Source organism: Klebsiella sp. GB_Kp056 (genome assembly GCF_040064755.1).
GTDB classification, from domain to species: Bacteria; Pseudomonadota; Gammaproteobacteria; order Enterobacterales; family Enterobacteriaceae; genus Klebsiella; species Klebsiella quasipneumoniae.
In genome coordinates this window covers 1-57,671 of the sequence record NZ_JBEAJA010000070.1, presented here as the reverse complement: position 1 = coordinate 57,671, position 57,671 = coordinate 1, and the positions used below count along the sequence as shown (strand labels likewise).

General features: G+C 58.8%; 48 protein-coding genes and 1 pseudogene (1 of these 49 running past the window's edge). 16 read left to right on the top strand and 33 right to left on the bottom strand.

Translation table 11 applies throughout. The features are described from left to right. Window positions 1-1,017: the 3' portion of a phosphoenolpyruvate carboxykinase (ATP) gene (gene pckA, locus ABLV52_RS23880; protein WP_023291202.1), read on the top strand. 606 nt of this gene lie to the left of the window's left edge; the window shows 1,017 of its 1,623 coding nt (coding positions 607-1,623); its start codon lies off the left edge, out of view; it ends in the stop codon at window positions 1,015-1,017. A 77-nt stretch (window positions 1,018-1,094) separates the two neighbouring features. On the opposite strand, the gene envZ is transcribed toward pckA, so the two are convergent. Both envZ and ompR read right to left on the bottom strand, forming a co-directional pair. Then, window positions 1,095-2,450: a two-component system sensor histidine kinase EnvZ gene (gene envZ, locus ABLV52_RS23875; protein ID WP_023291203.1), complete on the bottom strand. Its 1,356-nt coding sequence runs from the start codon at window positions 2,448-2,450 to the stop codon at window positions 1,095-1,097. Continuing rightward, window positions 2,447-3,166 carry a two-component system response regulator OmpR gene (gene ompR, locus ABLV52_RS23870; protein WP_001157751.1) on the bottom strand — a complete coding sequence of 240 codons (720 nt, stop codon included), beginning with the start codon at window positions 3,164-3,166 and terminating at the stop codon, window positions 2,447-2,449. Before ompR ends, envZ begins: the two co-directional genes overlap by 4 nt. Before the next feature lie 227 nt (window positions 3,167-3,393). On the opposite strand from ompR, the gene greB reads away from it, so the two are divergent. From greB to feoC, 5 genes are all read left to right on the top strand, one after another. Then, window positions 3,394-3,867, top strand: a complete 474-nt coding sequence (greB, locus tag ABLV52_RS23865) for a transcription elongation factor GreB (protein ID WP_002920503.1) — start codon at window positions 3,394-3,396, stop codon at window positions 3,865-3,867. 100 nt (window positions 3,868-3,967) lie between these two features. Further along, window positions 3,968-6,298 (top strand): Tex family protein, encoded by a 2,331-nt coding sequence (locus ABLV52_RS23860; protein ID WP_348891001.1) that lies wholly within the window; start codon window positions 3,968-3,970, stop codon window positions 6,296-6,298. 418 nt (window positions 6,299-6,716) lie between these two features. Then, the gene (gene feoA / locus ABLV52_RS23855; RefSeq protein ID WP_002920506.1) at window positions 6,717-6,944 is read left to right on the top strand and encodes a ferrous iron transporter A; all 228 of its coding nucleotides are present in this window, start codon (window positions 6,717-6,719) and stop codon (window positions 6,942-6,944) included. A 28-nt stretch (window positions 6,945-6,972) separates the two neighbouring features. Further along, on the top strand, window positions 6,973-9,291 hold the full coding sequence (feoB, locus tag ABLV52_RS23850; RefSeq protein WP_348891000.1) for a Fe(2+) transporter permease subunit FeoB: 2,319 nt from the start codon (window positions 6,973-6,975) through the stop codon (window positions 9,289-9,291). 9 nt (window positions 9,292-9,300) lie between these two features. Beyond that, window positions 9,301-9,540 carry a [Fe-S]-dependent transcriptional repressor FeoC gene (gene feoC / locus ABLV52_RS23845; RefSeq protein WP_004202151.1) on the top strand — a complete coding sequence of 80 codons (240 nt, stop codon included), beginning with the start codon at window positions 9,301-9,303 and terminating at the stop codon, window positions 9,538-9,540. 87 nt (window positions 9,541-9,627) lie between these two features. Here feoC and ABLV52_RS23840 read toward each other — a convergent pair whose 3' ends face one another. After that, on the bottom strand, window positions 9,628-9,897 hold the full coding sequence (locus ABLV52_RS23840; protein ID WP_004202149.1) for a YdgH/BhsA/McbA-like domain containing protein: 270 nt from the start codon (window positions 9,895-9,897) through the stop codon (window positions 9,628-9,630). Between the two features lie 120 nt (window positions 9,898-10,017). After that, a complete protein-coding gene (gene bioH, locus ABLV52_RS23835) occupies window positions 10,018-10,791 on the bottom strand; it encodes a pimeloyl-ACP methyl ester esterase BioH (RefSeq protein WP_023291206.1) in 774 nt (257 codons plus the stop codon). Window positions 10,792-10,830: 39 nt separating this feature from the next. Here bioH and gntX point away from each other — a divergent pair, with 39 nt between their 5' ends. From gntX to gntT, 3 genes are all read left to right on the top strand, one after another. Then, window positions 10,831-11,505, top strand: a complete 675-nt coding sequence (gene gntX / locus ABLV52_RS23830) for a DNA utilization protein GntX (RefSeq protein WP_023291207.1) — start codon at window positions 10,831-10,833, stop codon at window positions 11,503-11,505. Window positions 11,506-11,563: 58 nt separating this feature from the next. Further along, on the top strand, window positions 11,564-12,139 hold the full coding sequence (gene nfuA, locus ABLV52_RS23825; RefSeq protein WP_004202143.1) for a Fe-S biogenesis protein NfuA: 576 nt from the start codon (window positions 11,564-11,566) through the stop codon (window positions 12,137-12,139). A 336-nt stretch (window positions 12,140-12,475) separates the two neighbouring features. Next, window positions 12,476-13,792: a gluconate transporter gene (gene gntT / locus ABLV52_RS23820; RefSeq protein ID WP_008806999.1), complete on the top strand. Its 1,317-nt coding sequence runs from the start codon at window positions 12,476-12,478 to the stop codon at window positions 13,790-13,792. 102 nt (window positions 13,793-13,894) lie between these two features. Here gntT and malQ read toward each other — a convergent pair whose 3' ends face one another. Next, window positions 13,895-15,988 carry a 4-alpha-glucanotransferase gene (gene malQ, locus ABLV52_RS23815; RefSeq protein ID WP_023291208.1) on the bottom strand — a complete coding sequence of 698 codons (2,094 nt, stop codon included), beginning with the start codon at window positions 15,986-15,988 and terminating at the stop codon, window positions 13,895-13,897. 10 nt (window positions 15,989-15,998) lie between these two features. Continuing rightward, window positions 15,999-18,389: a maltodextrin phosphorylase gene (gene malP, locus ABLV52_RS23810; protein WP_023291209.1), complete on the bottom strand. Its 2,391-nt coding sequence runs from the start codon at window positions 18,387-18,389 to the stop codon at window positions 15,999-16,001. Window positions 18,390-19,013: 624 nt separating this feature from the next. Here malP and malT point away from each other — a divergent pair. Next, the gene (gene malT / locus ABLV52_RS23805) at window positions 19,014-21,719 is read left to right on the top strand and encodes an HTH-type transcriptional regulator MalT (RefSeq protein ID WP_023291210.1); all 2,706 of its coding nucleotides are present in this window, start codon (window positions 19,014-19,016) and stop codon (window positions 21,717-21,719) included. Window positions 21,720-21,734: 15 nt separating this feature from the next. Here malT and ABLV52_RS23800 read toward each other — a convergent pair whose 3' ends face one another. Genes ABLV52_RS23800 through glpE form a run of 3 tightly spaced genes read right to left on the bottom strand, consistent with a single transcriptional unit; the run spans window position 21,735 to window position 23,753 of the window. Continuing rightward, entirely contained in the window at window positions 21,735-22,493 is a 759-nt protein-coding gene (locus ABLV52_RS23800; RefSeq protein ID WP_002920548.1) for a DeoR/GlpR family transcriptional regulator, read from the bottom strand. Window positions 22,494-22,542: 49 nt separating this feature from the next. Beyond that, the gene (gene glpG / locus ABLV52_RS23795) at window positions 22,543-23,373 is read right to left on the bottom strand and encodes a rhomboid family intramembrane serine protease GlpG (protein ID WP_004151408.1); all 831 of its coding nucleotides are present in this window, start codon (window positions 23,371-23,373) and stop codon (window positions 22,543-22,545) included. A gap of 50 nt (window positions 23,374-23,423) precedes the next feature. Then, on the bottom strand, window positions 23,424-23,753 hold the full coding sequence (gene glpE, locus ABLV52_RS23790; protein WP_023291211.1) for a thiosulfate sulfurtransferase GlpE: 330 nt from the start codon (window positions 23,751-23,753) through the stop codon (window positions 23,424-23,426). Window positions 23,754-23,957: 204 nt separating this feature from the next. Between glpE and glpD the strand changes: the two genes are divergently transcribed. Beyond that, window positions 23,958-25,466: a glycerol-3-phosphate dehydrogenase gene (glpD, locus tag ABLV52_RS23785; protein WP_004202136.1), complete on the top strand. Its 1,509-nt coding sequence runs from the start codon at window positions 23,958-23,960 to the stop codon at window positions 25,464-25,466. A gap of 101 nt (window positions 25,467-25,567) precedes the next feature. Here glpD and glgP read toward each other — a convergent pair whose 3' ends face one another. The 6 genes from glgP to asd all read right to left on the bottom strand — a co-directional run bounded on the left by glgP (window position 25,568) and on the right by asd (window position 36,346). Continuing rightward, entirely contained in the window at window positions 25,568-28,015 is a 2,448-nt protein-coding gene (gene glgP, locus ABLV52_RS23780; RefSeq protein WP_023291212.1) for a glycogen phosphorylase, read from the bottom strand. 17 nt (window positions 28,016-28,032) lie between these two features. Further along, window positions 28,033-29,466: a glycogen synthase GlgA gene (gene glgA / locus ABLV52_RS23775; protein ID WP_004202133.1), complete on the bottom strand. Its 1,434-nt coding sequence runs from the start codon at window positions 29,464-29,466 to the stop codon at window positions 28,033-28,035. Continuing rightward, window positions 29,466-30,761, bottom strand: a complete 1,296-nt coding sequence (glgC, locus tag ABLV52_RS23770) for a glucose-1-phosphate adenylyltransferase (RefSeq protein WP_002920566.1) — start codon at window positions 30,759-30,761, stop codon at window positions 29,466-29,468. The genes glgA and glgC overlap by 1 nt, the downstream gene beginning before the upstream one ends. Before the next feature lie 80 nt (window positions 30,762-30,841). Further along, window positions 30,842-32,818, bottom strand: coding sequence for a glycogen debranching protein GlgX (glgX, locus tag ABLV52_RS23765; RefSeq protein ID WP_048335467.1), 1,977 nt, complete (start codon window positions 32,816-32,818; stop codon window positions 30,842-30,844). Beyond that, on the bottom strand, window positions 32,815-35,001 hold the full coding sequence (gene glgB / locus ABLV52_RS23760; protein WP_023291214.1) for a 1,4-alpha-glucan branching enzyme: 2,187 nt from the start codon (window positions 34,999-35,001) through the stop codon (window positions 32,815-32,817). The genes glgX and glgB overlap by 4 nt, the downstream gene beginning before the upstream one ends. Before the next feature lie 238 nt (window positions 35,002-35,239). After that, window positions 35,240-36,346, bottom strand: coding sequence for an aspartate-semialdehyde dehydrogenase (asd, locus tag ABLV52_RS23755; RefSeq protein WP_348890999.1), 1,107 nt, complete (start codon window positions 36,344-36,346; stop codon window positions 35,240-35,242). A gap of 103 nt (window positions 36,347-36,449) precedes the next feature. Here asd and ABLV52_RS23750 point away from each other — a divergent pair. Then, window positions 36,450-36,811 (top strand): annotated as a pseudogene (locus ABLV52_RS23750) (hypothetical protein). On the opposite strand, the gene gntU reads toward ABLV52_RS23750, so the two are convergent. The 5 genes from gntU to ABLV52_RS23725 all read right to left on the bottom strand — a co-directional run bounded on the left by gntU (window position 36,808) and on the right by ABLV52_RS23725 (window position 41,948). Then, window positions 36,808-38,148 carry a gluconate transporter gene (gntU, locus tag ABLV52_RS23745; RefSeq protein WP_004202127.1) on the bottom strand — a complete coding sequence of 447 codons (1,341 nt, stop codon included), beginning with the start codon at window positions 38,146-38,148 and terminating at the stop codon, window positions 36,808-36,810. The pseudogene ABLV52_RS23750 and the gene gntU sit on opposite strands and share 4 nt — an antisense overlap. Continuing rightward, window positions 38,148-38,678 carry a gluconokinase gene (gene gntK, locus ABLV52_RS23740; RefSeq protein WP_004202126.1) on the bottom strand — a complete coding sequence of 177 codons (531 nt, stop codon included), beginning with the start codon at window positions 38,676-38,678 and terminating at the stop codon, window positions 38,148-38,150. The genes gntU and gntK overlap by 1 nt, the downstream gene beginning before the upstream one ends. Before the next feature lie 180 nt (window positions 38,679-38,858). Next, on the bottom strand, window positions 38,859-39,854 hold the full coding sequence (gntR, locus tag ABLV52_RS23735) for a gluconate operon transcriptional repressor GntR (RefSeq protein WP_023291217.1): 996 nt from the start codon (window positions 39,852-39,854) through the stop codon (window positions 38,859-38,861). Window positions 39,855-40,093: 239 nt separating this feature from the next. Then, window positions 40,094-40,789 (bottom strand): pirin family protein, encoded by a 696-nt coding sequence (locus ABLV52_RS23730; RefSeq protein WP_002920779.1) that lies wholly within the window; start codon window positions 40,787-40,789, stop codon window positions 40,094-40,096. Between the two features lie 121 nt (window positions 40,790-40,910). Next, window positions 40,911-41,948 carry an oxidoreductase gene (locus tag ABLV52_RS23725; protein WP_032454242.1) on the bottom strand — a complete coding sequence of 346 codons (1,038 nt, stop codon included), beginning with the start codon at window positions 41,946-41,948 and terminating at the stop codon, window positions 40,911-40,913. A 264-nt stretch (window positions 41,949-42,212) separates the two neighbouring features. Between ABLV52_RS23725 and ABLV52_RS23720 the strand changes: the two genes are divergently transcribed. Beyond that, on the top strand, window positions 42,213-42,854 hold the full coding sequence (locus ABLV52_RS23720; protein WP_023291219.1) for a polymer-forming cytoskeletal protein: 642 nt from the start codon (window positions 42,213-42,215) through the stop codon (window positions 42,852-42,854). Between the two features lie 240 nt (window positions 42,855-43,094). Beyond that, complete coding sequence (gene yhhY / locus ABLV52_RS23715) at window positions 43,095-43,571, top strand: N-acetyltransferase (protein ID WP_072096665.1); 477 nt, start codon at window positions 43,095-43,097, stop codon at window positions 43,569-43,571. A gap of 89 nt (window positions 43,572-43,660) precedes the next feature. On the opposite strand, the gene ggt is transcribed toward yhhY, so the two are convergent. After that, on the bottom strand, window positions 43,661-45,406 hold the full coding sequence (gene ggt, locus ABLV52_RS23710; RefSeq protein WP_023291221.1) for a gamma-glutamyltransferase: 1,746 nt from the start codon (window positions 45,404-45,406) through the stop codon (window positions 43,661-43,663). A 123-nt stretch (window positions 45,407-45,529) separates the two neighbouring features. Here ggt and ABLV52_RS23705 point away from each other — a divergent pair, with 123 nt between their 5' ends. Then, complete coding sequence (locus ABLV52_RS23705) at window positions 45,530-45,850, top strand: DUF2756 family protein (protein WP_023291222.1); 321 nt, start codon at window positions 45,530-45,532, stop codon at window positions 45,848-45,850. A 24-nt stretch (window positions 45,851-45,874) separates the two neighbouring features. Here ABLV52_RS23705 and ugpQ read toward each other — a convergent pair whose 3' ends face one another. The 12 genes from ugpQ to livK all read right to left on the bottom strand — a co-directional run bounded on the left by ugpQ (window position 45,875) and on the right by livK (window position 56,706). Next, window positions 45,875-46,615 carry a glycerophosphodiester phosphodiesterase gene (gene ugpQ / locus ABLV52_RS23700; protein ID WP_023291223.1) on the bottom strand — a complete coding sequence of 247 codons (741 nt, stop codon included), beginning with the start codon at window positions 46,613-46,615 and terminating at the stop codon, window positions 45,875-45,877. Beyond that, window positions 46,612-47,682 carry a sn-glycerol-3-phosphate import ATP-binding protein UgpC gene (locus ABLV52_RS23695; protein WP_023291224.1) on the bottom strand — a complete coding sequence of 357 codons (1,071 nt, stop codon included), beginning with the start codon at window positions 47,680-47,682 and terminating at the stop codon, window positions 46,612-46,614. The genes ugpQ and ABLV52_RS23695 overlap by 4 nt, the downstream gene beginning before the upstream one ends. Before the next feature lies 1 nt (window position 47,683). Beyond that, window positions 47,684-48,529, bottom strand: coding sequence for a sn-glycerol-3-phosphate ABC transporter permease UgpE (ugpE, locus tag ABLV52_RS23690; protein ID WP_008806976.1), 846 nt, complete (start codon window positions 48,527-48,529; stop codon window positions 47,684-47,686). Beyond that, window positions 48,526-49,413, bottom strand: coding sequence for a sn-glycerol-3-phosphate ABC transporter permease UgpA (ugpA, locus tag ABLV52_RS23685; protein WP_032454247.1), 888 nt, complete (start codon window positions 49,411-49,413; stop codon window positions 48,526-48,528). The genes ugpE and ugpA overlap by 4 nt, the downstream gene beginning before the upstream one ends. A gap of 106 nt (window positions 49,414-49,519) precedes the next feature. Beyond that, window positions 49,520-50,836, bottom strand: a complete 1,317-nt coding sequence (gene ugpB, locus ABLV52_RS23680; RefSeq protein ID WP_032454248.1) for a sn-glycerol-3-phosphate ABC transporter substrate-binding protein UgpB — start codon at window positions 50,834-50,836, stop codon at window positions 49,520-49,522. A 269-nt stretch (window positions 50,837-51,105) separates the two neighbouring features. Beyond that, the gene (locus ABLV52_RS23675) at window positions 51,106-51,474 is read right to left on the bottom strand and encodes a type II toxin-antitoxin system death-on-curing family toxin (protein ID WP_348890998.1); all 369 of its coding nucleotides are present in this window, start codon (window positions 51,472-51,474) and stop codon (window positions 51,106-51,108) included. Beyond that, window positions 51,471-51,692, bottom strand: coding sequence for a type II toxin-antitoxin system Phd/YefM family antitoxin (locus ABLV52_RS23670; RefSeq protein WP_348890997.1), 222 nt, complete (start codon window positions 51,690-51,692; stop codon window positions 51,471-51,473). The genes ABLV52_RS23675 and ABLV52_RS23670 overlap by 4 nt, the downstream gene beginning before the upstream one ends. A 163-nt stretch (window positions 51,693-51,855) precedes the next feature. Beyond that, window positions 51,856-52,569 carry a high-affinity branched-chain amino acid ABC transporter ATP-binding protein LivF gene (gene livF, locus ABLV52_RS23665; protein ID WP_004145133.1) on the bottom strand — a complete coding sequence of 238 codons (714 nt, stop codon included), beginning with the start codon at window positions 52,567-52,569 and terminating at the stop codon, window positions 51,856-51,858. A 1-nt stretch (window position 52,570) separates the two neighbouring features. Continuing rightward, window positions 52,571-53,338, bottom strand: a complete 768-nt coding sequence (gene livG / locus ABLV52_RS23660; RefSeq protein ID WP_023291227.1) for a high-affinity branched-chain amino acid ABC transporter ATP-binding protein LivG — start codon at window positions 53,336-53,338, stop codon at window positions 52,571-52,573. Further along, window positions 53,335-54,612, bottom strand: a complete 1,278-nt coding sequence (livM, locus tag ABLV52_RS23655; RefSeq protein WP_004202111.1) for a branched chain amino acid ABC transporter permease LivM — start codon at window positions 54,610-54,612, stop codon at window positions 53,335-53,337. Before livM ends, livG begins: the two co-directional genes overlap by 4 nt. Further along, window positions 54,609-55,535: a high-affinity branched-chain amino acid ABC transporter permease LivH gene (gene livH / locus ABLV52_RS23650; RefSeq protein ID WP_002920807.1), complete on the bottom strand. Its 927-nt coding sequence runs from the start codon at window positions 55,533-55,535 to the stop codon at window positions 54,609-54,611. Before livH ends, livM begins: the two co-directional genes overlap by 4 nt. A gap of 61 nt (window positions 55,536-55,596) precedes the next feature. After that, window positions 55,597-56,706, bottom strand: a complete 1,110-nt coding sequence (livK, locus tag ABLV52_RS23645; RefSeq protein ID WP_348890996.1) for a high-affinity branched-chain amino acid ABC transporter substrate-binding protein LivK — start codon at window positions 56,704-56,706, stop codon at window positions 55,597-55,599. 423 nt (window positions 56,707-57,129) lie between these two features. Between livK and panM the strand changes: the two genes are divergently transcribed. Beyond that, the gene (panM, locus tag ABLV52_RS23640) at window positions 57,130-57,513 is read left to right on the top strand and encodes an aspartate 1-decarboxylase autocleavage activator PanM (protein WP_023291228.1); all 384 of its coding nucleotides are present in this window, start codon (window positions 57,130-57,132) and stop codon (window positions 57,511-57,513) included. The last annotated feature ends 158 nt before the right edge of the window (window positions 57,514-57,671 follow it).

The window sequence follows — 57,671 nt, the reverse complement described above, 5'->3', positions numbered from 1 at the left end:
GGCGGCACCTGGTACGGCGGCGAAATGAAGAAAGGGATGTTCTCGATCATGAACTACCTGCTGCCGCTGAAGGGCATCGCCTCCATGCACTGTTCTGCCAACGTCGGCGAGAAAGGCGATGTCGCCATTTTCTTCGGCCTCTCAGGCACCGGCAAAACCACCCTTTCCACCGATCCGAAACGCCGCCTGATTGGCGATGACGAACATGGCTGGGATGACGATGGGGTGTTTAACTTCGAAGGGGGCTGCTACGCCAAGACCATCAAGCTCTCTGAAGCGGCCGAGCCGGATATCTATCACGCCATCCGCCGCAACGCCCTGCTGGAAAACGTGGTGGTGCGCGCCGACGGCACGATCGATTTCGATGACGGTTCAAAAACCGAAAACACCCGCGTCTCCTACCCCATCGACCATATCGATAATATCGTCAAACCGGTCTCCAAAGCGGGTCACGCCACCAAAGTGATCTTCCTGACGGCCGATGCGTTCGGCGTACTGCCGCCGGTCTCCCGCCTGACCGCCGATCAGACGCAGTACCATTTCCTGTCCGGGTTTACCGCCAAACTGGCCGGCACCGAGCGCGGCGTGACCGAACCCACGCCAACCTTCTCCGCCTGCTTCGGCGCCGCCTTCCTGTCGCTGCACCCGACGCAGTACGCCGAAGTGCTGGTCAAACGTATGCAGGCGGCTGGCGCGCAGGCTTATCTGGTCAATACCGGCTGGAACGGCACCGGCAAGCGCATCTCGATTAAAGATACCCGCGCCATCATCGACGCCATCCTCAATGGCTCGCTGGACAACGCGGAGACCTTTACCCTGCCGATGTTTAATCTGCAGATCCCGACGGCGCTCCCGGGCGTGGATACCCAGATCCTCGATCCGCGCAGCACCTATGGTTCCCCGGAGCAGTGGCAGGAAAAAGCCGACCAGCTGGCGAAGCTGTTTATTGAGAACTTTGAGAAGTATACCGATACGCCAGCGGGCGCCGCGCTGGTGGCGGCAGGGCCGCAGCGCTAACGGACGCAGAGATGAAAAAGCCGGGCTTGCCCGGCTTTTTATTGCGCAACGTTTTGACCAGCCAACCGCGGGCGCGATCAGCTCTCTTTGGCCGGTTTCATCGGCGTCAGCACCCGGTGCACCGGCAGCCAGGCGCGGATCAGTAACCCGCCGCGTTCGCTGGAGCCAATCTCCAGCCGGCCGTTGTGATTGTCGATAATACGCTGAACAATCGCCAACCCCAGCCCGGTTCCGCTGGTGCTGCGGGCGCTGTCGCCGCGCACAAACGGCTGAAACAGGTGCTCCCGCTGCTCAGGTTTAATCCCCGGTCCGTCATCTTCAACCTGGAACCACGCCCGGCTCGCTTCGCTGCCGCTGCTGACCTTGATCCAGCCATTGCCATAGCGGGCCGCGTTGACCACCATATTCGCCAGCGCGCGCTTGATAGACAGAGGATGCATGCGTACCGGAATTTCGCCGGCCTGCAGGGCGGTGGCGATCTCCCGCTCATAGCCGCTCTCCGCAGCGATCACTTCCCCCAGCACCGCATTCAGATCCGCCAGCTCCAGCGGCATCTCCTGCCCGGTGCGCAGGTAGTCGATAAACTGCTCGATGATGGCGTTGCACTCTTCGATATCTTTGTTGATCGACTCCGCGAGATAGCCGTCCTGCTCGCCCATCATCTCGGTGGCCAGACGAATGCGGGTCAGCGGAGTACGTAAATCATGGCTGACCCCGGCCATCAGCAGCGTACGGTCGTCGGCCAGCTGCTTCACGCCCGCGGCCATGTGGTTGAAGGCGCGGGTCACCGATCGCACCTCAGAGGCGCCGTACTCGCGCAGCGGCGGCGGGATGATGCCGCGCCCGACCTGCAGCGCCGCATGCTCCAGATCCACCAGCGGGCGGTTCTGAATACGGATAAACAGCCAGGCGCCGCCTATCGCCAGCAGCATGATCGCCAGGGTATAGCGGAACAGCGGCGAGAAGTCGCCCTGATGGATCTCGGTCAGCGGCACCCGCACCCAGATATTGGGCGACAGCCAGGTCTTCAGCCACACCACGGGGGAGCTTTTATTGACCTCCACCCGCACCTCAGTGGGGCCGCCAAGCTGATGAGCCATCTGCTGGCTCAAGAATTCATAATGCTGCGCCCAGCGCAGGCCTGCGTCTTCCGCCGCTTCATTGGAATAGAGCGAAATCCCCAGCTCGCGATAAATTTCACGACGAAACGCCGGGGGCACCACCAGTTGGGTGCCATCCTCCAGCTGCAGCTTATCGGTCATCAGCATACGCACTTCGTAGGCCAATACTTTATTAAACTGCTGGAGGCTTGGCAGGATCGCGAAATTCAGTACCACCAGATAGGTCGTCACCAGGCTGACGAACAGCAAGGTGACGATCAGGAGCAGCGTGCGAGCAAAGGAGCTGCGCGGCGAAAAGCGCACGCGTTTCATGCCTTAGAACCGTCCGGGACGAAGACGTAGCCCAGACCCCAGACGGTCTGGATATAGCGCGGATGCGCCGGGTCCTCTTCCACCATGCGGCGCAGGCGGGAGATCTGTACGTCGATGGAACGCTCCATCGCCGAGTATTCGCGGCCGCGAGCGAGGTTCATTAACTTATCGCGCGACAGCGGCTCACGAGGATGGCTCACCAGCGCCTTCAGGACCGCGAACTCGCCGCTGGTCAACGGCATCGGCTCGTCTTCACGGAACATTTCGCGGGTGCCCAGGTTCAGTTTGAATTTACCAAAGGCGATAACCGCCTCTTCCTGCGACGGCGCGCCCGGCAGCTCGTTCGCCTGACGGCGCAGCACCGCGCGGATGCGGGCCAGCAGTTCGCGCGGGTTGAACGGCTTCGGAATATAGTCGTCAGCCCCAATCTCCAGGCCCACGATCCGATCGACCTCTTCGCCTTTCGCCGTCACCATAATGATCGGCATCGGGTTGCTCTGGCTGCGCAGACGGCGGCAAATCGAGAGACCATCTTCCCCGGGCAGCATCAGATCCAGCACCATCAGGTGGAAGGATTCGCGGGTTAACAGACGATCCATCTGTTCGGCGTTCGCCACGCTACGAACCTGGAAGCCCTGCTCGGTCAGATAACGTTCGAGCAGCGCACGCAGGCGCATGTCGTCATCCACAACCAGAATCTTATAATTCTCTTGCATTGTTTGTACTCCCAAAGGTTCACTGCAATAGTCAGTGCGTATTCTCAAAAAAGCCCGGCGCGCTCACCAGCTAAATCTGGTATACATTCCAGGCTAAATTGTTACAAAGCATATTTAACAGCAGGTTAAGTATACATTTAATCATAAGACACAGTATTTATCCTGTCGGTATTATTGCGCGCTACAAATTGTGCGCAACGACAGACTGTCAGAAGGTTGAACTCACGATGAAAACGCCGCTGATCACCCGCGAGGGATATGAAAAACTGAAGCAGGAGATGGACTACCTGTGGCGCCAGGAGCGCCCGGAAGTGACCAAAAAGGTGACCTGGGCCGCCAGCCTTGGCGACCGCAGCGAGAACGCGGATTACCAGTACAACAAAAAGCGCCTGCGCGAGATCGATCGCCGGGTCCGCTATCTGACCAAATGTCTGGAACAGTTAAAGATCGTCGATTACTCCCCGCAGCAGGAGGGCAAAGTCTTCTTCGGCGCCTGGGTAGAAATTGAAAACGATGAAGGCGATATCAAGCGCTTTCGCATCGTCGGTTACGATGAAATTTTTGGCCGCAAAGACTATATCTCCATCGACTCGCCGATGGCGCGCGCGCTGTTAAAAAAAGAGGTCGGCGATCTGGCCATCGTTAACACGCCGGCGGGGGAAGCCAGCTGGTATGTCAACGAGATCGAATACGTAAAATAGACAAGAACTTTCCGAGAGACGCCGGGCGCGGCTGGCATTTTCAGCCGCCAGTCCGTATAACTAGTCCCTGTTTTTTGACCCTAAAGATGAATTAAAAGCCATGATGAATGATTCGCTCTGCCGCATTATTGCGGGTGAACTTCAGGCCAGAGCCGAACAGGTAGAAGCTGCCGTTCGCCTGCTTGATGAAGGGAACACCGTGCCGTTTATTGCACGATATCGTAAAGAAGTCACCGGCGGTCTGGATGACACGCAGCTGCGTAATCTGGAAACCCGCCTCGGCTACCTGCGCGAACTCGAAGACCGTCGTCAGGCGATCCTCAAATCCATCGCTGAACAGGGCAAACTGACCGACGCGCTGGAAAAAGCCATCAATACCACGCTCAGCAAAACCGAACTGGAAGACCTCTACCTGCCGTACAAGCCGAAGCGCCGTACCCGCGGACAGATCGCCATCGAAGCCGGGCTGGAGCCGCTGGCTGACCTGCTGTGGAACGAACCGTCCCACGATCCGGAAACGGAAGCCGCAAAATATATTGACGCCGATAAAGGCGTGGCCGACAACAAAGCGGCGCTGGATGGCGCACGCTATATTCTGATGGAGCGTTTTGCCGAAGACGCCGCGCTGCTGGCGAAGGTCCGTGACTATCTGTGGAAAAACGCCCACCTGGTCTCCACCGTCGTCAGCGGCAAAGAAGAGGAAGGCGCCAAATTCCGCGACTACTTCGATCACCACGAGCCGATCGCCGCCGTGCCGTCGCATCGCGCGCTGGCGATGTTCCGCGGCCGCAACGAAGGCGTCCTGCAGCTCTCTTTAAACGCCGACCCGCAGTTTGACGAGCCGCCGAAAGAGAGCCACGGCGAGCAGATTATTATCGACCACCTGGGCCTGCGCCTGAACAACGCCCCGGCGGACAGCTGGCGTAAAGGCGTCGTCAGCTGGACCTGGCGGATCAAAGTCCTGATGCACCTCGAAACCGAGCTGATGGGCACCGTGCGCGAGCGCGCCGAAGACGAAGCCATGAACGTCTTCGCCCGCAACCTGCACGACCTGCTGATGGCCGCGCCCGCCGGGCTGCGCGCCACCATGGGCCTTGACCCGGGCCTGCGCACCGGGGTGAAAGTGGCCGTGGTTGACGGTACCGGCAAACTGGTGGCGACGGACACCATTTACCCCCACACCGGCCAGGCCGCCAAAGCGGCCGTCGCCGTCGCCGCGCTGTGTGAGAAGTACAACGTTGAGCTGGTGGCCATCGGCAACGGTACCGCCTCGCGTGAAACCGAGCGTTTCTTCCTCGACGTGCAGAAGCAGTTCCCGAAGGTCACCGCCCAGAAGGTGATCGTCAGCGAAGCCGGGGCTTCCGTTTACTCCGCCTCCGAGCTGGCGGCGCAGGAGTTCCCGGACCTCGACGTGTCGCTGCGCGGCGCGGTCTCCATCGCCCGCCGTCTGCAGGATCCTCTGGCCGAGCTGGTGAAAATCGACCCGAAATCCATCGGCGTCGGTCAGTATCAGCATGATGTCAGCCAGACCCAGCTGGCGCGTAAGCTGGACGCGGTGGTGGAAGACTGCGTGAACGCCGTCGGCGTTGACCTGAACACCGCCTCCGTGCCGCTGCTGACCCGCGTTGCCGGCCTGACCCGCATGATGGCGCAGAACATCGTCGCCTGGCGCGACGAGAACGGCCAGTTCCAGAACCGCCAGCAGCTGCTGAAGGTCAGCCGTCTGGGGCCGAAAGCCTTTGAACAGTGCGCCGGCTTCCTGCGTATCAACCACGGCGACAACCCGCTGGACGCCTCCACCGTTCACCCGGAAGCCTATCCGGTGGTCGAGCGCATTCTGGCGGCGACTCAGCAGGCGCTGAAAGATCTGATGGGCAACAGCAGCGAGCTACGGAACCTGAAAGCCGTCGATTTCACCGATGAGAAGTTCGGCGTACCGACCGTTACCGACATCATCAAAGAGCTGGAAAAACCGGGCCGCGACCCGCGTCCTGAGTTCAAAACCGCTCAGTTCGCCGACGGCGTGGAGACTATGAACGACCTGCTGCCGGGGATGATCCTCGAAGGCGCGGTGACCAACGTCACCAACTTCGGCGCGTTTGTTGATATCGGCGTTCACCAGGACGGCCTGGTGCATATCTCTTCCCTTTCGAACAAGTTCGTTGAAGACCCGCATACGGTGGTGAAAGCGGGCGACATCGTGAAGGTCAAGGTCATGGAAGTCGATCTGCCGCGTAAGCGTATCGCCCTGACCATGCGTCTCGACGAGCAGCCGGGCGACAGCAACGCCCGCCGCGGCGGCGGTCAGGATCGCCCGCAGGGCAATCGCCCGGCCGCGAAAGCCGCCAAACCCCGCGGTCGCGACGCGCAGCCTGCCGGCAACAGCGCGATGATGGATGCCCTCGCCGCGGCGATGGGTAAAAAACGCTAATCCCTCCCTGCCCCTTTTCAGGGGCAGTTTTCCTTTTCATTGTCACTGACCTATAGCCGCCTTTTCGCGCAAATGGCTCTCAGTTATTTCTGATAACCTGCATTTATTCCGCGCCGGGCAGATAGCGAAATTAATATTTTCATTTCGTTAACTTAAGAAACCTTAATTAAACATTAGAGCGACGAAATAATATTTCGCATATTTTCGATCACAGGCGGACTTTGCGGCATATCAATAAAAAGGTGAATTTCACTTTAAAAATGGCATAAAGCGCATCATATGTATTGATGATAAAAACCATTCTCATTATCATCGCTTGCAGAATGTTTTTTCTTTTTCGTTGGCTACGGTCCCCGGCGCAACTGCCTCCAGGCGTCCGGAAAATTCTTCTTCGGTTAGCGATAGACAAGTAGGCCCTATGCAATTCACACCTGATAGTGCGTGGAAAATTACCGGATTTTCCCGCGATATTAGCCCAGCATACCGTCAGAAATTGCTCTCCCTCGGCATGCTGCCCGGATCCTCTTTTCATGTGGTGCGCGTGGCGCCGCTCGGCGATCCTGTTCATATTGAAACCCGACGCGTCAGTCTGGTATTACGCAAAAAAGATCTCGCCTTAATCGAACTGGAAGCGGTTGCACAATAACGGCTGACCCGGCACAAGAGTTTGAAATATGAAAAAATTAACCGTTGGTTTAATTGGTAATCCTAATTCCGGCAAGACTACCCTGTTTAATCAGCTGACCGGCGCCCGCCAGCACGTGGGCAACTGGGCCGGGGTCACCGTTGAGCGTAAAGAGGGCGTGTTCGCCACCACTGACCACCAGGTCACGCTGGTCGACCTCCCGGGAACCTACTCTCTGACCACCATCTCTTCGCAAACCTCGCTGGACGAGCAGATCGCCTGCCACTACATCCTCAGCGGCGACGCCGACATGCTGATTAACGTGGTCGATGCCTCCAACCTCGAGCGAAACCTCTATTTGACGCTGCAGCTGCTCGAGCTGGGGATCCCCTGCGTCGTGGCGCTGAACATGCTGGATATTGCCGAAAAGCAGCAGGTGCGTATCGATATCGATGCCCTCGCCGCACGCCTCGGCTGCCCGGTCATTCCGCTGGTTTCGACCCGCGGACGCGGGATCGAAGCGCTGAAGATTGCCCTCGACCGTCATCAGGCGAACAGCGATATCGAGCTGGTCCACTATCCACAGCCGCTGCTGCGCGAAGCCGACCTGCTGGCGCAGCAGATGTCAGCGCAGATCCCGGCCCGGCAGCGGCGCTGGCTCGGTCTGCAGATGCTGGAGGGCGACATCTACAGCCGGGCCTATGCCGGCGACGCCGCCGATAAACTGGATATCGCCCTGGCGAATCTCAGCGACGAGATCGACGACCCGGCTCTGCATATCGCTGACGCGCGCTATCAGACCATCGCCGCCATTTGCGACGCCGTCAGTAACACCCTGACCGCCGAGCCAAGCCGCTTCACCGCGGCGATGGACAAAGTGATCCTCAACCGCTTCCTCGGGTTGCCGATTTTTCTCTTTGTTATGTACCTGATGTTCCTGCTGGCCATCAACATCGGCGGCGCGCTGCAGCCGATTTTCGACGCCGGCTCGGTCGCGGTCTTTATTCACGGTATTCAATGGCTGGGTTACACCCTGCACTTCCCGGACTGGCTGACCGTCTTCCTCGCCCAGGGGATCGGCGGCGGTATCAACACCGTACTGCCGCTGGTGCCGCAGATCGGCATGATGTATCTGTTCCTCTCCTTCCTCGAGGACTCCGGCTACATGGCGCGCGCCGCCTTTGTCATGGACCGCCTGATGCAAGCTCTCGGCCTGCCGGGGAAATCCTTTGTCCCGTTGATTGTCGGTTTCGGCTGCAACGTGCCGTCGGTGATGGGCGCCCGCACCCTCGACGCCCCGCGCGAACGTCTGATGACCATTATGATGGCGCCGTTTATGTCCTGCGGCGCGCGGCTGGCGATCTTCGCCGTCTTCGCGGCCGCCTTCTTTGGTCAGAACGGCGCGCTGGCGGTCTTCTCGCTCTACGTGCTGGGCATTGTGATGGCCATTCTCACCGGCCTGATGCTGAAGCACACCATTATGCGCGGCGAAGCCTCGCCGTTCGTGATGGAGCTGCCGGTGTACCACGTCCCGCATATTAAGAGCCTGATTATCCAGACCTGGCAGCGCCTGAAAGGCTTTGTGCTGCGCGCCGGGAAGGTGATCGTCATTGTCAGCATCTTCCTCAGCGCGCTGAACAGCTTCTCGCTGAGCGGTAAGGTCGTCGACAACATCAACGACTCCGCGCTGGCCTCGGTGAGCCGGGTCATCACTCCGCTGTTTAAGCCGATAGGCGTGCATGAAGATAACTGGCAGGCCACCGTGGGCCTGTTTACCGGCGCGATGGCGAAGGAGGTGGTGGTCGGTACGCTGAACACCCTCTATACCGCCGAAGATATCCAGAACGAGGAGTTCAATCCGCAGACCTTCAGCCTCGGCGAGGAACTGCTGGCCGCCGTCGACGAAACATGGCAGGGACTGAAAGACACCTTCAGCCTCAGCGTCCTGGCCAACCCCATCGAAGCCAGCAAAGGCGATGGCGAAATGGCCACCGGCGCGATGGGCGTGATGGGCAGTAAATTTGGCAGCGCCGCGGCGGCTTACAGTTACCTGATCTTCGTTCTTCTCTATATCCCCTGCATCTCGGTGATGGGGGCCATCGCCCGCGAATCGAGCCGCGGCTGGATGACCTTCTCCATTCTGTGGGGACTCAATATCGCCTATTCGCTCTCGACGCTCTACTACCAGACCGTCAGCTTTAGCGACCACCCGCGCTACAGCCTGGTGTGTATCCTGGCGGTGATATTGTTCAACGTGGTGCTCTTCGGTCTGCTGCGTCGGGCGCGCAGCCGGGTTGACGTCTCGCTGCTGGCCACCCGGAAAACGCCGGCCTCCTGCTGTTCCAGCCCGGCTGGCGATTGCCACTAAGGAGGATCTGTGGCGTCGTTAATGGAAGTCCGCGATATGCTGGCCCTGCAGGGCCGCATGGAGGCGAAACAGCTCAGCGCCCGCCTGCGGACGCCTCAGCCGCTGATTGACGCCATGCTCGAACGCATGGAAGCCATGGGTAAGGTGGTACGGATCAGCGAAACCAGCGAAGGCTGTCTCTCCGGCAGCTGTAAAAGCTGTCCTGAAGGGAAAGCGGCGTGCCAGCAGGAGTGGTGGGCGCTGCGATGAAGGGAGTAAGGTCTGCCAGCGCCACGGGATAAAACGAGTGCGACAGCAGGGAAAAACGGGCCAGCAGGCCCGTTTTTTATGACTGGATTATTTATACACGTCAGCGTTAGCGTGAACGGTTTTTTCGTTTTTCTGCCCGGCAATCACCACAAAGTATTTTCCACCCAGCTCATCGGCTTTTTTCGACAGATCGCGTCGGGCGTCCATCGGCGAGGTCGTCCTTGAGGTCGTGATGCTGCCGACCTTGGTCAGATTCATCTTCGCCACGTCCTCTTTTTGGATCTCTTTCGCTGCGAATGCGCCAAAAGACAGACAGCCAATCACCAGAGATGCAACCATTCCTGTAACAAGTTTCATAGCCTCTACTCTCCATTAGGTTGTTATTTTAGGTCACGGTGGCGGAATGAAATAATCAACCACCGTAACAACCTAAGTATTGCTGTGAATGGCCCTTTTACCATGGCGCGGCAAAAAAAATTACCCCAGCCGTTTTTTCAACGCCAGCAGCGGCTCGCAGAAGGCCGCGGGATGGGAAACAAACGGCGCATGCGCTGCCTTGTCAAAGAGAATGGACTCACTATCCGGCCATAGCTTATCCAGCAGCGGGACAATCTTGCGCGGCACCAGCCCGTCCAGCCGACCGTACAGCCGCAGAAACGGCATCGGCAGTCCGACCAGCGCCTGACGCAGATCGACGGTTCTGAGGATCTCCAGACCGCCGTTCAGCGCCTCAGCGGAAGGCATCGGCAGCGAGAGCACCGCCTGCTTTAACGCCCGCGCATCCTGACGGGCGCTCTCCGTTCCCATGGTTTGCAGGGCGAGGAACCGCTCGACGGTACGCTGGAAATCCTCGCTCAGCTGCTGCTGAAACCCGGCCAGCACCTCCGGCTTGATGCCCGGCCAGTCCTCATGGGCCGCGAAACAGGGGGAAGAGGCGACCGTTACCAGCGCCTGCACCCGTTGCGGGCACCTTATCGCTATCTGGCTGGCCACCAGCCCGCCCAGGCTCCAGCCCAGCCACACCGCCTGAGGCGGAGCCTGCTCCAGCACCCGCTGCGCCATCGCCTCCAGCGACATCGCCCCAAACCCGCCGCTACGGCCATAGCCCGGCAGGTCCACCAGGTGAAGGGTAAAATGCGAAGCCAGCTGCGGCGTGATGCAATCCCAGACCTGAGCGTTCAGCCCCCAGCCGTGCAGCAGCACAAGATGACAATCACCTTCGCCGATTGTTTGCCACCAGATGTCGTTCATCCGTTACCGTTCTCTTTTTTACTGGACAGAAGGCCAAACATGCTAACAGCACACAGCTTATGCTGGCTATGCCAAATGCCGCTGGCGGTCGCCCGCTGGGGGATCTGCTCTCGCTGCAGCCGCGCCCTGCTCGCCTGCCCCCCGCTCTGCCCGCAGTGCGGGCTGCCGTCGGCAATGTCCCGGCATCCCTGCGGCCGCTGCCTGCAAAAGCCGCCTCCCTGGCATCGGATGGTGGCGGTCAATGACTATCGTCCGCCGCTGAGCGATCTGGTGCGGCAGCTGAAGTTTCACCATCGTCCGGAACTGGGCCCCGCCCTGGCGCGCCTGCTGCTGCTGCGCCTTAAACAGCGTGACGATTTGCCGCCGGTAGACGCGCTGGTCGGCGTGCCGCTGGGGCATCGCCGCCGCTGGCGCCGGGGTTATAATCAGTGCGATGAGCTGTGCCGACCGTTAGCCCGCTGGCGTGGGTGCGTCTGGCGTCGCGACGGCCTGACGCGCCAGCGAGCGGGCGCCGTGCAGCATTCGCTTAATGCCCGCCTGCGCAGGCAGAACCTGAAAAATGCCTTTCAGCTTGAATTTGCCGTGCAGGGACTCCATATCGCTCTGGTGGATGATGTCGTCACGACCGGCAGCACCGTCGCCGAGATATCCCGCCTGCTTTTGCGAAACGGCGCCGCGACGGTTCAGGTATGGTGTGTATGCCGTACCTTGTAGACCCCCGCTGATGGGCGTATTATAACCCAGTAAAATAGTCAACTATTAGGCCAACGCTATGATCCGTATTTCCGATGCTGCACAAGCGCACTTTGCCAAACTGCTGGCAAATCAGGAAGAAGGGACGCAAATTCGCGTATTTGTGATTAATCCCGGCACCCCAAACGCTGAGTGCGGCGTATCCTACTGCCCACCGGATGCGGTGGAAGACACCGACACGGCGCTGAAATTTGAACAGCTGACCGCCTATGTCGATGAGCTCAGCGCGCCCTATCTGGAAGACGCTGAAATTGATTTCGTCACCGACCAGCTTGGCTCGCAGCTGACCCTGAAAGCGCCGAACGCCAAAATGCGCAAAGTCGCTGACGATGCCCCGCTGATGGAGCGCGTCGAGTACCTGCTGCAGTCGCAGATTAACCCGCAGCTGGCCGGGCACGGCGGCCGCGTGTCGCTGATGGAGATCACCGACGACGGTCTGGCTATCCTTCAGTTCGGCGGCGGATGCAACGGCTGCTCGATGGTCGACGTGACCCTGAAAGAAGGTATTGAAAAACAGCTGCTGAACGAGTTTCCGGAGCTGAAAGGGGTTCGCGATCTGACCGAGCACCAGCGCGGCGAGCACTCCTACTACTAAGCCTTCCCTCCGGCGGCAGCCTGTCGCCGGCTCTCCTTTCTCCTTTCTGTGTTACCGCGCAACATCTCCCGCTAAACGACCGGCAAAAACCGGGGAAAGAGTATGACTTAAGTCTCATATTTAACATTTTCCCCCGCCAGGTGATTCTCAACCCTCACATGTTACCCGTATCATCCCCTTCAGGCGCCACCGGCAAAAAAATAGCCAGCTATCCTTTCTCTGGGTAAGGATAATGCAAGCGTTTACGGTGCCAGACTATTTTGCTCCCTGACGGAGCAAATGTTGTAAAGGTTGAAACTTTGACGTTACCCATAACAAATTAAGGCCAGGTAAATCATGCCATTAATCATCGTTGCTATCGGGGTTGCCCTGTTATTGCTGTTAATGATCCGTTTCAAAATGAACGGCTTCATTGCGCTGGTTCTGGTGGCGCTCGCCGTCGGATTAATGCAGGGTATGCCGCTGGATAAAGTGATCGTCTCCATCAAGAACGGCGTCGGCGGTACCCTTGGCAGCCTCGCGCTGATCATGGGCTTCGGCGCTATGCTCGGTAAGCTGCTGGCAGACTGCGGCGGCGCGCAGCGTATCGCCACCACGCTTATCAATAAATTCGGTAAGAAGCATATTCAATGGGCCGTGGTCCTGACCGGCTTCACCGTCGGTTTCGCCCTGTTCTATGAGGTGGGCTTCGTGCTGATGCTGCCGCTGGTGTTTACCATCGCCGCCTCGGCCCGTATTCCGCTGCTGTACGTCGGCGTACCGATGGCCGCCGCGCTCTCCGTCACCCATGGCTTCCTGCCGCCGCACCCGGGTCCGACCGCGATCGCCACCATCTTCCACGCCGATATGGGTAAAACGCTGCTCTACGGCACCATTCTGGCTATCCCGACGGTTATTCTCGCCGGCCCGGTTTTCGCCCGATTCCTGAAAGGCATTGATAAGCCGATCCCGGAAGGCCTGCATAACCCGAAAGTGTTCACTGAAGAAGAGATGCCTGGCTTTGGCGTCAGCGTCTGGACCTCGCTGGTTCCGGTGATCCTGATGGCGATGCGCGCCGTTGCCGAGATGATCCTGCCGAAGGGCCACGCCTTCCTGCCGATTGCCGAGTTCTTCGGCGACCCGGTCATGGCCACCCTGATTGCGGTACTGATCGCCCTGTTCACCTTCGGTTTGAACCGCGGCCGCTCCATGGAGCAGATCAACGATACCCTGACCTCTTCGATTAAAATCATCGCCATGATGCTGTTGATCATCGGCGGCGGCGGCGCCTTCAAACAGGTGCTGGTGGATAGCGGCATGGATAAATATATCGCTTCTATCATGCACGAATCGAATATGTCTCCGCTGTTTATGGCCTGGTCCATCGCCGCGGTGCTGCGTATCGCGCTGGGTTCGGCGACCGTTGCCGCCATCACCGCGGGCGGGATCGCCGCGCCGCTGATCGCCACCACCGGCGTCAGCCCGGAGCTGATGGTTATCGCGGTCGGCTCCGGCAGCGTTATCTTCTCCCACGTGAACGATCCGGGCTTCTGGCTGTTCAAAGAGTACTTTAACCTGACCATCGGCGAGACCATCAGGTCCTGGTCGGTGCTGGAAACCATTATCTCGGTCTGCGGCCTGGTAGGCTGTCTGCTGCTGGGGATGGTGGTGTAAGGTTACTCCCGCCATAGAAAAAGGCCGGTCCGCATCATGCGGACCGGCCTTTTTTATCGGACATACTCTTCGCCGCGCTGAGGTGCGCGCGGCGGGGAGTCATCAGGAGGCGGCTTTTTTGCTCGCCGCCTTGCGCCGTTTATCCAGATCCTTAATCAGCTTATTGACCTGTTCATCGGCAAACATCTGCTCAAGGGTGACGGACAGCTTCCGGCGCCAGTTTGGGTACTCAGTGCTGGTGCCCGGAATATTGACCGGCGACGCCATCTCCAGCCAGTCTTCCGGCTGCAGGCCCAGCAGGGCGCTGTTGCTGTCGGCAATATAACGTTGCATCCCCCGGTTGAGGATCCCCGTCATGCTCATCAGGGAGGCCTTATGGCCGGCACGCTTGGGCAGACAGCCGTACTTATGCAGCGCATCCAGCAGCCCTTGCTTCGCCAGCTCACGGTCCTGGTACAGCCCGCGCAGCACCACCTCATCAGGATAGAGACCCAGCGCTTTGCCTAACGTCAGATCGCCGCTTTCCCAGTAGCCGCGGAGGGTGGGCAGGTCGTGCGTCGTCGCCACAGCCATTGATTGCTCCGGGTACAGCGCCGGCGCGCGGAACGTTTTCTCTGCATCACTCTCAAAATAGAGCACCTTATACGAATAGACGCCGCTGTTGCGTAACTTGCTGACGATCTCCACCGGTACCGTGCCCAGATCTTCGCCGATCACCATGCAGCGATGACGCTGGCTTTCCAGCGCCAGAAGCGACAGCAGATCGTCGACGGGATACTGAACGTAAGCGCCATGGTCGGCGGTTTCACCATAGGGGATCCACCACAGACGCAGCACCGACATCACGTGATCGATACGCAGCGCGCCGCAGTTCTGCATATTGGCGCGCAGCAGGTCGATAAACGGCTCATAGGCGCGAGCGGCAATAATATGCGGATCCATCGGCGGCAGGCCCCAGTTCTGGCCCAGCGGGCCCAGAATATCCGGCGGCGCGCCCACGGACGCTTTCAGACAGTACAGCTCACGGTCGCACCAGGTCTCCGACCCGCCTTCGGCGACGCCCACCGCCAGATCGCGGTAGAGGCCGATCGGCATCCCGTCGCGCTGGCTGGTTTCCCAGCAGGCGGCAAACTGGCTCCAGGCCAGCCACTGCAGCCAGAGATAGAAACTGACGTCGTCCTCATGCTCGACGCAGAAGGCTTTCACCTCCGGGCTGTCGATATCCTGAAAGGCCTTCGGCCAGGCCGGCCAGCCCCAGCGCAGCGGGTCCTGTTGAACCTGCCAGGCGTGCAGCGCATCGAAAGCGGCCTGCCAGTAGAGGCTTTCCCCTTCGCGCAGAACAAACTCGCGGAACGCCGTCATCTGTTCATCTTCACGACGGGAGAATCGTTTCCACGCCATACGCAGCGCGGTCATTTTCAGCGTGGTGACGGCGGTGTAATCCACATCATCCGTTTGCCGCGCCGCCTGCAAGGCCTGCTGGGTCGCAGCGGACTGCCACCACGCCTGCGCCTCTTCGCTACGCTGGAAATCTTCAACCGCGTTGACGTCGATGTAGATGACGTTCAGCCAGCGCCGTGAAGACGGGCTATACGGACTGGCGCTCTCCGGGTTCGCCGGATAGAGGGCATGGATCGGGTTGAGGCCAATAAACGACCCGCCGCGGCGGGCGATTTCCGGGAGCATGGCGCGCAGATCGCCAAAATCGCCGATCCCCCAGTTTTTCTCCGAACGCAGGGTATACAGCTGCACGCAGGTGCCCCACAGCTTTTTCCCCTCTTTCAGCGGCTGCGGCTCATAGCAGCGGGCCGGGGCGACGATGGTCCGGCAGTGCCAGCGCTCCCCCTCCTGGGTGAGCGTCAGGGAGTGATACCCCTCCGGCAGTCTGGCTGGCAGCGGCAGCGTCTCGCCGCCGCGGGTTTTACCCTGATACTGCTTACCGTCCTCAGTGGTCAGGATCCACTGATACTCACCGCGTCCTGCCACCGGCAGCGACATTTTTTTGCCGTGGGTGAAGATCTTCACGTTCGGCAGCGGGTTAACCGCCACTTTCGTGGCGGCGGTTGAGCGATGCATCGCATCCAGCAGACGCTGTTTGGTGACAGCCGCGATAGACTGCGGCTTGCCGTGCGCGTTGATATAGCTGGGGCTGATGCCCGCCGCCAGCGCGGCATTATCGAGGCGTTTACTCTCCATAGGCCTTCCTTTAGCGTTTCGCCTGCCAGATACGTTGCTGATAATCGCGGATCGAGCGGTCGGAGCTGAACATGCCGCAGCGCGCGGTGTTGAGGATTGTCGCGCGGGTCCAGGCCTCCTGGTCGCGATACAGCTCATCTACCCGTTTTTGCGCCGCCACGTAGGCTTCGAAATCGGCCAGCACCAGATACGGGTCGCCGCCCTGCAGCAGACTATGCAGCATCTGGTCGAAGGCATGCTTATCGCCGTTGCTATAGGTGCCGTTCTCCAGCTCCTTAAGCACTGCATCGAGCAGTTTGTCTTTTTTACGCCATTTCAGCGGATCGTAGCCTTTCGCTTTCAGGGCTTTCACTTCTTCTACCGTGTGGCCGAAGATAAAGATGTTCTCTTCACCGACCTGCTCGGCGATTTCCACGTTGGCGCCATCCAGCGTCCCGACGGTCAGCGCGCCGTTCAGCGCCAGCTTCATGTTGCCGGTGCCAGAGGCTTCTTTGCCCGCGGTGGAGATCTGCTCGGAGATATCCGCCGCCGGGATCAGTTTTTCCGCAGCCGATACACAATAGTCCGGCAGGAAGACCACTTTCAGCTTATCGCCGACTTTCGGGTCGTTGTTGATCGCTTCCGCTACCTTGTTGATGGCAAAAATAATGTTTTTCGCCAGATAGTAGCCCGGCGCCGCTTTCGCGCCGAACAGGAAGACGCGCGGAACGCGGTCGGCCTGCGGGTTTTCGCGGATCTCTTTGTACAGCGCAAGGATATGCAGCAGGTTGAGGTGCTGACGCTTGTACTCGTGCAGACGTTTGATCTGAATGTCGAAAATCGCCTGCGGGTTGATCTCAATCCCGGTACGTTGCTTCACAAACTCAGCCAGATGAACTTTGTTGGCCTGCTTGATATCGCGATAAGTCTGACGGAATGCCGCATCGTCAGCGTATTTTTCCAGATTGATCAGCTGGTCGAGGTCATTGGCCCACTCTTTTTTCAGCGTCTCATCCAGCAGCGTGGCCAGCGCCGGGTTGCACTGCTTGATCCAGCGGCGCGGCGTGATGCCGTTGGTCACGTTATGGAATTTGTTCGGCCACAGCTGGTTATATTCCGGGAACAGATCTTTCACCACCAGGTCCGAGTGCAGCGCCGCCACGCCGTTGACGGCAAAACCGCCCACCACGCACATGTTGGCCATCCGCACCTGTTTGTCATGCACCACCGCCAGTTTCGCCCAGACCTGCTTATCGCCCGGCCAGGTTTTGTCCACCAGCAGTTTAAATTTGTCGTTAATCGCGTTGATGATCTGCATATGGCGCGGCAGCAGCGCTTTCACCAGCTTCTCATCCCAGCACTCCAGCGCTTCCGGCATCAGGGTATGGTTGGTGTAAGCAAAGGTTTTGCTGGTGATCGCCCAGGCGTCGTCCCAGCTCAGCTGGTGCTCGTCGATCAGCACGCGCAGCAGTTCCGGGATGGCGATGGTCGGGTGCGTATCGTTCAGCTGGATCACTTCGTAATCCGCCAGCTCGGCCAGCTTGCGGCCTGCCAGATGATGACGACGCAGGATATCGGCCACTGAGCAGGCGCACTGGAAGTACTGCTGCATCAGGCGCAGTTTTTTACCGGCCTGATGGTTGTCGTTCGGGTACAGCACCTTAGTCAGTTTTTCCGCGTCGATGCCCTGCTGCTCGGCGCGCAGGAAATCGCCGTCGTTGAATTTGGTCAGGTTAAACGGATGGGCGTGTTTGGCCTGCCACAGACGCAGCGGCTGGGCGACGTTGTTGCGATAGCCGAGCACCGGCAGGTCCCAGGCTTCGCCGGTAATGACGAACGCCGGCTGCCATTCGCCGTTTTTGCTGACTTTGCCGCCGATGCCGACCTGGACATCCAGCGCCTCGTTATGGCGGAACCACGGGTAGCTGCTGCGACCCCAGTCGTCCGGGGCTTCCTTCTGCTGGCCATCGTCAAAGGATTGGCGGAACAGACCATACTGGTAATTGAGGCCGTAGCCGGTCGCCGACTGCCCCACGGTCGCCATGGAGTCGAGGAAGCAGGCTGCCAGACGGCCCAGGCCGCCGTTACCCAGCGCCGGGTCGGTCTCTTCTTCCAGCAGATCGGTGAGGTTGACGTCATAGCCTTTCAGCGCGTCGCTTACGCCCTCGTACCAGCCCAGGTTGAGCAGGTTGTTGCCTGTCAGGCGACCAATCAGAAACTCCATCGAGATGTAGTTAACGTGACGTTGTCCTTGCGCTGGTTTTGCCACCGGCTGCGCCGACAGAAGTTCCGCCAGCGCTCCGCTGACGGCGCGCCACCATTGACGCTGCGTCATCTCGGAAGCGGACTGTAAACCAAAACGCTGCCACTGACGCGTCAGTGCAGCCTGAAACTGAGCTTTGTTAAATGAAGTCTGTGACATAATGAGATCCGGGTCCTTTACTAAAACGATGGCGCTAGTGTGCCGACCTCCCGATTCATCGTCCTCATCCCGACGGGGATTAGACAGGGAGGAGTACCGGGGATGAGCGAAAAGTGTGATCCTGGCCACTATAGTGTGGGTGAGAAGGCCAAAATATGCTGTAAAAATCACCGCTGTATGACAGTCGAGATGTCACCTGTGCAGGGTAAAAATTTGTTACAGGCCACTACGCGGCAAAACGCTTCCCGCCTTTCGCCTGGTTATTAAAAAAATGAATTGCGACCTCCGGGAAAATAAGCACATTTCATCACATTAATCCGCAAAAAAGATTACTTCTAAGAAATCACTGACAATAATTTAATAAAAACAAACAACTACTCCCGATATAAAATAAATCTCTCCCCGCTCCGCCAGCTGCCGGCTAAAAACCGCTGAGGACGAGTCCTGCCTGCGATTTTTACCCATTCGCAACCAATGTCGAAATTTGTGACATAGAGCAAATTCAAGAGCATAAACTTCGGACATAACTTGCAATAAATTTCATAATCACCGACCTTATTAGATATTAATTACGAAGCGCAAAAAAAATCGCAACCTCTCTCTTGCACAGCGAAATGTAGAACTATGTTGATTCCGTCCAAATTAAGTCGTCCGGTTCGCCTTGAACACACCGTGGTTCGTGAGCGTTTACTGGCGAAACTTTCCGGCGCGAACAATTATCGTCTCGTGCTGATCACCAGTCCTGCCGGGTACGGTAAAACAACGCTCATTTCTCAGTGGGCCGCAGGTAAAAACGATCTTGGGTGGTTTTCGCTGGACGAAGGCGACAACCAGCAGGAGCGTTTTGCCAGCTATCTGATCGCGGCGATCCAGCAGGCCACCGGCAACCACTGCGCGGCCAGTGAAGCGATGGTGCAAAAGCGCCAGTACGCCAGCCTCTCCTCTCTTTTTGCGCAGCTGTTTATTGAACTCGCCGACTGGCAGCGCCCGCTGTACCTCGTCATTGATGATTATCACCTGATCAATAATCCGGTGATCCATGACGCGATGCGCTTTTTCCTGCGCCATCAGCCGGAGAATATGACCCTCGTGGTCCTGTCGCGGAACCTGCCGCAGCTGGGCATTGCCAACCTGCGCGTCCGCGATCAGCTGCTGGAGATTGGCAGCCAGCAGCTGGCCTTTACCCACCAGGAAGCGAAACAATTTTTCGACTGTCGTCTGACGTCGCCTATCGAAGCCGACGACAGCAGTCGGCTGTGCGACGACGTCGCCGGGTGGGCCACCGCGCTGCAGCTCATCGCCCTCTCCGCCCGCCAGAATAACTCCTCCGCCCAACACTCCGCCCGTCGCCTCGCCGGGATTAACGCCAGCCATCTGTCGGATTATCTGGTGGATGAAGTGCTGGATAACGTCGACGCCCGCACGCGCAACTTTTTGCTGAAGAGCTCTCTGCTGCGCTCAATGAACGACGCGTTAATCGTGCGCGTCACCGGCGAAGAGAATGGCCAGATGCAGCTGGAGGAGATCGAACGTCAGGGGCTGTTCCTGCAGCGGATGGATGATTCCGGCGAATGGTTCCGCTATCACCCGCTGTTTGGCAGTTTCCTGCGCCAGCGCTGTCAGTGGGAGCTGGCGGTTGAACTGCCGGAGATCCACCGCGCCGCGGCGGAGAGCTGGATGGCGCAAGGCTTCCCCAGCGAGGCCATCCACCATGCGCTGGCGGCCGGCGATGCCAAAATGCTGCGCGATATCTTGCTCAATCACGCCTGGGGCATGTTCAACCATAGCGAACTGGGTCTGCTGGAGCAGTCGCTGTCGGCGCTGCCCTGGTCAAATCTGCTGGAAAATCCGCGCCTGATCCTGCTGCAGGCCTGGCTGATGCAGAGCCAGCATCGCTACAGCGAAGTCAACACCCTGCTGGCGCGCGCCGAGCAGGAGATGAGCGTCGAAATGGATACCGCGATGCATGGCGACTTCAACGCCCTGCGCGCGCAGGTGGCGATTAACGACGGCGACCAGGACGAAGCGGAACGTCTGTCGATGGTGGCGCTGGAAGAGCTGCCGCTGGCCAACTATTACAGCCGCATCGTCGCCACCTCGGTACATGGCGAAGTCCTCCACTGTAAGGGGAAACTGACCAAATCTCTCGCCGTGATGCAGCAGACCGAACAGATGGCCCGCCGTCACGACGTCTGGCATTACGCCCTGTGGAGCATCATTCAGCAAAGCGAAATTCTGTTCGCCCAGGGCTTCCTGCAGGCCGCCTGGGAGAGCCAGGAGAAAGCCTTCCATCTGGTACGCGAACAGCATCTTGAGCAGCTGCCGATGCATGAGTTCCTGCTGCGCATCCGCTCTCAGCTGCTGTGGGCATGGGCGCGCCTCGACGAGGCTGAAGCCTGCGCCCGCCAGGGGATGGCGGTTCTCTCAACTTATCAACCGCAGCAGCAGCTGCAGTGCCTGGCGCTGATGGTGCAATGCTCGCTGGCGCGCGGCGATCTGGATAATGCCCGTAGCCACCTGAACCGGCTGGAAAACCTGCTCGGTAACGGTCACTACCACAGCGACTGGGTCTCCAACGCCGACAAGGTGCGGGTGATCTACTGGCAGATGACCGGCGATAAAACCGCGGCGGCCAACTGGCTGCGCCAGACGCCGAAGCCGGAATTCGCCAATAACCACTTCCTGCAGAGCCAGTGGCGCAATATTGCCCGCGCGCAGATCCTGCTGGGCGATTTCGAACCGGCGGAAATGGTGCTGGAAGAGCTGAACGAAAATGCGCGTTCACTACGTTTGATGAGCGATCTCAACCGCAACCTGCTGCTGCTCAACCAGCTGTACTGGCAGGCAGGACGCAAGAGCGAAGCGCAGAAAGCCCTGCTGGAAGCCCTGACGCTCGCCAACCGCACCGGCTTTATCAACCACTTTGTGATTGAAGGCGAGGCGATGGCCCAGCAGCTGCGCCAGCTGATCCAGCTGAACACCCTGCCGGAGCTGGAGCAGCATCGCGCCCAGCGCATTCTGCGCGACATCAACCAGCATCATCGCCACAAATTCGCCCACTTTGACGAAGGGTTCGTCGAGCGGCTGCTGAATCACCCGGAGGTGCCGGAGCTTATCCGCACCAGCCCGCTGACCCAGCGCGAATGGCAGGTGCTTGGCTTAATCTATTCCGGCTACAGCAACGAGCAGATTGCCGGCGAGCTTGACGTGGCGGCCACCACCATCAAGACCCATATTCGCAACCTGTATCAGAAACTGGGCGTCGCCCACCGTCAGGACGCGGTGCAGCATGCCCAGCAGTTGCTTAAGATGATGGGATACGGCGTCTGACGACGCCGTTGTCGCTTAGCACAGCTCGAGCTGGAGGTTGTTATCGGTGATGACCTTGAGCACGCCCGCCGGGGGCAGCACATCGGTATAGACCGCATCGACCATGCTGATGCTGCCCATGTTGACCATCGCGTTACGGCCAAACTTGGTATGATCCACCACCAGCATCACGTGGCGTGAATTCTCAATAATCGCGCGCTTGGTGCGCACTTCATGATAATCAAACTCCAGCAGCGAGCCATCGCTGTCGACGCCGCTGATGCCGAGAATGCCGAAGTCGAGACGGAACTGCGAGATAAAGTCGAGGGTGGCTTCCCCGATGATCCCGCCGTCGCGGCTGCGCAGTTCGCCGCCGGCGAGAATAATGCGGAAGTCCTCTTTCACCATCAGCGTGTTGGCGACGTTCAGGTTATTGGTCACAATCCGCAAATCGTTGTGATCGAGCAGGGCGTGCGCCACCGCTTCCGGCGTGGTGCCGATATCGATAAACAGCGTCGCCCCGTCCGGGATCTCGCTGGCCACCCGCCGGGCGATACGCTCTTTCTCCGCCGTCTGGGTCGCTTTGCGATCGTGCCAGGAGGTGTTCACCGAGCTGGAGGGCAGCGCCGCGCCGCCGTGATGACGGAGGATCATTTTCTGTTCGGCTAAATCGTTCAGGTCGCGGCGGATGGTCTGCGGGCTGACCGCGAACTGCTCAACCAGCTCTTCCGTGCTGACGTAACCCTGTTTTTTTACCAGCTCGATAATGGCGTCATGACGTTGTGTTTGTTTCATGAAATATCCCTGGAAAAATGTCGCCTACCCGACCCCTGTCGGTAAGTCTTTATGCGCGTTTTCGCCCATGCAAGGTATCGACAAACGCCATCGCCAGGCCGGTCGCCAGACCAGCCACGTGCGCGCCGTTGGCGATCGCCATGCCGAAAACGTCAAACCAGCCAGCAATTAACCACACTAAAGAGAAGAGTATCAACCCGCGCTGCAGATAAATACCGCTCTGCGGATCGCGCTCGCCCCGCAGCCAGACATAGCCCATCAGCGCGTAAACCACGCCCGACAGCCCGCCAAACCATGGGCCGCTAAACTGATGCTGCACAAAGCCGCTCAGCAGGGCGCTGATGACGGTGATCACCACCAGCTTGCCGCTGCCGATGCGCTTTTCCACCGCGCCGCCGAGATACCACCACCATAGCAGGTTGAAGAGAATATGCATCAGCGAGAAATGCATGAAAGCATGGCTGAAATAGCGCCAGGCTTCGAACTGCAGCGAAGGATCGTAGGGCCAGGCCAGCCAAATCATCACCGGCTGATCGCCCAGCAGATTTTGCAGGATGAACACCGCGATGCAGATCAGCAGAATCGCCCAGGTGAACGGGCCGGCGTTATGCCGCAGCGTGGCAAAGAAAGGAAAGCGCTGATAGCGCAACCCGCTGTTGGTCTGTCCGGACTGCCAGCTCGCCGCCAGATAGCGCGGGTCCGCCGGATTTTCGAGAAAACGCGCCAGCTCAGCCCTGACGCGCCCGGCCTGACTCTCATCAGCCAGCCAGACGTCGCTCTGGGTGTGCTGCTGGATAGTCAGGATAATCCCCTGCGTCGCCATATAATCGACAAACGCCTGGGCCACGCGCGGGTTGGCAAAAGAGGTAATCATTAACATGCAGCGAATCGCTTATTCCACACAAAGGGAGATAGTATACCTGCCAGTCGTTAAAACGTCCCGTGCGCCACTTCCGCCGGGAAATGGCGATGCCAGGCGTCGAACCCGCCGTCAACGCTGTAGACCTTATCAAACCCCTGCTGCAGCAGATACTGCGCGGCGCCCTTGCTGCTGTTGCCGTGATAGCACATCACCATCACCGCCGTGTCAAAGTCGTTGTCACGCATAAACGCGCCCAGGGTATCGTTGGTCAGATGAAACGCGCCCGGCGTATGGCCCATCGCATAGCTTTGCGGATCGCGGATATCGACCAAAACCGCCGTCTGCTGATGCAGTTTCTGGTGCGCTTCTTCAACGTTGATACATTCAAACTGTTCCATGGTTCTCTTCTCTTTCTCGTCATGACGGGCAGTGGCCGGCCCAATTTTACCCTGTAGTGTACCGTCAGGCGGTAAAGAAACGCCAATATGTTACACCCATCACTCCAAAATGTTTTTTTGATGTTACCAAAAGCGCGTTTGTTTGCTATAGTGAGCGATATCGAGCATTTGTGAGCTTAAACGAAAGTGTGAGAGGGTAAGAACGTGGAAACCAAAGATCTGATTGTGATAGGCGGAGGCATCAACGGTGCCGGTATCGCGGCAGATGCCGCCGGGCGTGGTTTATCCGTACTGATGCTGGAAGCGCGCGATCTCGCCTGCGCCACCTCCAGCGCCAGTTCCAAACTGATCCACGGCGGGCTACGCTACCTCGAACACTATGAGTTCCGCCTGGTCAGCGAAGCGCTGGCCGAACGCGAAGTGCTGTTAAAAATGGCCCCGCATATCGCCTTCCCGATGCGCTTTCGTCTCCCGCATCGCCCGCATCTGCGTCCGGCATGGATGATCCGCATCGGCTTGTTTATGTACGATCATCTGGGCAAACGCACCAGTCTGCCGGGATCCACCGGCTTGCGTTTTGGCGCAGAATCGGTACTTAAGCCCGAAATTGTGCGCGGTTTCGAATATTCCGACTGCTGGGTCGACGATGCCCGCCTGGTGCTGGCCAACGCGCAGATGGTCGTCCGCAAAGGCGGCGAGGTGCGGACCCGCACTCGCGCCATCTCGGCAAAACGGGAGAACGGCCTGTGGGTGGTGGAAGCGGAAGATATCGATAGCGGCGAGAAGTTTACCTGGAAGGCGCGCGGTCTGGTCAATGCCACCGGTCCATGGGTCAAACAGTTCTTCGACGAAGGGATGCATCTCCGCTCGCCTTACGGTATCCGCCTGATCAAGGGCAGCCACATCGTGGTGCCGCGGGTGCATACCCAGAAGCAGGCCTACATTCTGCAAAACGAAGATAAACGTATTGTGTTTGTTATCCCGTGGATGGATGAGTTCTCCATCATCGGCACGACAGACGTCGAGTATAAGGGCGATCCGAAAGCGGTGGCCATTGATGATAAAGAGATTAATTACCTGCTGAACGTCTATAACGCGCACTTTAAAAAGACCCTCAGCCGGGACGATATCGTCTGGACCTACTCCGGCGTCCGTCCGCTGTGCGACGACGAGTCGGATTCACCGCAGGCGATCACCCGCGACTACACGCTGGATATTCACGATGAGAACGGCCAGGCGCCGCTGCTCTCCGTCTTCGGCGGCAAGCTGACCACCTATCGCAAACTGGCCGAGCATGCGCTGGAAAAACTGACCCCCTATTACAAAGGGATCGGCCCGGCATGGACCAAAACCGCAGTGCTCCCCGGCGGCGATATCGGCGGCGACCGCGACGACTACGCGGCAAAACTGCGCCGTCGCTTCCCGTTCATCAGTGAATCACTGGCCCGCCATTATGCCCGCACCTACGGGAGCAACAGCGAGTGGATCCTCAAAGAAGCCAGCGCCCTGAGCGATCTGGGGGAAGATTTCGGCCATGAGTTTTATGAAGCCGAGCTGAAGTATCTGGTTGAGCATGAATGGGTGCGCAGCCTGGATGACGCCATCTGGCGTCGAACCAAACAAGGCATGTGGCTGAATGGCGAGCAGCAGGCGCGCATCAGCGAATGGCTGGCGCAGCATGCGGGAAAGTCTGAGCTGTCGTTAGCGTCTTAACGCGCCCGGCTGTGCGGGCCTGCGCAAACGCCTGAGGCCGGATCCAACCGCAATAATGAAACAACGGGGCCAAATGGCCCCGTTGTGTTGCGTTGACTGGCTTACAGCCTTACCGGGTCGATATGCCAGATGTATTTCGCGTACTCCTGGATTGTCCGGTCGGAAGAGAAGTAGCCCATATTGGCAATATTCAGCATCGCCTTGTAGGCCCACTCTTCCGGATGTTGATACAGCTCGTCGACGCGATCCTGGCAGTCCACATAGCTACGATAGTCCGCCAGCACCTGGTAGTGGTCGCCAAAGTTAATCAGCGAATCCAGCAGGTCGCGGTAGCGCCCCGGTTCCGCCGGGCTGAAAACGCCGGTACCGATCTGCGTCAGCGCCTGGTGAAGCTCTTCATCCTGCTCGTAATATTCGCGCGGTTTATAGCCGCTGCGACGCAGCTCCTCCACCTCTTCCGCGGTGTTGCCGAAGATAAAGATATTCTCTTCGCCCACGTGCTCCTGCATCTCCACGTTCGCCCCGTCGAGGGTGCCTATCGTCAGCGCGCCGTTAAGGGCAAACTTCATATTACTGGTGCCGGAGGCTTCCGTGCCTGCGAGCGAGATCTGTTCCGACAGGTCTGCCGCCGGAATGATCAGCTGCGCCAGGCTGACGCTGTAGTTGGGGATAAAAACGACTTTCAGCTTGTCGCCAATCTGCGGATCGTTATTGATCACCGCCGCCACATCGTTGATCAGGTGAATAATATGCTTGGCCATGTAGTAGGCTGAAGCCGCCTTACCGGCGAAAATGTTCACCCGCGGCACCCACTCCGCCTGCGGATCGGCTTTGATCCGGTTATAGCGGGTAATGACGTGCAGCACATTCATCAGCTGGCGTTTGTACTCGTGAATGCGTTTGATCTGCACATCAAACAGCGCCTTCGGATTCACCACCACATTAAGCTGCTGCGCAATATAGCTGGCCAGCCGCTGTTTGTTTTCCAGTTTAGCCTGACGCACTGCCTGATTGACCGTCGGATAGTCGATATGCTGCTTCAGCTCGTCAAGCTGGCTCAGATCGGTCCGCCAGGTGCGGCCGATATGCTCATCCAGCACTTTCGACAGCGGCGGGTTGGCCAGCGCCAGCCAGCGGCGCGGCGTGACGCCGTTGGTCACGTTGATAAAGCGCATCGGGAAAATTTTGGCGAATTCGGCAAACAGCGACTCCACCATCAATCGGGAATGTAGCTCCGACACCCCATTGACCTTGTGGCTGACCACCACCGCCAGCCAGGCCATCCGCACGCGACGGCCGTTTGACTCGTCGATAATCGAGGTCCGGCTGAGCAGCGCGGTATCGTTGGGATACTGCTCCTGCAGGGTCTTGAGGAAGTAGTCGTTAATCTCAAAGATAATCTGCAGATGGCGCGGGAGAATTTTGCCCAGCATATCCACCGGCCAGGTCTCGAGCGCTTCGCTCATCAGGGTATGGTTGGTATAGGAGAAGACCTGACAGGTCACCTCGAACGCCTCGTCCCAGCTGAATTTATGCTCGTCGATAAGCAGGCGCATCAGCTCCGGTATCGACAGCACCGGGTGGGTGTCATTCAGGTGGATGGCTATCTTATCCGCCAGGTTGTCATAGGTCTTATGCAACAGATAGTGGCGGTTCAGAATATCCTGCACCGTGGCCGAGACGAGGAAATACTCCTGGCGCAGGCGCAGCTCGCGGCCGGAGTAGGTCGAGTCGTCCGGATAGAGGACGCGGGAGACGTTTTCGGAGTGGTTCTTATCCTCTACCGCGGCGAAGTAGTCGCCCTGGTTGAACTTACCGAGGTTAATTTCGCTACTGGCCTGCGCGCTCCACAGACGCAGCGTGTTGGTGGCGTCGGTGTCAAAGCCGGGGATAATCTGATCGTAGGCTTCGGCAATGATCTCTTCCGTCTCTATCCAGCGGGTTTTCTTCCCCTCCTGCTGAATGCGGCCGCCGAAGCGCACTTTATAGCGGGTGTTGTGGCGCTCAAACTCCCACGGGTTACCGTACTCCAGCCAGTAGTCAGGGGACTCTTTTTGCCGGCCATCGACGATATTCTGTTTAAACATCCCGTAGTCGTAGCGGATCCCGTAGCCACGTCCCGGCAGCCCCAGCGCCGCCAGGGAGTCAAGGAAGCAGGCCGCCAGGCGGCCCAGACCGCCGTTGCCAAGTCCGGGGTCGTTCTCTTCATCGATCAGCTCTTCAAGATCGAGCCCCATCTCCGCCAGCGCGCTGCTCACATCGTCATAGATGCCGAGCGACAACAGGGCATTCGAGAGGGTACGGCCGATCAGGAACTCCATCGACAGATAGTATACCTGGCGCACTTCCTGCGAGAGCTGCGCGCGGTTGGAGCGCAGCCAGCGCTCCACCATGCGATCGCGAACGGCAAACAGCGTGGCGTTAAGCCATTCATGCTTGTTGGCGATGGCCGGATCTTTACCGATGATAAACATCAGCTTATAGGCAATAGAATGTTTTAACGCCTCAACGCTCAGCGTCGGTGATGCATAGCTAAAGGGTACATTCATAACAATGACTCCAGTGATTACATCAAGCGTTGATAAAGTTCGCGATAGGAGTTCGCGGCAACCTGCCAGCTAAAATCCATATTCATCGCCTGACGCTGCACATAGCGCCAGAGCGATGGGCGCGACCAGAGGACAAAGGCGCGACGTATAGCGCGCAGCAATGACAGCGCATTGCTGTCCTCAAAGACAAAACCTGTCGCCAGACCATCGGCAAGGTTCTCCAGCGAACTGTCAGAGACCGTGTCCGCCAGCCCGCCGGTGCGGCGCACCAGCGGCAGCGTACCGTACTTCAGACCGTACAGCTGGGTCAGGCCGCAGGGTTCAAAGCGGCTCGGGACCAGAATGACGTCGGCGCCCCCCATAATGCGGTGGGAGAAGGCCTCATGATAGCCAATCTGCACCCCCACCTTGCCCGGGTGTTCGGCAGCGGCGGCGAGGAACCCTTCCTGCAGCACCGGGTCGCCGGCGCCCAGCAGCGCCAGCTGGCCGCCCTGCTCAAGCAGGCCCGGCAGCGCTTCAAGCACCAGATCGAGCCCTTTCTGGCTGGTGAGACGGCTGACGACGGCAAACAGCGGCGCTTTATCATCGACCTTCAGGCCCATGGCGATCTGCAGCTGACGCTTGTTCTCCGCCTTCTCCTCCAGCGTGTCGCGATCGTAGCGCATCGGCAGCAGGAGGTCGTTTTGCGGGCTCCAGATACCGTCGTCAACGCCGTTGAGAATTCCCGACAGCCGCCCTTCATGATGGCGCTGACGCAGCAGCCCCTCCATGCCGTAGGCGTACTGCGGCTCGGTGATCTCGCGCGCGTAGGTCGGGCTCACCGCCGTAATATGGTCGGCGTAGTAAAGACCGGCCTTCAGAAACGAGATCTGGCCGTTAAACTCGAGGCCATGCATGTTGTAAAACGACCACGGCAGCTCGATATCATTCATATGCCAGGAGTAAAACATCCCCTGGTACGCCAGGTTGTGCACGGTAAAGACCGATTTAGCCGGACGCCCGCGCGCCGCCAGGTAGGCCGGCGTCAGGCCGGCGTGCCAGTCGTGGGCATGGACCACATCCGGGCGCCAGAACGGATCCAGTCCGCTGGCCATTTCGCTTCCCACCCAGCCCAGCAGCGCAAAGCGCAGAACGTTGTCGGTATAAGCGTGCTGGTTGGTATCGTGGTAAGGGCTCCCCGGCCGGTCATAGAGATGCGGGGCGTCTATCAGATAGATCCCCACGCCGTTAAAGTGGCCGTACAGCAGCGTGATCCGCCCGGCGAACGTATCCCGGCGGGTCACCACCTGGGCATCCACCACGCCGCGGCGGATATCGGGAAACGCCGGCAACAGCACGCGCGTATCGATACCCTCCGCGATTTGCGCCGCCGGCAGCGCGCCGATGACGTCCGCCAGACCGCCCGTCTTTAACAGCGGGAACATCTCAGAACATACATGTAAGACCTGCATTAGCGCTCCTGTTTGTGCCCCAATTTCCGCAGCATGTCGCGGGTCACCAGCACGATACCTTCCTCTGAGCGATAGAAGCGGCGTGCATCCTCTTCCGCGTTCTCACCAATCACCATACCTTCCGGGATGACGCAGGCGCGGTCAATCACGCAGCGACGCAGGCGGCATGAGCGCCCCACCCAGACATCTGGCAACAACACTGCCGAATCAATGTTACAGAATGAGTTCACCCGCACGCGCGGGAACAGCACCGACTGCACCACCACCGACCCGGAGATAATGCAGCCCCCGGAGACCAGCGAGTTCAGGGTCATGCCGTGGCTTCCGGAACGGTCCTGCACGAACTTCGCCGGCGGCAGCGATTCCATATGGGTACGGATCGGCCAGTTCTGGTCGTACATATCCAGCTCCGGCGTGACTGACGCCAGATCGAGGTTGGCCTTCCAGTAGGCCTCCAGCGTCCCCACGTCGCGCCAGTACGGCTCGGCGTTCGGGTCGGACTGCACGCAGGAGAGCGGGAAAGGATGTGCATAAGCCATGCCAGCTTCGGTGATCTTCGGAATGATGTCTTTGCCGAAATCATGGCTGGAGTTCTCGTTGCGATCGTCTTCCTCCAGCAGCTCATAAAGATAGGCGGCGTCGAAGACATAAATGCCCATGCTGGCCAGCGATTTGGTCGGGTCGGTCGGCATCGCCGGCGGGTTGGCGGGTTTCTCGACAAACTCAATGATTTTTTCGTTTTCGTCGACCGCCATGACGCCGAAGGCGGATGCCTCTTCAATGGGCACCGGCATGCAGGCCACGGTGCAACGCGCCCCTTTTTCGACATGGTCGATCAGCATGCGCGAGTAGTCCTGCTTATAAATATGGTCGCCCGCGAGGATCACCACGTACTCGGCCTTGTAGCGGCTGATGATGTCCAGGTTCTGCGTCACCGCGTCCGCCGTGCCGCGATACCAGTTTTCGCCGTGTACGCGCTGTTGGGCCGGCAGCAGATCGACAAACTCGTTCATCTCTTCGCTGAAGAACGACCAGCCGCGCTGGATGTGCTGCACCAGCGTGTGCGACTGATACTGGGTAATAACGCCGATGCGGCGGATCCCTGAGTTAATGCAGTTAGATAATGCGAAATCGATAATACGGAACTTGCCGCCGAAGTGAACGGCAGGTTTCGCACGCTTAATGGTGAGATCCTTAAGCCGGGTGCCACGGCCGCCCGCGAGGATCAACGCCACGGATTTGATAGGTAATTGACGCGCCAGCATCAGCGGATCGTTTTTTTCAAGCCTAACCATGATTAACTCCTTTTTACACCCCCGCTTTCCTGCTCATCCCGCCGCGCCGCCGCCACGGGTTCAACCGGAAGCTTCAGGGCTTACGACCTTTGAAATACGCACACTCCGTGCGCGGGCCCATGCCAGACAGCCATGATGACCGGATTATCCTCTCCGGCGAATGGAGGAACGGCGCGCCATTCCCCCTCGGGTAAAACCATATCGACCACCTCTGCGGTGGCGTTCAGCGTGAGCAGCCAGCGATCCGACAACTGGATCTGCATACACGCTGCCCCCTGCTGCCACTCCCCGGCAGTCAGCGGCTGGGCATGGCGATTAAGCCAGCGGACGCTGCCATCCCCCTCCTGCCACCAGCGGTTGCGGGTGAGCGCCGGAATGCGCCGGCGCAGGTGGATCAGCGCCGCGGTAAAGGCGGTTAATCCCGGGTTCGCCTGGCGCCAGTCGAGCCAGGTAAGGGCGTTGTCCTGACAGTAGGCATTATTGTTGCCGTGCTGGCTGTGGCCCTGCTCATCGCCCGCCAGCAGCATCGGCGTCCCCTGAGCCAGCAGCAGCGTCGTCAGCAGCGCATGCACGCTGGCGCGTCGCCGTTCAATCACCGCAAAATTAGCTTCTAATCCTTCTATACCATGATTGTTGCTGTAGTTATTGTTAGTCCCATCGCGATTCTCCTCCCCGTTCGCCTCATTGTGTTTCTGATTGAAACAAACGCAGTCGCGCAGCGTGAAGCCATCGTGGGCCGTCACCAGATTGACCGTCGCCGATGGCGGCTTGCCATCACGGGCAAAGAGATCGCTGGAGGCCGCGAAGCGTTGCGCGAAATCCCCCAGGGAGACGTTTTGCTGCAGCCAGAAGCGGCGGGCGCTATCGCGAAAATGGTCGTTCCACTCGGCGAACAGCGGGGGAAAATTGCCCACCTGGTAGCCCCCCGGGCCGATATCCCAGGGTTCGGCGATCAGTTTCACCTGCGACAGCACGCTGTCGTGGCGGATAGCCTCGAACAGCGGCGCATCCTGGCGGAATTCCGGCGTCCGCCCCATCACTGAGGCGAGATCGAAGCGAAAACCGTCGACATGGCACTCATCCACCCAGAAGCGCAAACACTGGCGCGCCAGTTCCACTACCCCCGGGTGGCTGAGATTGAGCGTATTCCCGCACCCGGTCCAGTTGTGATAATCGCCATCTTCCCTTACCCAATAATAGCTACGGTTGTCGATTCCGCGCAGGGAGACGGTGGGACCTTCAAGATCGATTTCCGCGCTATGGTTGAGCACGATATCCAGAATCACCTCGATACCGGCGGCGTGCAGCGCCTTAACCGCATCGCGAAACTCATCCAGGGCGCGCGTCGGGTCGCTGGCATAGCGCGGATCCAGCGCGAACCAGGCCAGCGGGTTGTAGCCCCAGTAGTTGCTCAACCCCATCCGCTGCAGTCGCGGCTCGCTGGCGAACTGCGCCACCGGCAACAGTTCAAGGGCGCTGATGCCCAGCGATTTGAAGTAAGCGATCATCACCGGGTGGCCCAGCGCCTTATACGTTCCGCGAATGGCTTCCGGCAGCTGCGGATTAAGCAGGGTGAGCCCTTTCACGTGCGCTTCATAAATCACCGTTTCCCCCCATGGGGTACGCGGCGGTTTATCGCCCAGCCAGTCGTAACGCAGATCCACTACCTGCGATTTTGGCGCTATCGCGGCGCTATCGCGATGATCCGGCTGCCACATTCCGCCGTGCAGGCGCTCGTCGTCCGGCAGATCGCCCTCAACCCGGTGAGCGCAGGGATCGAGCAGCAGCTTGGCCGGGTTAAAGCGGTGTCCCTGCGCCGGATCCCAGGGGCCATGCACCCGGTAGCCGTAGCGCAGGCCCGGCCCGACGGCAGCCAGCCAGCCGTGCCAGATGTCGCCGCTGCGCGCCGGGAGATCGAAGCGTTGCTCGTTGCCCTGCTCGTCGAACACGCACAGCTCCACCCGCTCCGCGTGGGCGGAGAAGAGGGCGAAGTTCACCCCCTTGCCGTCATAGCTGGCGCCCAACGGCGCAGGCTTGCCTGCCGCGAGGTTGGTCATTGCGCCTCCCGGACCAGCCAGATCGTCGCCAGCGGCGGCAGGGTCAGGGACAGCGAATGTTCGCGACCGTGGCTGGGGATGGCATCGCTTTCCACCACCCCGCCGTTGCCCTGGTTGCTGCCGTGATAGTGCATCGAGTCGGTATTCAACGCCTCGCGCCAGCGGCCCGGCTGGTTGATGCCGAAGCGGTAGTCGTGGCGCGGCACCGGCGTGAAGTTGCTGGCGACGATAATCTCGTTCCCCGCCCGGTCGCGGCGCACAAAGACAAACACTGAGCGCTCGTGGTCATCCACCACCAGCCATTCGAAGCCGTACGGGTCAAAGTCCAGCTCGTGCAGCGCCTTATGGTGGCGATAGGTATGGTTCAGGTCGCGCACCAGCCGCTGGACGCCGTGGTGCCAGTTGTCGCCGCCCTCCAGCAGATGCCAGTCGAGGCTGCCGTCGTGGTTCCACTCGCGGCCCTGGGCGAACTCATTGCCCATAAACAGCAGCTTTTTCCCTGGGAAGGCGAACAGCCAGCCGTAGTAGGCGCGCAGATTGGCGAACTTCTGCCAGGCGTCCCCCGGCATGCGGTCGAGAATCGATTTTTTGCCGTGCACCACTTCATCGTGGGAGAGCGGCAGCACAAAGTTCTCGGTGTAGTTGTAGAGCATGCCGAAGGTCATTTTGTCGTGATGGAAGCGGCGGTGCACCGGATCGAGTTTCATGTAATCCAGGGTGTCGTGCATCCAGCCGAGGTTCCATTTGAACCAGAAACCGAGGCCCCCGCCGGCTGGCGGACGGGTTACCCCGGCGAAATCGGTGGACTCTTCCGCCATGGTGACCGCGCCCGGCGTCTGTTCGCCAAGGATGCGGTTGGTGTTGCGCAGAAACTCAATGGCTTCCAGATTTTCCCGGCCGCCGTATTCGTTGGGGATCCACTCCCCCGCCTTGCGGCTATAGTCGCGATAGATCATCGAGGCCACCGCGTCGACGCGCAGAGCATCGATGCCGAAGCGTTCGATCCAGTACAGCGCATTTCCCACCAGGAAGTTGCTGACTTCGCGGCGTCCGTAGTTGTAGATCAGGGTATTCCAGTCCTGGTGATACCCCTCGCGCGGATCGCTGTGCTCATACAGGGCGGTGCCATCGAAAGAGGCAAGGGCAAAATCATCCGCCGGGAAGTGGCCAGGCACCCAGTCCAGAATGACATTTAGCCCGGCGGCGTGCGCGGCGTTGATAAAGTAACGGAAATCATCGCGGGTGCCGAATCGGCGGGTCGGCGCATAGAGGCCGGTGGGTTGATAGCCCCAGCTGCCGTCGAACGGGTGCTCGTTAACCGGCAGCAGCTCGAGATGGGTGAAGCCCATCCATTTTGCGTAGGGCACCAGCTGGTCGGCCAGCTCGCGGTAGCTCAGCCAGAAATTATTGTCGGTATGACGACGCCATGAGCCAAGATGCACTTCATAGATAGAGACAGGGGCATCGAACTGGTTCGCCGCTTTGCGGTCCGCCGGCTGTTCGACTTTAGGCGGCAGGTCGCAGATAAGCGAGGCGCTTTCCGGACGCATTTGCGATTCAAAGGCGTAAGGGTCGGCTTTGACCCGCAGATGGCCGTGGGCGTCAATCAGCTCGAATTTATACAGCTGGCCATTGTGCGCGCCGGGGACGAACAGTTCCCAGATGCCGGACTCTTTGCGGAATCGCATCGGGTGGCGCCGGCCGTCCCAGTAGTTAAACTGCCCCACCACTGAGACGCGACGGGCGTTCGGCGCCCATACCGAGAAACGGGTGCCGGTGACGCCGTCCATGGTGGCGGCGTGCGCGCCCAGCGTTTCGTAAGGGCGCAGGTGGGTCCCTTCCGACAGCAGCCAGACGTCAAGATCCTGCAGCAGCGGACCAAAGCGATAAGGGTCATCAATCAGATTCTGCTGCCCGTGCCAGGTGACGGCCAGCTGATAGCGAAAGGCGTTTTTACGCCGCGGCAGAACGCCGCTGAAGAAACCACGCGAGTCGAGGCATTCGAGCTTGCCGACTTTGCGTCCGGTTTTCGGTTCAATAACCCACACATCGGTGGCATCGGGTAATAATGCGCGCACTTCCAGCCCGGCGTCGGTACGGTGCATGCCGAGCACGGAAAAAGGGTCCGCGAAATGACCGGCGATTAGCGCATTAATCACGTCTCTATCGATATGATTAGACATGCTTTCATCCTGTTGTAAGTGTCGCTCATTCCTGTAACTGGCGACTTTTTTTGACCTGAACGGCGCAGCGCTTTCTGCATCCTTCTGCTCCGTCCCACCTTCAGGTAAGGAATTCCTTACTTAAAGCATAGCCAAGGCTGAGTTACCTCCGTGGGGAAAAATCTAACATCCGCGTTTACTCCTTGTATTACGCAAAAAAAAAGGGGGCTCGAAGACCCCCTTTCTGTTCATCCTGCGCTTACGCCAGCTGGCGAAGCATCCGGCGCAGCGGCTCCGCGGCGCCCCACAGCAGCTGGTCGCCAACGGTAAAGGCCGACAGATACTCCGGCCCCATATTCAGTTTACGCAGGCGACCTACCGGGGTGGTCAGGGTGCCAGTCACCGCGGCTGGGGTCAGCTCGCGCATGGTAATGTCGCGATCGTTCGGTACCACTTTGGCCCACGGGTTGTGCGCGGCCAGCAGCTCCTCAACGGTCGGGATAGAGACATCTTTTTTCAGCTTAATGGTGAACGCCTGGCTGTGGCAGCGCAGCGCGCCGACGCGGACGCACAGGCCGTCTACCGGGATAACGGACGAGGTGGCGAGGATCTTGTTGGTCTCCGCCTGGCCTTTCCACTCTTCGCGGCTCTGGCCGTTATCCAGCTGTTTGTCGATCCACGGGATCAGGCTGCCCGCCAGCGGTACGCCGAAGTTATCCACCGGCAGCTCGCCGCTGCGGGTCAGCGACGTCACTTTGCGCTCGATATTCAGAATGGCGGAAGCCGGGTCCGCCAGCTCTGCCGCGACGTGGTTGTGCAGCTGGCCCATCTGGCTCAGCAGTTCGCGCATATGACGCGCGCCGCCGCCGGAAGCCGCCTGGTATGTCGCCACGCTGACCCACTCCACCAGATCCTGGGCAAACAGGCCGCCGAGGGACATCATCATCAGGCTGACGGTACAGTTGCCGCCGACAAAGGTTTTTACGCCGTTGTTCAGGCCGGCGGTGATCACGTCCTGGTTAACCGGGTCGAGGATAATGATCGCATCGTCCTTCATGCGCAGCGAAGAGGCGGCGTCAATCCAGTAACCCTGCCAGCCGCTTTCGCGCAGCTTCGGGTAAATCTCGTTGGTGTAATCGCCGCCCTGGCACGTGACAATAATGTCCAGTGCCTTCAGCGCGTCCAGATCGAACGCATCCTGGAGCGTGCCACCGGTGCTACCGCCGAAAGACGGCGCTGGCTGTCCCAGCTGGGAGGTAGAGAAGAACACCGGGCGAATGGCGTCGAAATCGCGCTCTTCAACCATGCGTTGCATGAGAACAGAGCCGACCATTCCGCGCCAGCCGATAAAACCAACATTTTTCATAACGTATTCCTGCGAGGTGTGTGCTGTTTGTGCCTGACCAGTTTCCAACTGGATTATCCCTCACCTTACAAAATGCAGCTAAAGTCGCAAGTGAAATTAATCAATGATTGCTGAACAATCAGAAAAGCAACTTATCCTGCACATTGTCCACCGTCGCTGGTCGTCGTCAAAGCGCAATGATTATCGGGGAAATCACCCAGGGAATGGAACATTTTCCGTCGCGATTTTATTGATCCTGATTATGGATTAAGCGCGAAATCCGCTGATTTTCCCCTTGCCAAAAAGAGGCAACAAACCCAGGTGCAGCAAGGCTTGCCGAAGGATACGAGCATCGTCGTAGCGCTAATAAGGGCGAGGAGCGGGAAGAGAAAAGAGGGAAAAAGCGCGGCTTATCGCCGGGAAGCCAGGGTAAACGGCGTTACCCTGGCTTTTGGCCACCCGCGAGCGGGTGGCGAACAGACTTAGCTCAGCAGCTGGAAGGCGATCATGCCGACAATCGCCCCGGTGGTGCCGAGGATGGTTTCCATCATCGTCCAGGTTTTCAGCGTCTGGGCTTCGGTGGCGCCGGTAAATTTACCGAACAGCCAGAAGCCGGCGTCGTTCACATGGCTCACGACAATCGAGCCGCCGGCGATACAGATAGACAAGGCCGCCATCTGCGCGCCGCTGTAGTTCAGCTGCTCAATCACCGGCATCACCAGGCCGACCGCCGTCAGGCACGCCACGGTGGCGGAGCCCTGGATGATACGCACTGCCGCCGCCAGCACGAAGCAGGTAATGGCGATCGGCAGCCCCATACCGGTCAGCGCTTCACCCAGCGCCGGGCCGACGCCGGAGTCAACCAACACCTGCTTGAAGACGCCGCCTGCCCCGATCACCAGCAGGATAATGCCCGCCGGCTGCAGCGCATGACCGCAGATCTCCATCACCCGGTCTTTCGCCATCCCCTGACGTACCGCCAGGCCGTAGATTGCCACCAGGCAGGCTACCAGGATCGCGGTGAATGGGTGACCGATAAATTCAAACCATTCGTAAGCGGTCGACCCCACCGGCACAAAGCGCGCGGCGATGGTTTTCAGGCCTACCAGCACCAGCGGCAGCAGGATCAGCGACAGGCTGAAGCCGAAGGAGGGCATTTTGCCTTCGCCGAGATGCGGCTCCGTCACGTCGTCAGGAATATGCAGCTCAACGTAGCGGCTGATGAAGTTGCCCCACAGCGGCCCGGCGATAATCATTCCCGGAATGGCCGCGCACAGGCCAATCAGGATCATCCAGCCAAAGTCGGCGTGCATTTGCGACGCCAGCAGCATCGGCGCCGGTCCCGGCAGCAGGAACGCCGCGGCGGCGGCCACCCCGGCAAACAGCGGGATCACCAGCTTCACGAGGTTAGTGCCGGTATGGCGCGCCATCGAGAAGGCGACGCTGATCAGTAGCACGATCGCCACTTCAAAAAACAGCGGCAGCGCGCAGATGAGGCCGGCGAGACCAATCGCATAGTGCGCGCGATTGTGGCCGAAGGATTTGAGCATCTTGACGGCAATCTGATCGACCGCCCCCGTTTCATGCAGGATCTTCCCGAACATCGCGCCCAGCGCGACGACGATCGCCAGGAAGCCCAGCGTACCGCCCATCCCCTTCTCCATCGTCGCCGCGATTTTATCCAGCGGCATGCCGGAGAAGAGACCTGCGCCAATAGAAACCACCATCAAAGCCACGAAGGCGTGCATCCGCGCCTTCATGACTAAAAACAGCAGCAGCAATACCGAGCCGACTGCTGTTAAAACAAGCGTTAAAGTACTCACTAGTGACTGCCTTTGTTGATCACCTCAATGGTGCTGGCCACCACGCCTTCCAGCGGCTGGTCGATATCGACGATAAGCACATCGCTCTCGTCGGCGCCTGGTTCCTGCAGCGTTTCAAACTGCGTCACCAACATTTGGGTTTTGAAGAAGTGCCCTTTACGCGCCTTCAGACGGTTTTCGATCACCTCGAAGTCGCCTTTCAGGTAGATGAAGGAGAGGTTCGGGTTGCCCTTGCGCAGAATGTCGCGATAGCTCTTCTTCAGCGCCGAACAGACGATCAGCGACACCTTATTGGTACGCTGCATGGCAAACGCGGCGTCATTTAGCGCCTGCAGCCACGGGGTACGGTCGTCATCGTTGAGCGGCTCACCGGAGGCCATCTTGGTGATATTGCTGCGCGGATGCAGAAAGTCGCCGTCGAGAAACGCGGCATGCAGCTGATGCGCCACTTCGCTGGCGACAGCGGATTTCCCGCTGCCGGAAACGCCCATCAGAACGTAGACGTGGTGATCATGATTAGTCGTGCTCAAAGCATCCTCCCACCGGACAGGTACGCCGCGCCGGGGCTGACTCATTGAGCGCGAAGGCGGCGTATCGGTTAATTGTTACGGGTAACTGTTATCGGTAACATTGTCATGCCGGACCTGTGGAGAAGCAATATCCATTCGTGCCAGATGTGAATATGTGTGATCTACTTCAAACTTGTCAGTTTAAATTGATCCGCCCGGTGACAATGTGAAACCTAAATCTAACATCTTAGGGGTAATCGCTTCGCCACGAATGCGCGCCAGCAGACGTTCGGCGCCAATGCGCCCCATCCGCTCGCGCGGGGTCAGGACGCTGGCCAGCCGCGGCTCCATCACCTGGCCGATATCGTGGCCGTGGAAACCGGCTATCGCCATGTCGTCCGGGATCTTCAGCCCCAGGCGCTGGCACTCAAAGGCCGCGCCGACCGCGAGGTCATCGTTGGTGCAAAAGATGCCGTCAAGCTGCGGGTATTCGCGGCGCGCCTGGCGCATCAGCTCAATCCCGGATGAATAGGACGAGGACTGCTCCACCATCACGCTGTAGGGCGTCATGCCCGCATCGAGCATCGCCTGCTCGTACCCCTTCTGTTTGATGATAGTACGTTCATCAAGACGCGCGCCGAGATAAGCAACGTGGCGGTGGCCGCGGGCGATAATCGCCGCCGTCATCTGCCGCGCCGCTTCGAAGTTATCGAAACCGACCGCGATATCGAGGCACGGTGACTGGCTGTCCATTAGCTCCACCACCGGAATGCCGGCGACTTCAATCATCTTCAGGGTGCGGGGCGTATGGGTGCGTTCGGTGAGGATCAGGCCGTCAATGTTCCAGGAGAGCATCGATTCGAGGCGTTTCTCTTCCATTTCCGGTTTGTAGCCGTAGTGCGCCAGCATGGTTTGATAGCCGAAGGCGTCAGTGACGCTTTCAATCCCGCGCAGCACTTCCGAGAACACCTGGTTGGTTAACGATGGCAGCAGCACGCCAATGGCGCGGCTGGTGGCGTTGGAGAGAATGTCAGGGGCGCGATTGGGAATATAACCCAGTTCATCGAGGGCAACGGCAATCTTGCCACGCAGCGCTTCGGAGACCTGCTCCGGGTTGCGTAAATAGCGACTGACCGTCATTTTGGTCACGCCGACAAGATCGGCTACATCCTGAAGTACGGGTCTTTTCTTTTTCATCGTCCTGACTGTGATCAACGGGGAACATTTTCTCAGTTTATCACGGACAAAGCGCAACCTTCCCTAACATGAGGGAAGGCTACGCAATTTATTTATACCTATCATACTTCGAGTTGCATGCGCGTTGGCTTTCCTCGCTCACCCCCAGTCACTTACTTAAGTAAGCTCCTGGGGATTCTCTGCGTCGCCGCCTTTCTGCAACTCAAATTATTTTGGGTATAGACGACCTCAGATAACGATCAAACCGGCGGCAGATCGAACAGCAGGATTTCGCTATCGCTGTCGGCATGAACCGAAATCGCCTGCTCGTCCCAGATAGCCAGACCATCGCTGGTGGTGGCTTTGGTACCGTTGATGGTCACTTCGCCTTTGACGACCTGGATCCAGACGCGACGTTCCGCGGCAATCTGGTGAACCGACTGCTCATCTTTCAGCAGCGCCCAGCGATACAGCTCCATATCCTGATAGACCTTCAGCGAGCCATCCCGTGCATCCGGCGACAGCACCAGCTGTTTGCCCTGGGCGGCGTCGAAGCGGCGCTGCTCGTAGCGCGGGGTAATGCCGGTTTCTTCCGGAATAATCCAGATCTGGTACAGACGCAGACGATCGGTTTTGCTCGGGTTGTACTCAGAGTGACGCACCCCGGTACCCGCGCTCATGATCTGGAACTCGCCCGCCGGCACCTGCTCTTTGTTGCCCATGCTGTCCTGGTGCTCCACCGCCCCTTCCAGTACATAGGTCAGGATCTCCATATCTTTGTGTGGGTGGGTACCGAAGCCCTGACCGGCGTCGATGACGTCGTCGTTAATCACCCGCAGGGCGGAGAAGCCCATAAAGTTCGGGTCGTAGTAGTTGGCGAAAGAGAAAGTATGCCAGGAATCCAGCCAGCCATGGTTAGCGTGGCCACGTTCGTTCGCTTTGCGTAAGTAGATCATGTTGCACCCCCATATGTTTTCGATGGAGTCAGTGTGGACCCATTTAGCCGACGATCATAGAGGGTGAAAATTGACTCCTCTGTTCAAAAAATATGAACAAGCGCCGAGGAGCCGACTGGGCTTATTTCACCAGAGTAATGGTGGCCGGTGAGGGCTGCTCAAAGCCGCGCTGCAGGATCTCCATATTGGTAAGAACGTCAGATTCCTTGACGTAATTTGGCTGGCCGTTGACGAGGGTGTCGTACAGCGCGTCGTAGACCCGGCCATAGTCGCCGCTCTCCAGCGGGACCGCTTCGCGCACCGTCTCCCCCGCCTCGTTGACATACACCAGCTCGCCGACGCTGTCGTCCGCGCCAAAGCCCGGCTCGCCCGGCATGATATTGGCTTTCAGGCTGGTCTCCTGCTGGTCGATACCATATTTCACAAACGAGCCTTTATGGCCGTGGACGATGAATTTCGGGTAGTCGATCTGCACCAGGTGGCTGGTCTTAACGATGGCCTTCAGATCGCCGTAGAACAGCTGGGCCTCAAAGGTATCATCCGGGTTAGCTTTGTTGCGCAGCGAGCGCAGATCGTAAGCGACATGGTCCGGGCGGCCGAACAGGGAAATAATCTGGTCCAGGGTATGCACGCCAAGGCCATAGAACTCGCCGTTTTGCGGGCCGCCGGGGTTGGTCTCCGCCAGCGGACGGTAGTTGTCAAAATGGCTTTCGATCTCCACCAGTTCGCCAAGTTTGCCGCTCTCAATCACCTTTTTAGTGGTCAGGAAGCAGGAGTCGAAGCGGCGGTTCTGGTAGGGCGTCACCGTCAGGCCTTTGCTGTTCGCCAGCGCAAACAGGGTCTTGGCTTCCTCCAGCGTCGGGGTGAACGGCTTTTCCACCAGCACGTTTTTCCCCGCCTCCAGCGCCTTTTTCGCATAGTCAAAATGGCTGTCGGCATGGGTGCAGACCACCACCAGCCTGACCTGCGGGTCGTTTAACACTTCATCGAGATCGCTGGTGAAATGGATGTGGGAATACTGCGGCGCCTGCTCCTCGGGCTTCGCCCGACGGCGATAGATGTGCGCCACCTGCCAGCGGTCCTGGCGATGTAACACGTAAGGAAGATGGTAGCGGGTGGTGCTTTTGCCGAAGCCAATAAATGCGCAGTGCAGAGTCATAACGCTGTCCTTAGTTAATGAGCTACCTTCAACCATAGCGCAAGCCGGGACATGACTTCATCCTCTCAGTCCGTTTTCCGTGAAGATTCGTCAAAAAAATAGGTCTCGTACCATCCATACGTAATTATTAATAACTCATTGATTAACAACAGATTAAATCGACATTTTTCGGTTAAATATCTTGATCTCAATGGCGAAACTGCGGATAAGTGGAGGGCAAACCAGGACGTTGCTGATGACTAACGGAGTAGCCAGCCGCTACGGATGGACAAACAGTATCTCGCCTTAAACGGCGCCCTTTTTTTCTGGCTTCTCGCGCTGATCGCCTGGTCTGTCGATGCGATCGTGCCGGCGCGCCTGGCGGCCGCCTGCGCACTGGTCGCCTTTCTCCTCCATAGCCAACGGAACAAAATTAACGCGATGTTTATTAAGAAAAATAAAACGGAACCTCAGACGTCAGAAGTGGCCACGCCTCCGGCAAACAACCCAGAATCCCAGGCGGTCGCCAGCAAAAAACAAGAGACTACAGTCATCGCCAGCGGGGTGCATTTCGTCGGCAATATTGTCGCCAGCGGCCATGTCTATATTCACGGCCAGCTTACCGGCAACATTGAGGCGAAAGAACATCTGATTAAGGTGATGCGTGAAGGTCAGGTCGAGGGCAACATCAGCTGCCGTGAGCTGATTATTGATGGCAAGGTTCAGGGCCAGTGCCGCGGCGACAGCATCACCATTGAGGAGCACGGCAATCTGGATGGCACCCTCGCCTATCGCTCGCTGGCGATTAAAAAGGGCGGCCAGTTCACCGGCAGCGCCGAGGTGCTGGCCGCGGCGGAAAGCAAAAGTCATCTCATCGGCCTGGTTGCGGAAGACGGCGTGATGTCCGCCAGGCCGCAAAGCGCCTGAGGTAGCAGCAAAAAAAAAGCCAGCACCCGGCTGGCTAAAGTAATACTGGAAGCAATGTGAGCAATGTCGTGCTTTCAGGCTTTCCGCAAGGGTCTTCCTGAATGCAGGACAATAATAATCATTCTCATTCGCACTTGTCTATCTTTTTTTTGCAAAAAACGGCATTGACTCCCCGGCTGCCGTCAGAGATGGTGAAGGAGAATCAACCACCAAAAAGAGGACAAGGGAATGAGTGACATAGTGATACGCCATGCCGAACCGCGCGATGCTGAACCTTTACGTATGCTGATGGCGCACCCGGAGGTCTATCATGACACGCTACAGATCCCTTACCCCGCCATGGAAGCCTGGCAGGAGAAGCTACAGCCCAAACCCCATACCTTCCATCTGGTGGCGACGCTGGACGATCGGGTTACCGGGCATCTGTCGCTCCATGTCGAACCGCGCCCTCGTCGCAGCCACGTGGCGACCTTTGGCATGGCGGTTGCCGCCGGCCATCAGGGGCGCGGTATCGGCAGCGCACTGATGCGCGAGATGATCGACCTGTGCGATAACTGGCTGCGCGTTGACCGCATTGAGCTGACGGTGTTCGCCGATAACAAGCCGGCGATTGCGGTATACAAAAAACACGGATTTGAGATCGAAGGCACCGGCAAGCGTTACGCGCTGCGCAACGGTGAATATGTGGATGCATATTATATGGCGAGAATGAAGTAGCATGTTGCCGGGTGGCGGCTTCGCCTTACCCGACCTGAGTTCGTGCAGTGGTTGGCCCGGTAAGCGCAGCAGCGCCACCGGGCAACATATCAATACCCCGCCGTTAAATCATCCGGCGAACGCGGGTCGGAGGCGCCATACAGCATCCCGTCCGGCCCCACCATAATGCTCTGAGTGCTGCCCATCGCCTCTTTCAGCGCCACTTTCTGCCCTTTCGCCTCCAGCAGCTTCAGGGTATCCGGACTAAAGCCTTTCTCCACCCGCAGCTCATCCGGCAACCATTGATGATGGAAGCGCGGGGCGTTGGTGGCTTCTGCGACGTTCATCCCGAAATCGATAGTATTGACCACCATCTGCAGCACAGTGGTGATGATCCGGCTGCCGCCCGGGCTGCCGGTCACCAGCCAGGTTTTGCCGTCTTTCACCACAATGGTCGGCGACATCGACGACAGCGGGCGTTTTTTCGGCTCCACCGCATTGGCGTCGCCGCCCACCAGGCCATAGACGTTAGGTACGCCGGGCTTCGCCGAGAAATCATCCATCTGGTTATTCAGCAGAATACCGGAGTCCCCCGCCACAATGCCGGTGCCGAAGGTGGTATTCAGCGTATAGGTCACCGCCACCGCATTGCCGTCTTTATCGACCACCGAGAAGTGGGTGGTCTGGTTGCTTTCATAGGGCGCCAGCTTGCCCGGGCGGATCTGGCTGGAAGGCTTCGCCTTATTGACGTCGATCTCGGCGGCAATCGCTTTGGCGTAGGCTTTGCTGGTCAGCGCCTGCCACGGCACTTTGACGAAGTCAGGGTCGCCGAGATATTCAGAGCGGTCGGCATAGGCGTGTTTCTCCGCCTCCGCCATCACCTGCATAGCGTCGGCGCTGCCAAAGCCATATTTCTGCAAATCGAAGTTTTCGAGGATATTGAGGATCTGCACGATGTGGATCCCGCCGGAGGAGGGCGGCGGCATAGAGTAGATCTCATACCCGCGATATTCGCCGCTAATCGGCGTGCGCTCCACGGCCTTATAGTTAGCGAGGTCGGCTTTGGTGATAAGCCCGCCGTGCTTTTTCATCTCGTCCGCGATCTGGTCGGCAATAGCGCCTTTATAGAAGGCATCCGGACCGTGCTCGGCAATCAGCTCGAGGCTTTTCCCCAGGTTCTTCTGTACCAGCCGGTCGCCCTTCTTCAGCGGCTCGCCGTTCTTCCAGAAGATCGCTTTACTGTTTTCGTGCTGCGGGATCACTTCGCTGCCGTAGGTCTTCAGATCGTCCGCCAGCGCATCGTTAACAATAAAGCCCTCTTCCGCCAGCTTGATTGCCGGGCGGATCACTTTGTTCAGCGGCATGGTGCCGTATTTTTCCAGGGCAAGAGAGAAGCCCGCCACGCTGCCTGGCGTGCCGGAGGCCAGATGCGAGGTGAGCGATTTTTTACTGTCCGGGTTACCCTGGTCATCGAGGAACATGTCGCGGGTGGCCTGCTCTGGCGCCATTTCGCGGAAATCGATCGCCGTAGTCTTGCCGTCTTTCGTCCGCAGCATCATAAAACCGCCGCCGCCGATATTCCCCGCCTGCGGATGAGTGACCGCCAGCGCGTAGCCAACCGCCACCGCCGCATCGACAGCGTTGCCGCCCTGGCGCAGAATATCCACCCCGACGCGGGTGGCCAGCGCATCCACCGAGGCCACCATGCCCTGCCGGGCGCGCACCGGGTGGAATACATCCTCCTCTACGCCATAAGAGACCGGCGGCGGCGGCGGTGGACTGGCGGCGACGGTAAAACTACCGCCCGCCAGCAACGCAGCGATGACCACCTGACGCCAGATTGTTGTTTTTATCATTGTCTTACTCCTGATAGGTAGGTTTCATTCCCCGCTTAAGCCTGGTTGATAACTCCTAAAAAATCATTGTTATGGCGGATTCGAGGTACACTTAAGTGATCCCACGCACGGGAGGAGAAAACCATGAAAGCGATGTTATTTCTGGCGGCGCTGATGCCGCTCGGCGTTTTAGCCCAGCCAATCAATATTGATAACAACCCCAACCAGCCGGGTTACGTGGTCCCCAGCCAGCAGCGCATGCAAAATGAGATGAAGGTGCAGCAACAGCAGCAACAGAGCATGCTGAAGCAGAATCTGAACAATCAGACTCGCTCCCAGCAGCAGCATCTGCAAAACCAGCTGCAGACCAATCAGCAGCGCGCGGCGCAGGGCGGGAATCTCAATCCGCCGCAGCAGGTGCTGCCGAACAACAACGGAGGGATGCTGCGGCAGACCAACCCGTAAAGGCCAGCCGCCGCGCAGCGGTTATTAAGGCTGGAAATGGGGCCCGATGACGTCAATGGCATCGGTGCAGATGCAGTCTACGCCCCAGCGCAGCAGCTCGGCGGCGCGCTGGGGTTTGTTAACGGTATACACCAGGATATGCAGGCCGGCCTGTTTCAGGCTTGCCACCCGCCCGGCGTCCAGCAGCTTGTGGTTAAGGTGAATGGAGACGCAGCCCAGCCGGGTGGTCAACTCCCGCCAGTCCTCACGCCACTCATCCAGCAACAGCCCGCGCGGTAGCTCGGGGGCGGCTTCCTGCGCCGCTTCCAGGGCATCGATTTCAAACGACGACAGCAGCGGCGCGGTCATTCCCGCCCACAGCTCCCGCGCCGCCAGGGCCACCACGTTGCCGGTCTGCGGCCCAAGGCCGGTGGTCGGTTTAATTTCGATATTCGCCATCATGCCGTGACGGCGGCAGCGCTCCGCCACCTGGGAGAGCAGCGGCAGCGGCTCGCCCTTAAATTCACGGCTGAACCAGCTACCGGCATCCACCTTCAGCAGATCGTCCCATGGCAGCTCCCCCGCCACGCCCCAGCCGTTGCTGGTGCGTTCGAGATTATCGTCATGCAGCAGAAAGATCTGCCCGTCCTTTGACAGCTTGGCGTCAAATTCAATCATCGTGTGCCCGTAGCGAGCGCCGACGTCGATAGCCGCCAGGGTGTTCTCCGGCGCCAGTTTACCGCCGCCGCGATGGGCGACGATACGGGGATAAGGCCAGTTACTCATGCGCGTTGTCCTGTTTCACCATCAAAGAGGTGCAGATGTTCCAAAGGCAGATGCAGCCATAGCGTGCTGCCTGCCGCCGGGCGCTGCTGGTGCGGCAGTCTGACCACCAGCTTCTGTTCGCCCCAGCGCCCGTGGGCAAGGTTATCGGCGCCTAAAATTTCCAGGGAGTCCATCAGCAGCGGAATGCCGCCTTGCGCCTGCGAGCTTAAGATAAAATGCTCCGGGCGGATACCGAGGGTCATTTTACGCCCGGCGTGGCGCCGGTGCTCATGATTCGTCGGCAGCTGGATGCCGCCCGCCAGCTCAAAGCGACCGCCGTCATCGCTGATGCGCCCTTCCAGCAGGTTCATGGCCGGGCTGCCGATAAAGCTCGCCACAAAGCGGCTGGCCGGCTTCTCATACACTTCCACCGGGGTGCCGATCTGCTCGGCAACGCCTTTATTCATCACCATCACCCGCTGGGCGAGGGTCATCGCCTCCACCTGGTCATGGGTAACGTACAGCGAGGTGGTTTTCAGGCGGCGATGCAGCTGTTGCAGCTCAAGACGCATCTGCACGCGCAGCTTGGCGTCGAGGTTTGACAACGGTTCGTCGAAGAGGAATACCGCCGGGTCACGCACGATGGCGCGGCCCATCGCCACGCGCTGGCGCTGACCGCCGGAGAGCTCGCGCGGGCGGCGCTTGAGCAGGCCGTCGAGCTCAAGAATACGCGCCGCCTCCTGCACCCGCTCGGCGATCAATCCCTTACCCATGCCGCGGATCTTCAGCCCCCACGCCATGTTCTCTTCCACGCTCATATGCGGATAAAGGGCATAGTTCTGGAACACCATGGCGATGCCGCGATCCTTCGGCTCCATCTCGGTGACCCGCTTGCGGTCGATCCAGATATCGCCGCTGGTCACCCGCTCCAGTCCGGCGACCATCCGCAGCAGCGTTGATTTCCCGCAGCCCGACGGGCCGACCATGACGATAAATTCCCCGTCCGCCACGTCCAGCGTCAGCGGTTGAATCACCTGGGTTTTGCCATCCCAGCTTTTGCTTACTGCCTGTAGTTTTAAACCAGCCATTTTATTTCTCACTATCGACCAGGCCACGCACAAATGCGCGCTGCATGGCTAAAACGATGACAACCGGCGGGATCAGGGTCAGCAGCATCGCCGCCATCACCTGATTCCACTGGGTAGTGCCTTCGCCGGTGGCGATCATGCCTTTGATGCCGGCGACGGCGGTGCCAAGATTCACATCCTGAATAATCAGCAACGGCCACAGATACTGGTTCCAGCCGTAGATAAAAGTGATAACGAACAGCGCCGCGAGGTTGGTTTTCGACAGCGGCAGCACGATGTCGCGAAAGAAGCGCATCGGCGAAGCGCCATCGATACGCGCTGCTTCAATCAGCTCGTCCGGCAGGGTCATAAAGAACTGGCGGAACAGGAAGGTGGCGGTGGCCGAGGCCATTAGCGGCAGCGTAAGCCCAGCGTAGCTGTCGAGCATGTTGAGATTGGCGATCACTTCCACCGTCGGGAAAATACGCACCTCGACCGGCAGCATTAGCGTGATAAAAATCATCCAGAAGAACAGGTTACGCAGCGGAAAGCGGAACCAGACGATGGCGAACGCCGACAGCATCGACACGACGATTTTGCCCACCGTAATGGCGAACGCCATGATGAAGCTGTTGAGCATCATCAGCCAGAACGGCGCGCTGTTGACGCCAACGCCGTTCACCCAGATGGTCTTCATGTTCTCCAGCAGATGTCCGCCGGGGATCAGCGTCATCGGCGTTTCGAACACCGATTGGTTATCCAGCGTCGCCGCCACGAAGGCGACGTACAGCGGGAATAAAATGACGGCGATGCCCAGAATCAGCATGGTGTGGCTGAAAATCGTCAGCCCGCGACGGTTCTCAATCATTGGTAACGCACCTTACTTTCAACGTAACGGAACTGCACCACCGTCAGGATAATGACGAGGAACATCAGCACCACCGACTGCGCGGCGGAAGCGGAAAGATCGAGCCCGGCGAAACCTTCGCGATAGATTTTGTAAATCAGGGTGGTGGTCGCCTGCACCGGGCCGCCGGCGGTGGCGGCATCAATCACCGGGAAGGTGTCGAAGAAGGCGTAAACCAGGTTGACCACCAGCAGGAAGAAACTCACCGGCGCAATCAGCGGCAGCGCCAGCCTGAAGAAGCGGCGGATTGGCCCGGCGCCGTCGATAGCGGCAGCCTCAACCAGCGAACGCGGGATCGACTGCAGCGCGGCGAAGAAAAACAGGAAGTTGTAGCTTATCTGCTTCCATACCGAGGCGAAGACCACCAGGAACATCGCCTGGCCGCTGTTCTGCGCGTGGTTCCAGTCGTAGCCCAGCTCGCCGAGGAAATGGGTGATCAGCCCGCGCCCGGGGTTAAAGAGGAAGATCCACAGCACCGCCGCCACCGCGGGGGCCACGGCATACGGCAGCAGCATCAGGGTCTGATAGAAGCGGCTGCCGCGCACCACGTAGTCGACCAGCGCAGCGAAAAAGAGCGAAATAAGCAGGCCGCTGACGGTCACCAGGGCGCTGAATTTGATAGTGGTCCAGAACGAGTCCAGATAGTACGGGTCATGGAACAGCGCCACGAAGTTATCCAGGCCGACAAACTGGCTGGACAGGCCAAACGGATCGACGCTCTGCAGCGAATACCACAGCGCTTCGCCCGCGGGCCAGATAAAGAAAATCAGCGTGATAATCAGCTGCGGCGCGACCAGGACATAGGGCAGCCAGCGCGAGCGGAATACCGGACGGGATGATGACATTGAGATTGGGTTCCTGAACAATGCCGGGTGGCGGCTACGCCCTACCCGGCCTACATAAGGCACATCGTAGGCCCGGTAAGCGCAGCGCCACCGGGCAAGTTACAGATTACGATTTGGTCGCTTGTTCGAAGCGGCGCAGCAGCTGATTCCCACGCTGAACGGCGGAATCCAGCGCCTGTTGCGGGGTTTTCTTGCCGGTCCACACGCTCTCCAGCTCTTCATCGACGATGGTGCGGATTTGCGGCATGTTGCCCAGACGCAGGCCTTTGGTGAACGGCAACGGCGGCTTGTTCAGCATCTGGCGCGTGGCGATATCGGCGCCCGGGTTCTTATCATAGAAACCCTGCTGGCGGGTCAGATCGTAGGCCGCGGTGGTGATCGGCAGATAGCCGGTTTTCTGGTGCCATTCGGCGGCATTTTCCGGTTTGGTCAGGAAGTCGAGGAACTTCGCCACGCCGGTGTAGGTCTCTTTGTCTTTACCCTGCATCACCCACAGGCTGGCCCCGCCGATGATGGCGTTCTGCGGCGCGCCTTTCACGTCGGCATCGTAAGGCATCATGCCGACGCCGTAGTTAAATTTGGCGTACTGGCGGATATCGGCCAGCGAGCCGGACGAGGCAGTGGTAATGGCGCAGTCGCCGTTATAGAACTTTTCGGTGGACTCGTCTTTACGCCCGAAGTAGCTGAAATCGCCCTTTTTGTTCATCTCTTCGAGCAGCGCGATATGCTTCACCTGCTCCGGCTTGTTGAACTCAAGAACCGCGTCGGTGCCGTCAAAGCCATTGTTTTTCGTCGCCACCGGCAGGCCGTGCCAGGCGCTGAAGTTCTCAATCTGGATCCAGCCCTGCCAGCCGCTGGCGTAGCCGCACTTCATTCCGGCGGCTTTCAGCTTCGCGGTGTAGGCTGCCAGATCCTGCCAGGTCTTCGGCGGCTGCTCTGGATCTAAACCGGCTTTTTTGAAGGCGTCTTTGTTGTAGTACAGCACCGGCGTGGAGCTGTTAAACGGCTGGGAGAGCAGATGGCCGGTTTTCGAATCGGTGTAATACCCGGCGACCGTCGGCACAAACTGCGATTCATCAAACGTGATGCCCGCCTCGCTGAACACCTGGTAGACCGGCTTAATGGCTTTTGACGCCATCATGGTGGCGGTACCCACTTCATACACCTGCAGGATCGCCGGCGCGTTGCCGGTACGGAAGGCGGCGATACCGGCGCTCAGGCTCTGTTCATAGTTGCCCTTGTATACCGGAACGATTTTGTAATCAGGATTGGCCGCGTTAAAGCGTTGCGCCAGAGAATCCACTTCTTTACCTAGTTCGCCTTCCATTGAGTGCCAGAACGGGATGGTGGTAACCGCCAGGGCCTGACCGGCAAAAGCCAGGCTCAGCGCCAGTCCTAAAGCTGTATGTCGTAACGATATCATCGGTTATCTCTCTTGTTGTGCCGGATGCGCGATTTCACGCGTTTTATGCTCGCGGGGTAACATGACATGTTCGAATTACAGAAAAATAACTTTTTTATTACAAAAAAAAGATAGTAACGGGTCAGAGAGATGACAAGCCGATGAAAGGACGGGGGAAGTAAAGTGGGAGCTGAGACACGGATAATCACCGTCGCCGGATGGCAATGGTGATGAGGGTTAACCGCATAAGGCGTTTACGCCGCCATCCGGCATGGTCTACGAGTTAACCGTCATCCGCGCAAGCGCGCGACAATCTGTTCCAGGCTTAGTTGCCCCGCAGCCGCCTCGACGGTCATGCCGACGAAGTCCGGATTCGCCGGCAATACAATTCCATTTCGCTTTAAAAAAAGCAGGGTGATAAACAGTGCCGTACGCTTATTACCATCATTAAATATATGACCGCGAGAAATCGCCAGCAGATGCATCGCAGCGAGTCGCCACACGTCTGTCACACCTTCATATTCAATTTTGTTTAGCACCCTATACATTATCGCTTCGGCACGCCCCGGATCGGGCATACCGGCAACGCCAGGCGTGACGCGGAGCAGCCTGTCGTGAAACTGTATTATCTCTTCCGCTGAGATAATCTGCAGCGTCATTTATCCGCAAGCTCCCTGATCTCATCACCATGAACCGCCATGATAGCCGCGAACTCATCATCCATTCTGGCCGCCTGGTAGCGTTCAAACTCTTCTGCACTAATGATGACCGCTGATTTATGCCCACGACGGGTTATGGTCACAGGTACACCTGTCACTGCGCTTTCCAGCACATCGGCCAGATTTTGCCGGGCTTCGCTATAGTTAATCGTTCTCATAAAAACCTCCAAAGCTGTACTCTTTTATTGTACAACATACCTGTACAAAAAAAGAGCCAACAGGCTCTTTTAAATATATTTGTGCGATCGGCTCCCGGGGTCGGCGCAAGCGCCTCGCCCGGGCTACAAACCGGCGAAGTGAATGACGCCGGGTTGCGATGAATTAACCGCCGAGATAGGCGCTGCGCACCGCCTCGTTGGCCAGCAGCGCGTCGCCGGTATCCTCCAGCACCACGTGGCCGTTCTCCAGCACGTAGCCGCGATCGGCCAGCTTCAGCGCCTGGTTGGCGTTCTGCTCAACCAGGAAGATAGTCATCCCCTGCTCGCGCAACTGCTCGATGGTATCGAAGATCTGCTGAATGATGATCGGCGCCAGCCCCAGCGACGGTTCATCCAGCAGCAGCAGACGCGGCTGGCTCATCAGGGCGCGGCCGATGGCCAGCATCTGCTGTTCGCCGCCGGACATGGTGCCGGCGCGCTGGATACGGCGCTCGTGCAGACGCGGAAACAACTCATACACCCATTTGATGCGGGTCTGGAACTGATCGCGGTCGGCAAAAAAACCGCCCATCGCCAGGTTCTCTTCCACCGTCATTCGCGAAAAGACGCGCCGCCCTTCCGGGACGATCGCCACCGCCTCGCGCATGATCTTCGCCGTCTGCCAGTCGGTAATATCCTTACCGTCAAAGACAATACGCCCGCTGGAGGCGCGCGGATCGCCGCACAGCGTGCCGAGCAGGGTGGTTTTCCCCGCGCCGTTGGCGCCGATAAGCGTGACGATCTCGCCCTGTTTGATATGCAGGCTGACGTTGTGCAGCGCCTGAATCTTGCCGTAGTGGGCGCTGACGTTGTCAAAAGTTAACATCGCGTTTTCCATCTTATGCCTCACCAAGGTATGCGCGGATCACGTCCGGGTTATTACGAATCTCTTCCGGCGTCCCGTTGGCCAGCGGTGTCCCCTGGTTCACGACGTAGATGCGATCGGAAATGCCCATCACCAGCTTCATATCGTGTTCGATAAGCAGGATGGTGGTGTTGTGATGGTTACGCAGCTCGGCGATAAGCTCGTCCAGCTCTTTGGTCTCTTTCGGGTTCAGCCCCGCCGCCGGTTCATCGAGCATCAGAATTTCCGGCTGGGTCACCATGCAGCGGGCAATCTCCAGCCGGCGCTGGTCGCCATAGGCCAGGTTGCTGGCCTGCCGGTTAGCGTGCTCCAGCAGGCCGATACGCTCAAGCCAGGTGGCCGCGCGGTCCAGCGCTTCGCTCTGCGCCCGACGGAAGGCCGGCGTTTTCAGCAGGCCGGAGAAGAGCCCGGTTTTCAGCTGCTGATGCTGCGCCACCAGCAGGTTTTCAATGACCGTCATTTCGCGGAACAGGCGCACGTGCTGGAAGGTCCGCACCACGCCCATCCGGGCAATCTGCTGGCCTGGCAGCCCTTCCAGATGCTGGTCGCGCAGCAGAATGGTGCCGCCGGTGGGCTTGTAAAAACCGGTCAGGCAGTTAAAGACGGTGGTCTTCCCGGCGCCGTTGGGGCCGATCAGCGAGACGATCTCGCGCTCTTTGAGCTCCAGCGACACATTGTTGACGGCCAGCAGACCGCCGAAACGCATCATCAGGCCGCTGACGGATAATAATGGCTGACTCATGCCTGCTCTCCTTTCGCCTGACCGTTTTTCAGCTTCAACTGCACGCGCGTCATTGGCAGAAGCCCCTGCGGACGCCAGATCATCATCAGCACCATCAGGCCGCCGAGCATTAACATGCTGTATTCGTTAAAGTCACGCATCAGCTCACGCGACACCACCAGCAGAATAGCTGCCAGGATCACCGCGAACTGCGAGCCCATCCCGCCCAGCACGACGATCGCCAGTACAAAGGCGGACTCGGCGAAGGTAAAGGATTCCGGGCTGACGAAGCCCTGGCGCGCGGCGAACAGCGTCCCGGCGAAGCCGGCAAACGCGGCGCTGATGGTAAAGGCGGTCAGCTTGATGCGCGTCGGGCTCAGGCCCAGCGAACGACAGGCGATCTCATCTTCACGCAGCGCTTCCCACGCCCGCCCCAGCGGCATCCGCAGCAGGCGGTTGATAACGAACAGGCTCAGCACCACCAGCAGCAGCGCCACCAGATAGAGGAAAATGACCCGGTCGGAGGGATCGTATTTGACGCCGAAGAAGTTGCTGAAGGTATCCCAGCCGCCTTCGCGGGCGCTGCGGCTGAATTCGAGGCCAAAGAAGGTCGGTTTCGGGATCTGGCTGATGCCGTTTGGCCCGCCGGTGATTTCGGTATTGTTGAGCAGCAGAATACGCACGATCTCGCCGAAGCCTAAGGTCACGATCGCCAGGTAGTCGCCGCGCAGACGCAGCACCGGGAAGCCAAGCAGGAAGCCAGCCGCCGCGGAGACCAGGCCGGCCAGCGGCAGACAGGTCCAGAAGCCGAGACCGTAATAGTGGTTCAGCAGCGCGAAGGTATACGCGCCGATGGCGTAGAACCCGCCGTAGCCCAGGACCAGCAGGCCGGAAAGGCCGACCACCACGTTCAGCCCAAGGCCGAGAATGATATAGATCATCGTCAGGGTGGCGATATCCACCGTACCGCGCGACACCATAAACGGCCAGGCCACGGCAATCACCAGCAGGGCTATCAGGAACAACTTCTGCTTCACCGTCGAGCCGTCAATCGCCGGCATAATAAACTTCGGCCCGGAGACGTTCTTAACCGCTTTCTGGAACAGCGGCCGCAGCAGCTGGAAGAAAAAGACCACCGCGGTGCCGATGAAGATCCACTGCCAGCGAATATCGGCGGCGGTATCCACCACCAGTTTGGTGCCGTTCAGCTCCAGCTGCACGCCCATAAAGACGCCCGCCAGAATGAAGAACATCGCAGCAGAGAGCAGCGCCATTGCAATTTGCATCGGTTTCATACTTTTTCCACCTCCGGGCGGCCCAGAATGCCGGTCGGCATCACTAACAGCACCAGAATAAGCAGCGCAAAGGAAACCACGTCCTTATATTCGGTGCTGAGATAGGCAGAAGAGAGCGCCTCGGCAATACCCAGGATCAGGCCGCCGATCATCGCGCCGGGGATACTGCCGATACCGCCGAGCACGGCGGCGGTGAAGGCCTTCATCCCGGCCATAAAGCCGATGTAGGGGTTAATCACGCCGTAGAACTGACCCAGCAGCACGCCCGCCACCGCCGCCATCGCTGCGCCGATGACAAAGGTCAGGGCAATGACGCGATCGGTGTTAATGCCGAGCAGGCTCGCCATTTTCAGGTCTTCGGCACAGGCGCGGCAGGCGCGCCCCATCCGCGAGTAGCGAATGAACAGCGTCAAGGCCAGCATGGCGATAAAGGTCACCACCCAGATCACCAGCTGCATGGTGGTGATCGTCGCGGAGAAGCTGTCGCTGTGGCCGACGACCCACTGGCCGTTAAACAGGCTCGGCAGCGCCACGTCGCGGGAGCCCTGGGTCAGGCTGACGTAGTTCTGCAGGAAGATAGACATCCCGATAGCGGAGATCAGCGCAATCAGACGCTTGGAATTACGCACCGGCCGATAGGCCACGCGCTCAATGCTCCAGCCGTAGGCGCTGGCAATCACAATGGCGCCCACGAAGCCGGCGGCGACCAGCAGCCAGCTGGTGTCGATACCCATCATCATCAGCGCGGCGATGATCATGAAGGAGACATAGCTGCCAATCATGTAGACCTCGCCATGGGCGAAGTTGATCATGCCGATAATGCCGTACACCATCGTATAGCCGATGGCGATCAGCGCGTAGGTACTGCCCAGCGTGACGCCGTTAAACATCTGCTGCAGAAAATAGAGAAACTGCTCGGACATAAGGTAACCTTTTTCAAACCGCCCGCGGATCGCGGGCGGAGGGATAACTCATCTTCAGCGCTTATTTCGCCGCGCTCGAAGAGCCGTCGGCGTGCCACTGGAAGACACCAAACTCAAATCCCTTCAGATCGCCTTTTTCATCCCAGGTCAGCGGCCCAATCACGGTTTTCGCCCCGTGCGCTTTCAAATCTTTGATTAAATCCAGCGGCTGCTGGCTGCCGGTTCTGTCCATCGCCTGCGCCAGCGACTGAACCGCGGCGTAAGTGATCCAGACATACGGCCCGCTCGGATCTTTCTTCTCCGCTTTCAGCGCGTTGACGATGGCGCTGTTGGCAGGGTCCTGATCGTAGCGTTTTGGCATCGTCACCAGCATCCCTTCCGCCGCGGCGCCCGCGATATTGGACAGCGAGGCGTTGCCGACCCCTTCCGGCCCCATAAACACGGTTTTCAGCCCCACGGAGCGCGCCTGGCGCAGCATCTGGCCCATTTCCGGGTAGTAACCGCCGTAGTAGACGAAGTCGATGTTCTCTTTCTTCAGGCGCGCCAGCAGCGCGGAGAAATCTTTCTCGCCCGCGGTGATGCCGTCAAAGAAGACGATGTTGGCCCCGGCTTTTTTCAGGTTGTCCTGCACCGAACGCGCCAGCCCTTCGCCGTACTGCTGCTTGTCATGAATGATGGCGATACGCTGCGGTTTGACGTTCTCGACGATATATTTCGCCGCGGTCGGCCCCTGCGAGGAGTCGAGGCCGGCGGTACGCATGATGTACTGATAGCCGCGCTGGGTCAGCTCCGGGTTGGTCGCTCCCGGGGAGATCATCAGGATGCCTTCATCCTCATAGATATCGGAAGCCGGCTGGGTGGAAGAGGAGCACAGGTGGCCGATAACGTACTGAATACCGTCGTTGACGATTTTGTTGGCCACCGCGACCGCTTGCTTCGGATCGCAGGCGTCGTCATATTCGACGGCCACCAGCTTGTCGCCCTTAATACCGCCGCTGGCGTTGATGTCTTTAATCGCCTGACGCGCGCCGTTGAACTCCATGTCGCCCCACTGGGCCACCGGACCCGACATCGCGCCGACCACGGCGACCTTAATATCCTTGGCCATCGCCACGTGCGACATCGCTAATGCGACAATGCCCGCGACGATGGTTTTCGCGTTCCTTTTCATGCTGCAGAACCCCGTTCGTGATGTGGTGTAAATGTTTTGTATTTTTATGGTTAAAAAGCATTCTGTGCTTTTATTAAACAACGCCATTTTTACCATTGAGTTTAATGGTTTAGCGCAGCTTTTCACTAAAAAACAGATTAAAATCTCTATTTTTCAGTCGATTAAGCAAAGATAATATTCTGTATTTTGCTGAAGATAAACAAAAAAAAGTCCATGCGGCAGCATAAAATAACGATACATAAGGCGGAATAAAACGCTGCACATTAGGTTAAAATCCTGCTTATTTTTCGATCCATGACGGATTGCGCTACCCCAACAACGCCAGGAAAACGAATCCCCTGATGTATGCGCAAAAAACAGCGCTCCGCCAGACAGCAATTTTGGGTACACTGGCGCCTCTGTTTTGCACTGGACTTGCCGCCCATGAAACTGACTATTATCCGTTTACAGCACTTCAGCGATCAGGATCGCATTGATCTGGGGAAAATCTGGCCGTCGCAGGATCTGTCGACGCTGACCCTGGATGAAAACCATCGTCTCTATGCCGCCCGCTTTAACGAGCGCCTGTTGGGCGCTGTGCGCGTTACCCTGCGCGGCGTCGAAGGTGAGCTCAGCGATCTGTGCGTGCGTGAAGTGACCCGCCGCCGCGGCGTCGGGCAATATTTAGTGGAAGAGACATTGCGTGATAACCCGGCGATCAATAGCTGGCGCGTCGCCGACCGCGGGGTGGAAGACCGCGGCGTGATGGCGGCCTTTATGCAGGCGCTCGGCTTTAGCGCCCAGCAGACCGGTTGGGAAAAGCATTAAGCCGTAGCCCCAATAAGCGGAGCATGGCCAAGGAAGAACCCGGCGGCGCTTCGCTTAGCCGGGCTACCTGGCTTACATCAGTAAATAACCGGGGTTGAGGGATGCAGACAACGCATTTGCAGCGTGAAAGGCGCCCACCCATTTAACCCAGCATTTCG

What these genes read in the sequence shown, in the direction of transcription:
- ugpA (WP_032454247.1), bottom strand. Translation starts at nt 49,413, where the DNA reads ATGTCATCATCCCGTCCGGTATTCCGCTCGCGCTGGCTGCCCTATGTC.
- ABLV52_RS23730 (WP_002920779.1), bottom strand. Translation starts at nt 40,789, where the DNA reads ATGATCTACTTACGCAAAGCGAACGAACGTGGCCACGCTAACCATGGC.
- ABLV52_RS23705 (WP_023291222.1), top strand. Translation starts at nt 45,530, where the DNA reads ATGAAAGCGATGTTATTTCTGGCGGCGCTGATGCCGCTCGGCGTTTTA.
- feoB (WP_348891000.1), top strand. Translation starts at nt 6,973, where the DNA reads ATGAAAAAATTAACCGTTGGTTTAATTGGTAATCCTAATTCCGGCAAG.
- ABLV52_RS23695 (WP_023291224.1), bottom strand. Translation starts at nt 47,682, where the DNA reads ATGGCTGGTTTAAAACTACAGGCAGTAAGCAAAAGCTGGGATGGCAAA.
- ABLV52_RS23725 (WP_032454242.1), bottom strand. Translation starts at nt 41,948, where the DNA reads ATGACTCTGCACTGCGCATTTATTGGCTTCGGCAAAAGCACCACCCGC.
- glgB (WP_023291214.1), bottom strand. Translation starts at nt 35,001, where the DNA reads ATGTCTAATCATATCGATAGAGACGTGATTAATGCGCTAATCGCCGGT.
- glgX (WP_048335467.1), bottom strand. Translation starts at nt 32,818, where the DNA reads ATGACCAACCTCGCGGCAGGCAAGCCTGCGCCGTTGGGCGCCAGCTAT.
- ompR (WP_001157751.1), bottom strand. Translation starts at nt 3,166, where the DNA reads ATGCAAGAGAATTATAAGATTCTGGTTGTGGATGACGACATGCGCCTG.
- gntR (WP_023291217.1), bottom strand. Translation starts at nt 39,854, where the DNA reads ATGAAAAAGAAAAGACCCGTACTTCAGGATGTAGCCGATCTTGTCGGC.
- greB (WP_002920503.1), top strand. Translation starts at nt 3,394, where the DNA reads ATGAAAACGCCGCTGATCACCCGCGAGGGATATGAAAAACTGAAGCAG.
- ABLV52_RS23840 (WP_004202149.1), bottom strand. Translation starts at nt 9,897, where the DNA reads ATGAAACTTGTTACAGGAATGGTTGCATCTCTGGTGATTGGCTGTCTG.
- panM (WP_023291228.1), top strand. Translation starts at nt 57,130, where the DNA reads ATGAAACTGACTATTATCCGTTTACAGCACTTCAGCGATCAGGATCGC.
- asd (WP_348890999.1), bottom strand. Translation starts at nt 36,346, where the DNA reads ATGAAAAATGTTGGTTTTATCGGCTGGCGCGGAATGGTCGGCTCTGTT.
- ggt (WP_023291221.1), bottom strand. Translation starts at nt 45,406, where the DNA reads ATGATAAAAACAACAATCTGGCGTCAGGTGGTCATCGCTGCGTTGCTG.
- ABLV52_RS23860 (WP_348891001.1), top strand. Translation starts at nt 3,968, where the DNA reads ATGATGAATGATTCGCTCTGCCGCATTATTGCGGGTGAACTTCAGGCC.
- envZ (WP_023291203.1), bottom strand. Translation starts at nt 2,450, where the DNA reads ATGAAACGCGTGCGCTTTTCGCCGCGCAGCTCCTTTGCTCGCACGCTG.
- livK (WP_348890996.1), bottom strand. Translation starts at nt 56,706, where the DNA reads ATGAAAAGGAACGCGAAAACCATCGTCGCGGGCATTGTCGCATTAGCG.
- gntT (WP_008806999.1), top strand. Translation starts at nt 12,476, where the DNA reads ATGCCATTAATCATCGTTGCTATCGGGGTTGCCCTGTTATTGCTGTTA.
- bioH (WP_023291206.1), bottom strand. Translation starts at nt 10,791, where the DNA reads ATGAACGACATCTGGTGGCAAACAATCGGCGAAGGTGATTGTCATCTT.
- livH (WP_002920807.1), bottom strand. Translation starts at nt 55,535, where the DNA reads ATGTCCGAGCAGTTTCTCTATTTTCTGCAGCAGATGTTTAACGGCGTC.
- gntX (WP_023291207.1), top strand. Translation starts at nt 10,831, where the DNA reads ATGCTAACAGCACACAGCTTATGCTGGCTATGCCAAATGCCGCTGGCG.
- livM (WP_004202111.1), bottom strand. Translation starts at nt 54,612, where the DNA reads ATGAAACCGATGCAAATTGCAATGGCGCTGCTCTCTGCTGCGATGTTC.
- malT (WP_023291210.1), top strand. Translation starts at nt 19,014, where the DNA reads ATGTTGATTCCGTCCAAATTAAGTCGTCCGGTTCGCCTTGAACACACC.
- feoA (WP_002920506.1), top strand. Translation starts at nt 6,717, where the DNA reads ATGCAATTCACACCTGATAGTGCGTGGAAAATTACCGGATTTTCCCGC.
- glgC (WP_002920566.1), bottom strand. Translation starts at nt 30,761, where the DNA reads ATGGTTAGGCTTGAAAAAAACGATCCGCTGATGCTGGCGCGTCAATTA.
- glgA (WP_004202133.1), bottom strand. Translation starts at nt 29,466, where the DNA reads ATGCAGGTCTTACATGTATGTTCTGAGATGTTCCCGCTGTTAAAGACG.
- malQ (WP_023291208.1), bottom strand. Translation starts at nt 15,988, where the DNA reads ATGGAGAGTAAACGCCTCGATAATGCCGCGCTGGCGGCGGGCATCAGC.
- nfuA (WP_004202143.1), top strand. Translation starts at nt 11,564, where the DNA reads ATGATCCGTATTTCCGATGCTGCACAAGCGCACTTTGCCAAACTGCTG.
- ugpB (WP_032454248.1), bottom strand. Translation starts at nt 50,836, where the DNA reads ATGATATCGTTACGACATACAGCTTTAGGACTGGCGCTGAGCCTGGCT.
- ugpE (WP_008806976.1), bottom strand. Translation starts at nt 48,529, where the DNA reads ATGATTGAGAACCGTCGCGGGCTGACGATTTTCAGCCACACCATGCTG.
- glgP (WP_023291212.1), bottom strand. Translation starts at nt 28,015, where the DNA reads ATGAATGTACCCTTTAGCTATGCATCACCGACGCTGAGCGTTGAGGCG.
- ugpQ (WP_023291223.1), bottom strand. Translation starts at nt 46,615, where the DNA reads ATGAGTAACTGGCCTTATCCCCGTATCGTCGCCCATCGCGGCGGCGGT.
- livF (WP_004145133.1), bottom strand. Translation starts at nt 52,569, where the DNA reads ATGGAAAACGCGATGTTAACTTTTGACAACGTCAGCGCCCACTACGGC.
- ABLV52_RS23720 (WP_023291219.1), top strand. Translation starts at nt 42,213, where the DNA reads ATGGACAAACAGTATCTCGCCTTAAACGGCGCCCTTTTTTTCTGGCTT.
- ABLV52_RS23800 (WP_002920548.1), bottom strand. Translation starts at nt 22,493, where the DNA reads ATGAAACAAACACAACGTCATGACGCCATTATCGAGCTGGTAAAAAAA.
- glpG (WP_004151408.1), bottom strand. Translation starts at nt 23,373, where the DNA reads ATGTTAATGATTACCTCTTTTGCCAACCCGCGCGTGGCCCAGGCGTTT.
- ABLV52_RS23675 (WP_348890998.1), bottom strand. Translation starts at nt 51,474, where the DNA reads ATGACGCTGCAGATTATCTCAGCGGAAGAGATAATACAGTTTCACGAC.
- glpE (WP_023291211.1), bottom strand. Translation starts at nt 23,753, where the DNA reads ATGGAACAGTTTGAATGTATCAACGTTGAAGAAGCGCACCAGAAACTG.
- ABLV52_RS23670 (WP_348890997.1), bottom strand. Translation starts at nt 51,692, where the DNA reads ATGAGAACGATTAACTATAGCGAAGCCCGGCAAAATCTGGCCGATGTG.
- livG (WP_023291227.1), bottom strand. Translation starts at nt 53,338, where the DNA reads ATGAGTCAGCCATTATTATCCGTCAGCGGCCTGATGATGCGTTTCGGC.
- malP (WP_023291209.1), bottom strand. Translation starts at nt 18,389, where the DNA reads ATGTCACAGACTTCATTTAACAAAGCTCAGTTTCAGGCTGCACTGACG.